Raw genomic sequence first — 57,671 nt, 5'->3', positions numbered from 1 at the left:
TACACCGCCGCCGGGATCGCCGCGCTGAGCTTTGTTGCCTACAAGAGCTACCTGCTGCTGTTTCGCATCCCGGCGCTGCAAGCCCAGGTGTCGGCCAATGCCCAGGTCATCAGCATGCCCGACAACGGCTATGTGAAGTTCCTGCTGCAACCGGGGCAGACCGAGGTCAAGGCCGGCGAGCCGGTGGCGAGCATTTCAACGCAACTGGCGACCAGCTTTACCAGCCCGGCCGACATGAAGGCAGTCGCCGACCTGTCGCCCGGCGACCTGCAAACCCTGCTCGGTCGCGCCACCATCGAAACCGTGATCAACAGCCCGTGCGACTGCCAGGTGTACTTCCCAAGCAAGCCATTGGACGGCTTCGGCTACAAGCAGGCGCCACTCATGCACCTGCTGCCGAAAAACGAAGACCTGTTCGTCACCGCCAACGTGCCGTTCGACAAGCTCGCCGACATCTCCCGGGTGACCTCGGTCGACCTGCAGGTGTTCGGCCTCGACGAGCGCTTCACCGGCACGGTGGTGGACTCGCGGGTGGATGAGCTGAACAAGAACCTGGCCCTGACGATCCGTCCGGACACGCGCTTGCCAGCCCAGGCCTATCTGAAACCGGTGTCAGTAGACCTGTTCCTCGGTCTGCCGTCACTGTCGCGCTAAGGGCCGAGCGATGAAACCGATGACGCCCACCTGGTTGCTGCTCGGCGCCCTGGCCTGCACTGCCCCGGCGTTGGCCGGGCAGAGCCTGGAGCAAATCCGCTATGCGCTGTACAAAGACCCCAGCGCCGAGGTCACGGCTGATCTGCGCGTGCTGGCCGAGCGTGGTGACCTGGCGTCCAAGCTGTTGCTGGGCGACCTGTTGTCGAGCAGTGAAGGTGCCAGCCGCCAGGAAGTGATTCGTCTGTACCGCGAAGCCTTTGCCGACGGGCGCGGGCTGGTCCCGGCGCTGGCTTCACTGGCGCGCCTGCTCGACCGCAGCCCGAGCCTGCGCCAGGGCCAGCGCGCCTGGGTTGAACAGGCGCTGACGCGCTACCCGAGCAACCTCGACCCGCGTAACGCCAGCACAACCCTGGAAGTGTTCCTGGTGTACCCGGAACTGGTGCCAACCCATGAAGCGGCGCAGGTGCTTGGCCTGTATGAGCAGTCGTGCCTGCTCAACTGCCGCCCGGCGTTGTACCGCGCTGTTCTGGCCGAGCGCCAGGGCGATCGTGCCGCGGCCGAGCGAGGCTATCAACAGGCGGTGCGGACCGACATACGGGCCATCGACCGTTATTACCGCTTCCTTGGCGAGGATCAGGACACGGCCTTCCCGGCCTTCGCCCGAACCCTGGAGGCCGAGCGGCCGCAACTGCCGGTGGACATCGTTCACCGTATCGGTTCGCTGCTCGACAGCATCACCAGCGTGCGCCGCGCCGAACAGGACGCCGACCGCTACGAGCGCCAGGCCAACGGCATGGGCCCGGACAAAGCCCAACCGAGCCCACAGCAACTGGCCCAGGAAAAGGCCGAGGCCGAAGCCCTTGATCTTGCCACCGCCGAAGCTCACCGCTGGCGTGACAACGCGGTGGAGCGCGGTTTCGTCCCGGCAATGGTGTCCAAGGCCAACTACATGATTTCCAACCCGACCGAGCACAACGCCGAGGAAACCCAAAGCCTGATCGACCAGGTAAAGACCCGGGAGCCAACCCGGGCCAAGGCACTGCAAGCCTCGTTCTACATGGTCAACAACTGGCTCACCCTCGACCCGGACAAAGCCCGTGCACTGATCGATGAACTGATCGCCAGCCACTACCCCGATGCCCAACTGCTGCTTGGCGAGTACTACAGCAAGGGGGTCGAGGACGAGCCCGACCAGGAAAAAGCCCTGGCGATTTTCCAGCAACAGGCACAAGACGGCTCCACCGCGGCCTGGTACCGCATGGCGACCCTGCATGCGTATGGCCGGGCGATCTGTCATGACCCGGTCAAGGCCTACACCTATGCACGGGTCGCTCTGGACCTGGGCGAAAACGGCGCCCGCAGCCTGCTCAAACGCCTGGAAAAAACCCTGAAAAAGGATGACATCGAACGCGCCCTGGTGGCCCGTAACGATCTGTTGAAGGAGGCTACCCTGTGAAAGCGCACCATTCCCTGTTCGGCGCCCTGCTCGCCCTGACCCCTGTTTACGCAGCCTTGGCCGCCGAAGAAATCACCGGCCCGGAAGCCGACAGCAGTGAACCGGTACGGGTTGCCGCCAGCGATGGCAGCGAGCCGCTGATTACCTCCGAGTTCTTCAACAAGCTCACCGTGCAAACCGGCTACGGCCCGGAAAACTCCCAGGTCGGCCGCAGTCGCGAGATGTTCTACAGCCTGCGCTACGAGCCCTCGTTCGCCTGGTACTCACCGGAAAAGCGCTGGGCCAAGTGGCAGGTCTACGGCCGCCTGTGGCTGGACTATGACTCCAGCCAGGCAATCAGCGTGCAAAATGAAAACGCCAACAGCTTCGACCGCGAGCAGCCCGAAGGCTGGTACGCCGAGCTGCGCGAGCTCTACGTCAAACGCAACCTGCTGGGTGACGACCCGCGTTTTTCACTGTCGGCAGGCCGCCAGCGCTACTTTGACGACTACGGGATCTGGTGGGATGACAGCCTTGAGTCGTTGCGTTTCAACTACAACGACACCTTTTCCCATGGCTTCCTCGCCGTGGCGCAGAAGTTCTACAACTACAACAGTGACGTCAACACCCTGGCCGACAGCGAAGAGCGCACCACCTACCTGATGGGTGAGTATGCCTACCGCTGGAGCGAGCGTAACTGGGCGGGCGTACGCCTGATGCATGAGGACGACCACAGCGGCCACGACCCTGAAGACCGCTACGACTTCAAGGGCATGCGCTACGGGCTGTTCTTCAAGGCCGATGACTTGCAGGTCAGCCCGCTGTTCAGCGACTACCACCTGGAGCTGGCCGGGCTTGATGGCAAGATCGACAACACCGACGGCAATGGTATTACCAGCACCGGCAACAGTACCCGTGGCTGGGCGGCACTGGGCGAGATTGGCAAGCGCTTCCACGACCTGCCCTGGACCCCACGCCTGGCATTGCGCGGTGGCCTGACCGACAAGCCCAGCGATGATAACGACGGCTTTCGCCTGAACACCATCCAGTCTGACCGTATCACCCGCCAAGGCTCCTATAGCACCCGTCTGACCAGTTCGTTCGTCAGCCTGGACCTGCGCAACCTCAGTTACTACGGCTTTGCCCTGGAAACCCAGCCAACCCCACGCAGTGCCCTGGACCTGAGGCTCACCGAGCTCAAGCTGCGCGACGCCGAAGGCACCCTGCCGATCCGCATCGACGGTGATCAGCGCAGTGCGCGTAATCAGGCTATCACCCAAGGCACCCATACCGGTGGCAAGACCGTCGGGCAGATGCTCGACCTGAACTACTACTGGAAAATGTTTCCCGTGGCCATCGACGGCAAACACCTGGACGTCAACACCCTGGTCAGCGCCAGCTACCTGAATGCAGGTAACGCGCTGGACACCGGCGATGACTATCAGCTGACGCTCGGCGTCGTGATCAGCTACTAAGGACGGGCCCCGAGATGATCTTCGCCTCCAACGTCTTTCTGTTCCTTTACCTGCCGCTGTTCCTGGCCGTGTACTTCCTTGCCCGGCCGCAGTGGCGTTCAACGGTGATCGTGGCCGCCAGCTACATCTTCTACGCCTGGTGGCGCCCGGACTTTCTGCTGTTGTTCGTCGCCATCACCTACTGGAACTACTGGTTCGGCCTGCGCATCAAGGCGCGCCTGGATGCCGGCGACAAACGCTGGGCGTTTCGTCTGTTGTGGATCGGCATCATCGGCAACCTGTCGACCCTGGGCTACTTCAAGTACGCCAACTTCGGCGCCGAAGTGCTGGCCGCCCTGCTCGCACCGCTGGGCATCAATACCTTTACCCTGGAGACGATTTTCCTGCCGCTGGGCATCTCCTTCTATGTGTTCCATGCCCTGAGCTACATCGTCGACATTTACCGCAAGGACGCCACGCCGACCAACAACTTCATCGACTTTGCTGCGTTCGTTGCACTGTTCCCTCACCTGGTTGCCGGGCCGATCCTGCGCTACAGCCAATTGGCCCCACAACTGCGCCAGCGGACCCATTCGCTGGAGCTGTTCTCACTGGGCGTGTGCCGGTTCATGCTCGGATTCATCATGAAAGTGCTGATCGCCGACCAACTGGCGCCGATCAACGTACTGTTCGTCAGCGAAGGCACCCTGCAATTGAGCGATGCCTGGTTCGGCCTGGTGATCTCGACCCTGCAGCTGTACTTCGACTTCGCGGGCTACAGCCATATGGCCCTGGGCCTGGCCCTGATGATGGGCTTTCGTTTTCCGGAGAACTTCAACCAGCCCTACGTCTCGCAGAGCATCACCGAGTTCTGGGCCCGCTGGCACATGACCCTGGCGCACTTCCTGCGTGACTACGTGTACATGCCGCTGGTACGCAAACGCATTGCCGGCGCCCTGCCCGCATTGGTCTACACCATGCTGCTGTCGGGCCTGTGGCACGGCGCCAGCTTCGCGTTCATCTGCTGGGGGCTGTTCTTCGGTTTCGGCATGGTGATCGAGCGCAAATTCGACCTGGCGACCAAGATCACCACGCCCTACCACCTGGGCCGCAACCTGCGCACGGCGTTGTTGATCATCCTCAGCATGCCGCTGTTTTTCACCAACGACCTGCGCCATAGCCTGGCCATCTACCAGGCACTGTTCGGCTTCAACGGCCTCGGCTCACTGGAGCTGTACGTCCTCGGCGCGTCGAAGATGGCTATGTCCTTCGCCGCGGTGGCGCTGTGCTGGCTGATCCTGGCCGGGAGCAACAACGTGCGCTACTACGCCGGCAACAAGGAGCACTACTTCATGCGCCACGTCGGCGGCCTCAAGGCCGTGCTGCTGTGGTGCGGGTTCGGCCTGGCGCTGAGCAGCCTGGCGGCGCACTCCTTCTCGCCCTTCTTGTACTTCCAGTTCTAGGAGACTGCCATGTACCCGGTGTTCAACTCGGCAAGCAAGGTCAACGGCATTCTGTTCTGCCTGGTGTTGGCGGGCATGTTCATCTACTCGCTACCGCCCGTTTTCAGTTTCGCAAAAAACCAGAGCGACGCCTGGACGCTGTTCGTCGACGGCAAGTTGCTGCGCAAGTTCGAGCAGGCCTACGACAAGCGTTTCTTCCTGCGCGAACCCTCGGTAGCCCTGTGGGCCAACGCCCAGTACCAACTGTTTGGCGAAGGCACCAAAGGTGTGGTGCTGGGCAAGGACGGCTGGCTCTACACCAACCAGGAGTACCGCGTACCCAACGACCTGGACGCCAACATTGAGGGGCAACTGGCACAGATTGCCGCAGTCGAGCAGCAACTCAAACAGCACAACAAGCAGCTGATCGTACTGCCGTTGCCCATGAAGCTGGACATCTATGCGGCCCACACCCAACACCCCTTCGACCCGCGGGTAGTGAGCCTGTATGACCGTTTCGTCGGCCAGCTCCAGGCACGACAAATCGTCGTCACACCGGTGCGTTCAAGCTTTCTGCAGCACCTGGAAGGGCCGGAACTGTTCCTCAAGTCCGACACCCACTGGAGCCCGGAAGGCGCCCGCCTGGCCGCTTATGAACTGGCCCGCCAACGGCCTGAGTTGCTCGGTGACGAACGTTACGTGTCGAACAAGGTGGCGGAAAAAATCGTCAAGGGCGATTTGATGAACTACATCCAGTTCGGGCAAAGCCCCCTGGCTCCGCAGTTCGGTGCCAATTCGATCGCTGTCTACGAAACCCTCAAGGCCAGCCAGAACGCCGATGAGCTGTTCGCCGAGGAACACCAGAGCCTGCTGCTGGTCGGCACCAGCTACAGCAAGATCGATGACTGGAACTTCGTCGGTTTCCTCAAGGAAGCACTGAACCGCGACCTGCTCAGTGTTGCCGTCGAGGCCCGCGGGCCATTCGAAGCCATGAGCCAATTCCTGCAGAGCGACCAACTGGCCAATCCCCAGATCGACACCGTGGTCTGGGAGTTCCCGCTGCGCACCCTGCTTGCCCACCGGATCGGTTCACTGAGCCGCCCCGCCCAGCCCCAACACTTTTAAAGGAAGATCCCCATGACCCGTACCTTGCAGCAGTTCCTGGCCGCCAGCGCTCTGGCCCTTGGCGTACTCAACGCGCCGATTGTTCTCGCCGCCGAAGGCAACGCCGACCTGTATGACGCCGTGGCCCCGGCCGACTCGGCCTTTGTTCGGGTATTGAACCTGAGCAACAGCAACATCGAGGTGACCCTGAGCGGCAAGGTAACCCCACAAAAGGTCGCCCCCGGGCAACTCAGCGGCTACCGTTTCACCCCTGCCGGCACACACAAGATCGCGGTCGGCAGCAAGTCGATCGAGCCGCAATTGATCAAGAACGCCGCCAGTACCGTGGTCTATGACGGCAAAAGCCTCACCCTGATTGCCGACAAATACGTCAACGAACCGAAGAAGGCCCAGGTCGCCTTCTACAACCTGACGCCGGCCAAGGCGGCGTTGAAAACCGTCGACGGCAAGCACGTGATCATCGACCCGCTGGGCAAGGACCAGACCGGCAGCCGCATGGTCAACGAAATCAAGATCGGCTTCGCCGCCTATGTCGAGGAACAGAACGTGGCCAGGTTCGAGGAACTGTTCCTGAAGAAGGGTCGCTCCTACAGCTACGTGCTGCTGCCTCAAGGCAGCGGCTACCGCAGCCTGAGCCTGGCCAACAGCATTGACCCCAGCGAGTGAATGACCACTGCCCTTGTTCAACAGGATGATGAATCGCGCACATGAAGACTTTACTCCCCCTGGGCCTTGTCGCCGCCCTTGCCTGCTTCAGCCTGCCCGCCACGGCAACTGAAACCGGCAAACGTGCTGCCTGCGAGAGCCTTGAGTGCATGACCTGCCCCGCCCTGAGCGACCCGCAGAAGTACGCCGAAGGGCGCATGAAGCTGATGCGTGAAATTGTCCCGGGCAAAAACCGCTGGCTGTTCCGCTCGATGGTCGACCTGACCAACGATTTCGGTATCCCGGCGCCGATGCGTCCAGAGTTTGCCCGGCTGATGGCTGCGTTCCGCCAACAAGGTATCCATGTCGCCATGGCGATCCAGCCCACCCGTGGGCTGATGCACCGCGACAAGCTCTATCCCGACCAACTGCATGGCTTCGACTTCGCCCGGGCCAGCGGCAATCTGAGCAGCTACCTGCAACAGTTGCGCAGTGCCGGCGCAGTGGTACCCGACATGATGCAACTGGTGCACACCCCGCCCAAGGGCGAGTACTTCTTTCGTCGTGACCACCACTGGACCCCCAGTGGTGCCGAGGCAACTGCACGCTTGCTGGCCGACGAGGTGCGCCGGCAGCCGTTCTATGCCGAACTGAGCAAAAAGCAGTACCGCACTGAACCTGGCGTCATGGTGCCCAAGGACGGCACCCTGAACCTGGCGATGAGCTATATCTGCGGCAACAACTATGGCTTCCAGTACGTGCGTGGCTACCAGACCATCCCCATGGCCGACGACGCCAACGCACTGTTCGACGAAGCACCGGACCCAGAGGTGATTCTGGTCGGTGACAGTAACTCGGCCGCCCGTGAGGACGAGAGCAAGCAGTTCAACTTCGACGGCTACCTCAAGCAGTACCTGGAAGTGGACATCCTCAACTACGCCCTGCCAGGCGTTGGCCAGGATGGCTCGCTGCTGGAATACCTGCTCTCGGACAACTACAAGCCCAAGGCGCCGCCCAAGCTGATCATCTGGGAGTTGCCCGCCAACTATCAGCTAGAGTCCGAACCCATGTATCGGCAACTGATTCCGGCAATCAAAGGCGGCTGCTCGACCTCTACCGCAGTGCTCGGCAACCACGTACAGCGCCCGGCCTTGAAGGTCAGTGACCGCATCGAGTTACTCAGCAATGCCGGTGAGGCACGCAAGAACCTCAGCAGTGGCCAGGGCTTTCTCGACATCAAGATCAGCGACAAGAACGTCAAGGATTTCTACGTCATCGTCTATTACGACAACGGCGCCCGCGACAAGGTCTGGTTCCGCCGCGAAGCAGCCGTCACCGGTGGGCAGTACTACCTGGAACTGAGCAAGGCCAAGGAATTCGCCGGCGCCAACCTGCTCTCGGTGTTTCTTGAACCCACCAAACCCGGCACTGCTGCCACTGAAGTGGAAACCCGACTATGCCTGTAAAACGCTGGAGCGTCGCCGGGCTTGGCCTGTGCGCCGCGCTGCACCTGGGCAGTAGCCTGGCCGCCAGCTCGATCTGGCCGGCACAGGCCACCGCGCAGTCGGCGATGATTGCCGACTACCGCAGCCTGGCCTGCAGTAAAGAGCCGCCACCGCCCTACACCGGCAACCTGCAACTGCAGAGCAAGTACGACCAGAGCGACGCCAGCAAATCGACCTTGCGCAGCGACCCGGACGCTGGCACGGAAAAGGTCGGCAAGCAGGTCAAAGCGTTCATCGGTGGGCTGATTTACGCCAACAAACGCTTCCTGCGGGCCAAAACCCCACAAGAAGCCAACATGGCCCTGGCCTGCCAGGACCAGTGGCTGGAACGCTGGGCCCAGGCGGGCGCGCTGCTCAACCCCGACGCCAGCAGCACCGGCATGGCCGCACGTAAATGGGCGGTCGCCGCCATGGCCTCGAACCTGCTGCTGACCCAGGCGGCGAGCAATGGCAAGGTTAAGCTCTCGCCCGCCCAAAACGCCTGGTTCGAGCGCCTTGGCGAGCTGGTCATCCGTGAGTACCAGCCGCGCCAGACGCCGGACTTCACCTGGTTCAACAACCATGACTATTGGGCCGCCTGGGCAGTCGCCGCGACCGGCATGCTGGTGCAGCGCGACGACTTCATCCAGTGGGCCGACGGCAACCTGCGCCGAGGCCTGCAGCAGGCCGTGCGCAGCAGCGACGGCAGCTATGCCTACCTGCCGCTGGAAGTGGCGCGCAGCAAGCTGGCCGCGACCTACAGCCAATACGCCCTGGTGCCGTTGGTGCTGCTGGCCGAGTCGGCGCGGGCCAACCACCTGCCCTGGAGCAGCGAGGATCAGCAAACCCTGGAACTGCTGGCCAACTTTGCCGCGCGCAGCATCCTTGACCCCGGCAACCTGCCGGAACTCAAGGGCCAGTCACAGACCGATGTCGCGCCGTACAAGCTGGCCTGGTTGATCCCGTTCCTGCAACGCGCCCCGGACAACCGCCTGGCGCGTCAGCTGTATGACAGCGAAGACGGCGACGTCGACAACTACAGCCAGCTCGGCGGCCCGCTCAAGCCGTTATACCCCAAACTGCCGTAACCCAAGGACGAACCGCCATGGCCTTGTTTGCCCGTCACCTCTACCTTCCCTGCCTGGCGCTGTTGCTGGCTGGCAGCGCTCACGCCGCCAGCCAGAGCCTGCCGCTGCAGCAGTCACTCAGCACCGTTGCCACGGCAGCGCACCAAGCACACCTGCAACAGCTGCAGGCCCAGGCCCGTGAGGCCGTGCAAATGCAAACGCCTGAACGCCCGCGCCCTGCCGGACGCGGCAGTGTCAGCCTGCAACCAATGTTCTCTTCCCAGGGCGGTAGCTGGCCGTTCGAGCCGTTCGTCAACAACGGCCTTTTCCGAGCGATTGCCGGCTATCAGGCGCACCACCCGAACGCCGTACTGATTCGCGGTGGCAGCGTCACCCTTGCGCAACTGCATGACGCCCTCAAGGACGAGCGCATCCTCAAGCGCTACAAGGACGGCTACCTGCTCAGCTACCCACTGATGATCGCCAGCGACGGTGGCCTGGTGCTCGAAGGCACCAGCCTGTACCTGTACAGCCACTCCGGTACAGCGCTGATCAACCAAGGCTGGCTGGGCCTGAACCAGTCTCGCCTGGAGAGCGTCGCGGGCGACAAACCCGGCAGTACTGACCGGGCCTGGCGGCCGTTTGTGGTGGCCTGGGCTGGCAGCCACACCCAGGTGCTGAACTCGAACCTCAACCGCCTGGGCTACAACGCCAACCTGTCGCGTGGCCTGAGTACCGCCCTGAGCGTGCAGCAACCCGCCAACAGCCGACCGGCGACGCTGCTGGTGCGTAACAGCCAGTTCAACGAACTCAGTGCCGTAGAGCTGCAACATACCCTGGCCCAGTTCGACAGCAATCGCTTTGAGCATTCACAGCAATACGCCCTGGATATCCGCGACAGCCAGGCACTGATCAGCCAGAACCAGATCCGCGGCGTCGACAACAACAGCGCCATCCGCCTGCGTGGCAACACCCGGGCGCTGGTCGAGAGCAACCTGATCCTTGGCGCCAACAAGGCTGCCATCGAGGTCAGCGAACAACACGGTGCACTCGTACTGAGCCGCAACCGCATCGGCGCCAGCCGGGGCAACGGTATCCTGCTGCGCAGCCTGCAACCCACGGGCACTGCACCGTTGCTGATTGACGACAACCTGATCGGCAGCAGCCAGGGTAGCGCGATAGATGCCAGTGAAGTCGCCGCGGCAACGCTGATCAACAACCGTATTGGCAACACCCCGGAATATGCCGTCAGCCTGCGCAATGCCAGCGCCCTGCCCGGCCCGTTGATTCTTAGCGGCAACACCCTGGGCCAGGTCGGCAAGGCGGTGGTGCGGGTCGAAGGCTTGAACCAGGTGGACCTGGGGCCTAACCGTTTCAACGGTACACCCCTGCTACAGAACCTGTTGATCGGCGATTTGCTGCCCGTACAGAGCCTACTGCTCGACGCCACCCTGCGTCAGCACCAGGTGATCCGCGTCAGCCAGGTGGCTGCCGTGCAATAACGCGCTGCATGCGCACAAAGCAATCGTCCTCACCCACCGCTTCAAAGCCCCGGCGCCGGTACAACCCCTGCGCCGGGTTGCTCTTGAATACGGTCAGGCGCAACAACGGCAGGCGCCGCGCTGCCGCCCAGGCCGCCAACTGCTCCAACGCCCAGGAACCGACGCCCCGCCCCCGGGCGCTTGCAATCACCTGCAGCTCGCGAATGAACAGCGCCCGGGCATCCTGGCTCAGGCTGCAAAAACCCAGTAACTGCTCGCCCTCGACGATCAGCCATTGCTCACGCCAGGTCCAGGCTTGATCAAAGGCTTCATCCATCCACAGGAGGTCGTACTCCCGGTAATACGGCAGCATGTTGTCGCACGTCAGCGCGCGAGCAAAAGGCAAGTGCTGGTCAGTAGCGCGAATCAGTTGCAGGGTCATTAAACGATCAACCAAAAATGCCGGCCTTGCCGACGAAGGGATCAACAGCGTATCAGCGACTGTACGGACGCTGTGGACGATACAACGCTGGTCAGTAAAACGTACGCACTTCCAGGTTTACTTGATCAAGATCAGATCGTATTAACTATTTGTTTCTATGCTGGTCACGCAAGGCTCGTTCCTTCATGGCAAACGCTACCTGGACCCCTTCTCATGACCACCCCGACACTGGCGACACGCTCTGCACTTTCAAGCGTTAGCCAAACTCCCAGCCGCGCCACGCTGACCCTGTTTTTCTCCTTGTTGCTGGCCGGGTTGGTGTACACCGCCTGGAGCCTGTTTCGCGATGTCAGTGCCAGTGGCACGGTGATTACCACCTGGACACCCTTTGTCCTGCTGGGCGTAGCCCTGGTAATCGCTCTGGGGTTCGAATTCGTCAACGGTTTCCACGATACCGCCAACGCGGTGGCCACGGTCATCTATACCCATTCGCTCCCGGCCTCGTTCGCCGTGATCTGGTCGGGCTGCTGGAATTTTCTCGGCGTACTGTTCTCAAGTGGCGCAGTAGCCTTCGGTATCGTCGCGTTGCTGCCGGTGGAATTGATCCTGCAAGTCGGCTCGTCAGCCGGCTTCTCGATGGTCTTCGCCCTGCTACTGTCGGCGATTGTCTGGAACCTGGGAACCTGGTGGCTGGGGCTGCCGGCTTCATCGTCACACACCTTGATCGGCTCGATCATCGGCGTTGGCGTGGCCAATGCCCTGATGCACGGTCGCAACGGCACCAGCGGCATAGACTGGACCCAGGCCAGCAAGGTCGGCTACTCGTTGCTGTTGTCACCGGTGGTCGGTTTTGTCTGCGCGGCCTTGTTGCTGCTGACGTTGCGCCTGTTGGTCAAGCGCAAGGCGCTGTACCAGGCGCCCGTCGGCAACGCACCACCGCCCTGGTGGATTCGCGGGATGCTGATCCTGACCTGTACCGGTGTGTCCTTCGCCCATGGCTCCAACGACGGGCAAAAAGGCATGGGGCTGATCATGCTGATTCTGGTCGGAACCCTGCCGATGGCCTATGCATTGAACCGCACCATGCCTGCTGAACAATCCGTGCAATTCGCCTTCGTGGCCGAGGCCACCCAACAGGCGCTGGTGCGCACGGCGCCACAGCCGGCACCCGACGATCCGCGACAGACCCTGACCACCTTCATTCGCAGCCAGCAGGCAAATGCCGATCTGCTACCCGCCCTGGCCGCGCTCGCCGGCCTGATTGGCCAAGAGGTCAAGGGATATGGCTCCTTTGCCGGCGTACCGGCCGAGGCCATGGCCAATGTGCGCAACGACATGTACCTGACCAGCGAAGCCATTCGCCTGATGGACAAGCAGAAGCTGATCCACTTTGATCCAGCGACCCAGGCCACCCTGCACGACTTCAAACGGCAGATCGACGATGCCACGCACTACATTCCCCTCTGGGTGAAGGTTGCCGTGGCCATCGCCCTCGGGCTGGGCACCATGGTCGGTTGGCGGCGGATCGTGGTGACCGTCGGCGAGAAAATCGGCAAGACCCACCTGACCTACGCCCAGGGCGCCAGCGCCGAACTGGTCGCGATGTTCACCATTGGCGCGGCAGACCTGTACGGCTTGCCCGTTTCGACCACCCATGTGCTGTCCTCTGGCGTGGCCGGCACCATGACCGCCAATGGCTCGGGCCTGCAGCTACGGACCATCGCCAACCTGCTGATGGCCTGGGTACTGACCCTGCCGGCGGCGATTGTGTTGTCGGGTAGCCTGTACTGGTTACTGCGCCAGGTGTTCTGAAACAGCAGCCATACTCAAGGCACCCTCGCCACCTCGCGGAGCCTTGCCATGGCTGAACTGCTGCGCCACATCTGCCGTCTGCTGGACAATGGGCTGAACAAGGACGTCTTCGACAACCTGCGCAACTTTCTCATGTGCTCGCTGCTGCTGGCGGCTGGCAGCAGCACGCTCACCGGTGATGGCCAAGTGTATTTCGGCCTGTTCGCAGCGCACATGGCCGGCGTCGGGCTGATAGCGCTGGCCGTTTTTCTGATGCTGCTGAACATGGCCGACGGCCTGCGCAAGCTGTCCAAGGCCCGCCATCCGCTGCTCCTGCAGGTCATTCTGTGCCTGGTCTACATGCTGTTGGCGGTGCGTGTGGTAGAGATTGTCTGGGAGTTTCGTGCCACCTGAACCCGCAGCTCGCGGACCCGCGTCCAGGCATCCGCCTGCAAGCACTGCGCCTGCCCACCCCTACTCGTCATAGTGATACATGGGGCCTTGGCTGCGAGCAGGCAGCGTTGTGGTGTAGGCTAACTGCCCTGGAAGAATAATGATTCAAAAAAGGATGAGCCCCATGACGTACGATGACGCCTCCTTGCGAGCCCTTGCCACACTGCCCCACACCGCCCTGTTCGTCGCCTGGGCCGTGCAACGGTCCCTGACCAGCCGTAACTTTCAGGCAGACTTCGACTACGAGATCAATTCGCTGGTTGAACGTACCCTCACGCCCGGCCTGTTCTTTCGCCAGTGCTGCGACAGCAGGCTCAACGCTGAAGACCTCAACCGCCAGGGCAATGCCTTCGTCGCCCACTACCTGGCCATCGAGAACGGCCAGTTTGCCGCCGACTGCCAGGACCTGCTGGCGACAAAGGGTGATCGCCCCAGCAGTGTGGCCGACACCTGGGACAACTTCGACAGGCTGAAACCACGCCTGGATGAACGCTTTGCGCAGTGGCAAAAGGACCTTTACCTCGCAACCAGCACCACAATCTGACCCTGCACATTTCCAAGGATGGACTACCCATGGCACAAATAAAGGTCTATGGCCTGCGCTCGACACTGGAGCGCCACCGCACAGGACTGTCGGAGGCGATTCATGCCGCAGTGATGGCTGCACTGGCGTATCCGGTCGAGAAACGTTTCCAACGTTTCATTGCGCTGGACCCGGCGGATTTCCTCTACCCCGACGACCGCTCACACCAGTACACCATCATTGAGATCAGCCTGTTCGAGGGCCGTTCGGTACAGGCGAAGAAAGCACTCATTCGCCTGTTGTTCCTGTACATCGGCGAACGCACCGGCATCAGCGCCCAGGATGTGGAAATTACCCTGTCTGAAACCCCGCGGGAGAACTGGGGTATTCGCGGCCTACCGGGAGATGAGCTGGGGTTGAACTACAAGGTTGAGGTCTGACAGGCGCCGTATGTCCGGGTGGCGCCCGCCGAGTGTCGATTGTTCTGCTACTTTGGGAATACCCAGCACGCACACGTACAGGTGACCCATCATGGCGCGCACCACTCCCATCGAGCTCTACCGCAACATTGGCATCGTTGCCCACGTAGACGCCGGCAAGACCACAACCACCGAACGCATCCTGTTCTACACCGGGGTCAACTATAAAATGGGCGAGGTGCATGACGGCGCCGCGACCATGGACTGGATGGCCCAGGAGCAGGAGCGCGGCATCACCATCACCTCGGCAGCCACCACGGCTTTCTGGCAAGGCTCGACCAAGCAGTTCCCGAACAAGTACCGCTTCAACATCATCGACACCCCCGGCCACGTTGACTTCACCATTGAAGTCGAACGCTCGCTGCGCGTGCTCGACGGTGCGGTGGTGGTCTTCAGCGGCGCCGATGGCGTCGAGCCGCAGTCTGAAACCGTCTGGCGCCAGGCCAACAAATACAAGGTGCCTCGCCTGGCCTACATCAACAAGATGGACCGCCAGGGCGCCGATTTTCTGCGGGTGGTGAAACAGATCGACAAGCGCCTGGGGCACCACCCGGTGCCGATTCAACTGGCCATCGGCGCCGAGGAGCACTTTGTCGGGCAGATCGACCTGGTGAAGATGAAAGCGATCTACTGGAACGACGATGACCAGGGCACCAGCTACCGCGAGGAGGAGATCCCCGACGCGCTGCGGCCACTGGCAGAAGAATGGCGTGCCCACATGATCGAAGCCGCCGCCGAAGCCAACGACGAGTTGATGAGCCTGTACCTGGACGGTGTCGAACTGAGTACGGCGCAAATCAAGGCAGGATTGCGTCAGCGTACCCTGGACAACCAGATCGTGCCGACGATCCTCGGTTCGTCGTTCAAGAACAAGGGGGTGCCGCTGATGCTCGACGCGGTGATCGACTACCTGCCGGCCCCTTCGGAAATCCCGGCCATCAACGGCACCGACCCGCAACACGAAGACAAACACCTGGAGCGTCACGCCGACGACAACGAGCCCTTCTCGGCCCTGGCCTTCAAGATCGCCACCGACCCGTTCGTGGGTACCTTGACCTTTGTACGGGTCTACTCCGGGGTATTGTCCTCAGGCGATGCGGTACTCAACTCGGTCAAGGGCAAGAAGGAACGGGTCGGGCGTATGGTGCAGATGCACGCCAACCAGCGTGCCGAGATCAAGGCCGTGTGCGCGGGCGACATCGCCGCACTGATCGGCATGAAGGATGTCACCACCGGCGATACCCTGTGCGACATCAACAAGCCCATTATCCTTGAGCGCATGGACTTCCCCGACCCGGTGATCTCGGTGGCCGTGGAGCCCAAGACCAAAGCCGACCAGGAAAAAATGGGCATCGCCTTGAGCAAACTCGCCCAGGAAGACCCGTCGTTCCGGGTCAAGACCGACGAGGAAACTGCACAGACCATCATTTCCGGTATGGGTGAGTTGCACCTGGACATCATCGTCGACCGCATGAAGCGCGAGTTCGGCGTCGATGCCAACATCGGCAAACCCCAGGTGGCCTACCGCGAGAAAATCCGCAATACCTGCGAGATCGAAGGCAAGTTTGTCCGCCAGTCGGGCGGTCGCGGCCAGTTCGGTCATTGCTGGATTCGCTTTTCGCCAAACGATGAAGGCAAGGAAGGCCTGGAGTTCACCAGTGAAGTGGTCGGTGGGGTCATCCCCCGTGAGTACATCCCGGCCATCCAGAAAGGCATCGAAGAACAGATGCAGAACGGCGTACTGGCCGGCTACCCGCTGATTGGTCTGAAAGCGGCGGTGTTCGACGGCTCGTACCATGACGTCGACTCCAACGAGATGGCCTTCAAGATCGCCGCGTCGATGGCCACCAAGCAGCTTTCGCAAAAAGGCGGTGCGGTACTGCTGGAGCCGGTGATGAAGGTCGAAGTGGTCACACCGGAAGAATACATGGGTGATGTGATGGGCGACCTCAACCGGCGACGTGGCGTGATCCAGGGCATGGACGACAGCCCGGCGGGCAAGGTGGTGCGTGCCGAAGTGCCGCTGGGAGAAATGTTCGGCTACTCCACCGACATGCGCTCGATGTCCCAGGGCCGGGCCAGTTACTCGATGGAGTTCATTCGCTATTCAGAAGCGCCAGCCAGCATCGCCGATGTGATTATCAAGAAACAGGGCTAGCCGCCACGGTACGCGGCCCTCAAGACAACACGGCCAACCAGCAGGCTGGCCGTGACATTTCCAATTGCGTAAGATCCGCTCCCCTTCTTGCCAACACCGTTGACCGCGGCCGGTTTCGCCGGTCGGTTTTTTTCAGGTACCCCATGAAACCCATTCGCCTACGCGCCGAGGCCCTGGCCGGCCTTACCACGTCCTTCGCACTGCTGCCCGAATGCATCGCCTTCGCGCTGGTCGCGCACCTCAACCCGCTGATGGGGTTGTACGGTGCGTTCATTATCTGCACCTTGACCGCCCTGTTCGGTGGGCGACCAGGCATGATTTCCGGCGCTGCCGGGTCGATGGCGGTGGTGATCGTGGCGCTGGTGGTGCAGCACGGCGTGCAGTACCTGCTCGCCACGGTGCTGCTGGGTGGGCTGATCATGGTCGCCTTCGGCCTGCTGCGGCTGGGCAAACTGGTGCGCATGGTGCCGCACTCGGTGATGCTGGGGTTCGTCAATGGCCTGGCCATCATCATTGCCCTTGCCCAACTGGAGCATTTCAAAAGCGCAGAAGCCTGGCTCAGTGGTGCCCCGCTCTACCTGATGATCGGGCTGGTCACGCTGACGATGGCCATCGTCTACCTGCTGCCGCGCCTCACCCGCGCAGTGCCACCGGCGCTGGTTGCAATTCTGGGTGTCGGCCTTGCGGTGTACCTGCTTGACCTGCCGACCCGCACCTTGGGCGACATGGCCCATATCGCCGGCGGCCTGCCAGTATTTGCGCTGCCCCAGCTACCCTGGAACCTTGAAACCCTCGGCATCGTCGCCCCTTATGCGATATTGATGGCCTTGATCGGCCTGCTGGAAACCCTGCTGACACTGAACCTCACCGATGAAATCACCGAAACCCGTGGCTACCCGGATCGCGAGTGCGTCGCCCTGGGTGCAGCCAACATGGTTTCAGGGCTGTTCGGCGGCATGGGTGGATGCGCGATGATCGGCCAAACGGTGATCAACCTCAGCTCCGGTGGCCGTGGTCGCCTCTCGGGCGTGATCGCTGGGGTGATGATCCTGCTGTTCGTGCTGTTTCTCTCGCCGCTGATCGAGCGCATCCCGCTGGCCGCGCTGGTCGGGGTGATGTTCGTGGTCTCGCAACAGACCTTCGCCTGGGCCTCGCTGCGGGTGTTCAACAAAGTGCCCTTGAACGACGTACTGGTGATCATCTCGGTGACCGTCATCACGGTGTTCACCGACCTGGCCACCGCCGTGCTGTGCGGGATCATCATTGCCGCCCTGAACTTTGCCTGGCAGCAAGCCCGCGAGCTTTACGCAGACGGCCATCTGGAAGCCGATGGCAGCAAGCGTTACCAACTGCATGGCACGCTGTTTTTCGCCTCGACCACCCAGTTCCTGAACCAGTTCGACCCGGCCAACGACCCGGCCCAGGTGACGCTCGATTGCCGCCACCTGAGCTTTGTCGACTACTCGGCAATCGCCGCGCTGAAGACATTGCGCGAACGCTATGCCAATGCCGGCAAGCACCTGCGCGTGCTGCACCTGTCTGAACGCTGCAGGCAACTGCTCAGACGCGCAGGCATGCACACACCAGGCGAGTGAGCCACAGGAGGAGCGTTTCAGCAGGCTGGCGGCTCTTGACCGGCGCAGACACTGCGGCCCATGCTCACGCTCCTCCAACCGAACGCTCAGGGAACGACTGTATGAAGCTGGAAACTTTAGCCATTCACGCGGGCTTCAGCCCCGATCCAACCACGAAGGCTGTTGCCGTACCGATCTACCAGACCACCTCCTTCGCCTTTGACGACACCCAGCACGGTGCCGACCTGTTCGACCTGAAGGTGGCTGGCAATATCTACTCGCGGATCATGAACCCCACCAACGACGTCCTGGAAAAACGCATGGCCGCGCTTGAAGGTGGCGTCGGCGCACTGGCCGTGGCTTCGGGCATGGCTGCCATCACCTACGCCATCCAGACCGTGGCCGAGGCCGGCGACAACATCGTCTCGGTGGCCAAACTGTACGGCGGCACCTACAACCTGCTGGCCCACACCCTGCCGCGCTTCGGCATCCAGACCCGCTTCGCCGCCCATGACGACATTGCCGCGCTCGAGGCACTGATCGACGACAAGACCAAGGCGGTGTTCTGCGAGTCCATCGGCAACCCGGCGGGCAACATCGTCGACCTCCGAGCACTGGCCGACGCCGCGCACCGCCATGGCGTGCCGCTGATCGTCGACAACACCGTCGCCACCCCGATCCTGTGCCGCCCGTTCGAGCACGGTGCCGACATCGTCGTGCATTCGCTGACCAAGTACATCGGTGGCCACGGCACCAGCATCGGCGGCATCGTGATCGACTCTGGGAACTTCCCCTGGGCTGAATACAAGCAGCGTTTTGCCCTGCTCAACACCCCTGACCCGTCCTACCACGGCGTCACCTACACCGAAGCCTTCGGCCCGGCAGCCTTTATCGGCCGCTGCCGCGTGGTACCCCTGCGCAACACCGGCGCGGCACTGTCGCCGTTCAACGCCTTCCTGATCCTGCAAGGCCTGGAAACACTGGCCCTGCGCATGGAGCGCCATACCGAGAACGCGCTGAAAGTGGCGAACTACCTGCGTGAGCATGAACAGGTCGCCTGGGTGAAATACGCCGGCCTGCCGGACCACCCCGAGCATGAGCTGGCCGTGCGCTACACCGGTGGCAAGCCGGCGTCGATCCTCTCCTTCGGCATCAAGGGCGGCCAGGAAGCCGGGGCGCGCTTCATCGATGCGCTGAAACTGGTGGTACGCCTGGTGAACATTGGCGACGCCAAATCGCTGGCCTGCCACCCGGCCTCCACGACCCACCGCCAGTTGAACGACGAAGAGCTGGAGAAGGCCGGAGTGCCACGTGACATGGTGCGCCTGTCCATTGGCATCGAGCACAGCGACGACATCCTGGCCGACCTGGCGCAGGCGCTGAAGGCCTCTGCACAAGGCTAAGTCGGTTTTTTTAGCGTTAGCAGGGTTGCTACTGGTGGGCAAGGCTCACTCCCACAACCTGCGAGGATCAGGCAGCTGGCAAGACCGCACCCGCGGATTGCCCAGCCCCTGGCAAACCCGCAGACACAATTGACTGTACATCCATACAGATAATGCTTGCCTCTCGCCGCCACCCTGCGCATGCTATGCAACTTCTATAGCCGCCAGACTCATCATCGGCCATGCGCCTCTTTCTCTGCGAAAAACCCTCCCAGGCCAAGGACATCGCCAAAGTCCTCGGCGCCAACCGGCGCGGTGATGGCTGCTGGGTCGGCAACGACCTCTGCGTAACCTGGTGTATCGGCCACCTGCTGGAAACCGCACCACCTGACGCCTACGATGCCCGCTATAAACGCTGGGTACTGGAAGACCTGCCCATCGTGCCGCAGCAGTGGAAGATGCTGGTCAAACCGAAAACCGCCAGCCAGTTCAAGGCGGTGAAACGCCTGCTCAGCGAAGCCCGTGAACTGGTCATCGCTACCGACGCCGACCGCGAAGGTGAAATGATCGCCCGTGAACTGGTCGAGCACTGCCGCTACCGTGGGCCGATTCAGCGCCTGTGGTTATCGGCACTCGACGATGCCTCGATCCGCAAGGCGCTGGCAGCGCTCAAGCCCGGTGCCGCTACGTTCAGCCTCTACCACTCGGCCCTGGGTCGCTCGCGGGCCGACTGGCTGATCGGCATGAACATGAGTCGCCTGTTCACCCTGCTCGGCCGTCGCTCCGGGTACCAGGGCGTGTTGCCGGTTGGCCGGGTGCAAACCCCTACCCTGCGCCTGGTGGTCGACCGCGACCGCAGCATCGCCGACTTCGTGCCGGTACCGTTCTGGGCCATCGAGGTGACGCTGAGCAGCGCCAATACGAGTTTTACCGCGCAGTGGCGCGCCCCGGAAGACGCCTGTGACGATCAGGGCCGCTGCCTCAACCCGGTACTGGCACAGCAGGCCGCCGAGGCCATTGGCGGCGCGGCCAGCGCTGAGGTAGTGAATGTCAGCACTGAACGGGTACGCGAGGCCGCCCCGTTGCCCTTCGACCTCGGCACCCTGCAGGAGCTCTGCTCGAAAAAGCTGGGCCTGGGCGCCCAGGAAACCCTCGACATCGCCCAGGCGCTGTATGAAACCTACAAGGTCATCACCTACCCACGCAGTGACTGTGGCTACCTGCCGCTGAGCCAGCACAGCGAGGCCCCGGCCATTCTCGCCGCACTGGGCCGGGCCGACGCCAGCCTGGCCGCACTGCAACCCTATCTGGAGCCGCAGCGCCGCTCACGCGCCTGGAACGATGCCAAGGTCAGCGCCCACCACGGCATCATCCCTACCGCTGCGGCCATCGACCTGGGGCGCTTGCCGAGCAAGCACAAGGCGGTGTTCAGCCTGATCCGTGCACGCTACCTGGCGCAGTTTCTGCCCAACCACGAATACGACCGCACCGAGGCCGACTTCGACTGTGCCGGTCAGGCCCTGCGCGCCGTTGGCAAGCGTATCGTCGAACCCGGCTGGCGCCGCGCCCTGCCCGAAGCCCTGACCCCAGGCAAAGGTCGCGAAGCGCCGGCAGCGCAGGTGTTGCCGGCACTGAGCAAAGGCCAGCACTGCACCGTGGCCGGGGTCAATCTCAAGGACCTCTGGACCCAGCCGCCCAAACCGTTCACCGAGGGCGACCTGATCAAGGCCATGAAGAACGTCGCCAAACTGGTCGACGATCCACGGCTCAAGCAAAAGCTCAAGGACACCACCGGTATTGGTACCGAGGCGACCCGTGCCGGAATCATCCAGGGCTTGCTCGACCGAGGCTACCTGGTGAAGAACGGTAAGGCGTTGTCGGCCACCCCGGCGGCCTGCAGCCTGATCGACGCCGTACCTCGGGCCATTGCCGACCCAGGCACTACGGCTATCTGGGAGCAGGCACTGGACATGGTGCAAACCGGCGAGATGAGCCTGGAGGCGTTCGTTGCCAAGCAATCGGCATGGATGAGCAAGCAGGTCGAGCGATGTGCCGGGCTCAGCCTGAACATCAGCGGCCCGGCAGTTCCAGCCGGGGGTAGCAGCGCCCCCTGGAAAAAGAAACGCAAGGCCGCAGCGCGTAAACCATCGAGCAGCGCCAAACGTCCAAAGAAAACCGCGGCGCCAAAGGCCCGCTGAAAACGTGTACACACATCAACTGGATCAACTCAAGGTCAGGGACTGCCCATGAAATTTGCCTACACCATTCTTTACGTACCCGATGTCGCCTCATCGCTGGCGTTCTTTGAACAGGCCTTTGGCATTAACCGGCGCTTTTTGCATGAGTCTGGCGACTATGGCGAACTGGACACCGGTGCCACCACCCTGGCTTTCGCTTCACGGGCGCTGGGCCAGGCCAACCTGCCAGAGGGGCTGGTCGTGGCGGCTGAATCAGCCCGGCCGCTGGGCATGGAAATCGCACTCGCCACCGATACTGTCGAGGTCGCCCACGCCCAGGCACTGGCCTGCGGAGCAACCGAGCTCAAGGCCCCCGAGCAAAAGCCCTGGGGGCAAACCGTGTCGTACCTGCGCTGTCCCGATGGCTTGCTTGTGGAGTTGTGTACGCCGATGGCGTAACGCTGGCATCTGCAGCGATAGAAAAAAACCCTGCCGGAGACCGGCAGGGCTTCAAGGTGCAGCCACTACAGTGTAACGATCAGCGACCGATAGCCCGCGCCGCGTCGGACGTGTACATGTCCGGCGTGAACTTGCTCTCGTTGAGGATCGGCCCCTTCTTCGCCTCGTTGGTCATCCCGTAGCCGGTGTACTGGCCCGAGTTCAAGTCCATGAAAAACTGTGAACCTGCCTGCCAGCCGCTCATGTCCGGATGGTAGTAGTAGTTGATCATTGCATGCTTCCACAGCTGCCCACGGGCATCGTAGTTATCGGCCATGACCGCGTTCCAGGTGTCTTCGTCAATGAACAGCACCCGCTTGCCATAGACATGGCGATAGCCTTCCTTCAGGTCAGCCTCCACCACCCAGACACGCCGCAGCTCATAACGCATGAACTCAGGATTGGGGTGGTTGGGCGTGAGCATGTCAGCGTACTTGATGTTCCCCGCATTCGGTTTGAACGCGTTGGCCGGGCTGTAGATTTCACGCTTGCCAATCAGTTTCCAGGTGTAGCGTTCCGGCGCGCCGTTGAACAACCGGTCCTCATCGACCGTCATGGTCCCGTTGGTGCCGATCATCGGTTGGTCATAGCCGTAGCCCGGCATTTGCCGGACGCGTCGGGTCGACGGGCTATAGGCCCAGGCCTGGCGGGATTCGGTGGCGAAGTTGTAGGGTTCATGGGCAATGCTGATCACGCCGTTGTCACGGGCCGGTTTCAGCGTGGTGTTGTAACTCATCGCCTGAACCTTGTTTTCGGTCTTGGGTTCGACCGTTGGCGAGTTGGCCTGCGACAGGTTGCGCGCATGGGCACGGCCCCAACCGATACTGCCGTTGGGCAATACGGACGCCAGGTCGCTGATCTTTTCCTCGGTGTAGGCGCGCGCCGGCAACTGATGGTTCCAAAGCACTTCCATGCCATTTTTCGGAATCGGGAACGGTATCTGGCCGAGCCCTTCAATGCCCAGGCCGTCATTGACCAGCTTGGCAGTCAGCGCATTCTGCATCGCCCGCCGGCACACATAATCGGGGTAACGGAAATCCCGATGCCCAGGGTAGACGTTCATCTTGTAGGTGGTCGGGTACTTCTTCAGCAGGGCTTTCTGGCCTTCGGTCAGGTGCGCCTCGTACTGGCTCATGTTCTGTGCGGTGATCACCAGGATCGGCTTCTCCGACGCGTAAGGGTCCACAGGTTGGTCACCCGAGAACTTCACGTGATTCCAGCCGGGGACCTCCCCCAGGTATTTGCCGGTGTACGGGGGAATGGTTCCTGCAGCATTACCGGCCTGCTCGGCACCGACGCAGGTCAGTTCCTTGCCCAGCTTGGCGGCTTCCTGAGGCGACACCTCGGCGTATGCGCTACCGATAATCCCGGCATTGGCGGTTAATGCGGCTGCGAGCATGACACCTGTTCTTGTTATTTTCATGTATTGCCTCCTTCGCTGATAAGGCTTGCGGGTATGGGCCTATTGTTCGTGTTCTGACGGCGCCAACATCGTCCGGAAAGACTAAAAATCAAGGTGCTTCCACCTTTCTTTCAGCGCGCTCTTGAGCACTTTGCCGGTGGCGTTGCGTGGCAGTGGCTCAGCCTGCGAGTACACCCGCGCCGGGACCTTGTAGCCCGCCAGCCGCTGGGCAATGAATGCACAGATGTGCTCTTGGTCGGGCATCTGCCCGGTATTGCCGTGAATGACCAACGCCACGGCTTCACCCAGTACCGGATCGGGGATGGCAAATGCCGCCGCCTCGTCAACACCGGGCATTTCACTGACACAGGCTTCAATTTCGGCCGCCGAGATTTTCTCGCCACCGCGGTTGATCAGGTCCTTGAGCCGCCCGGTAATGCAAAGAAACCCCTCCTCGTCCAGGTAGCCGATATCCCCCGTGTCGAGCCACCCGTCATGCAAGGCCTCGGTGCTGGCCTGCGGCAGGTTCCAATAGCCGCTCATCAGGGTTGGCGAACGCAGCCAGATCAAACCACTGGAACCGTTGGGCAACGGCTGCTGCGGGTCGTCGCCAATGCGCACATCGACAATCGGCAATGGCCAACCGGCCGTTGCCGGTTTGTAGACGAACTGATCGCCCCCAATAGCCGCGCCGATGCCGTTGCTTTCCGTCAGGCCGTAACCGCTGCCACAAATGGCCTCGGGCTTGCGCGCGATCATCTCGGCCAGTAAACCACTGGAGGACGCACCGCCCCCAAGGCCCAGCCCGAACAGGCTGGCGGTCTGCTCGGAGCCAAAGCGTGGCGATGCGAGGAGTTGCTGCATCATGACCGGTGCGCCACTGAACTGGGTACAGTGCTCCTCACAGATCAGATCGAGGGCGCGTTCGACGTCCCACTTGTACATCAGCAGCAAGCGCCGGCCACTGCGCATTGCCGAAAGGAACTGCGCATGCAACCCGCTGACATGGAACAGTGGAACCGCCATCAGGGTGGTGGGTGGGTAGCCGCTCTGGATCACCCCACTGATGAGTTCAGGTGAGCTCAGCGCGCAGAATGCGCTCTGGAACTCCAGTGCGGCCAGGGCCTGGCAGATCGCGCGGTGGCTGGACACCACGCCCTTGGCCCGGCTGGTAGTGCCGGAGGTGTAGAGGATCAGTGCCGGTGCGTCAGGGTCAATAGTCACCACTGGAACAGGCAAGCGTGCGTCGGCCAACAGGTCTTCATAGCGAAGACAGTACTCGGGCAGCTGTACCTGACGTTCCGTTCCCACAACGATCGTTGGCAACTGGTCGCCGGCCAGGTCGTCTTGCAGCACGCTCAGCCGCGGTTCATCGCACAGCAGCACGCGGGCACCGCTGTCTTGCATGCCATGCAGCAACTCGTCACGCAGCCCCCAGCTATTGAGCGGTACACACACCGCGCCGCATCGCTGGATCGCGGCGAATGCCACCAGCCAGGCCGGCTGATTGCGCATGGCAATGGCAACCCGCTCGCCGGGGCGCAGGTCAAAACAGGCGACCATCTGCCCCGCCAGCCGGTCAACCTGATCGAAGTACTCGGCAAAGGTCAGCCGCTGTGCTTGCCACACCAGGAACTCGCGCTCACCGTGCACACGACCGGCATCAATTGCTTCCACCAGGTTGTATGCGGTATGGCGAAAAAAACGTGCACCACCCTCCGCCGGGCTTACCACTTCAAAAGGCGAGCCCGGTGCAATCAATTGGTGCCAGGCGGATTGCCATCGTTCAATGCTCATGTGTCGTTCTCCAGGGCAACCGAGACGTCGCGCCTTCAGGCGCAGGCCTCGTCGAGGGCCGAATAGCGTTCGCAATGAAAATCCCGGTCGCCCAAACAAGCCTGGGCGACGCGCACACGCTTGAGGTAAAGGCCGACATCCAGTTCATCGGTGACCCCGATGCCACCGTGCATCTGTACGGCTTCATTGCTGACCTTGATTGCCGTATCACCGGCCTTCCACTTCGCCAGGCTGACCAGTCGGCCACGTTCGGCGACACTGAGGCTGGCGTCGTCCAGGGCCGCCAGCCCGGCCATGACTGCGCTGCGGGCCAGGGCCAGATCGACGTACAACTGGGCGGCACGGTGTTGCAGGGCCTGGAACGAGCCAATCGGCGTGTCGAATTGCACGCGGGTCTTGAGGTAGTCGAGGGTGGTCTGGAACAGTTGCTCGGCCATGCCCAACAGTTCTGCGGCCAGGCACGCACGACCGCGGTCCAGCGCGGTGTCCAGCGCGGCCCAGCCATCACCGAGCGTGCCCAACAGTGCGTCACTGCCCAGTTGCACACCGTCCAGCCGTAACCGCGCACAGTTACGCGAGTCGATCAACGGCAAGGCGCTGCAATTCAGGCCAGGGGTATCGGCAGGTACCAGGAACAGGCTGATCCCCTGTGCCTCACCCGCATGCCCCGAGGTACGCGCAGCCAGCAGGTACGCATCGGCGCCAACCCCGTCGACCACCCAGTACTTGTCACCCCGCAAACGGAAACCGTCGCCCTCGACCACCGCCTCAAGGGCCGTACCCAACGGGTTATGACGTGACTGTTCATCCAGCGCCAGAGCCAGGCGTTTCTCGCCGCTGATCAGGGCATTCAGCCAGCGGTCCTGCTGTTGCGGGTTGCCCGCCAGGTGCAATAGCGAACCACCCAGCACCACGCTCGACAGCAAGGGCGTGGCCGCCAGGTTGTGACCGATAGACTCGAACACCGGCCCAAGCCCCATGCAGCCAAAGTCCAGGCCCCCGTAATTTTCCGGAAATGGAATCGCACTCCAGCCCAGGTCCACGGCGGCTTGCCACAGCTGCGGATCAAAACCGAGCACCGAGCCCTCGTCGCGCAGCCGACGCTGGGCCGCGACCGGGCTGCGCGCCGCGAGAAAATCCCGGGCACTGTCGGCGAGCAAGCGCTGCTCTTCGCTGTAGCGCAGGTTCATGGCGTCACTCCTTTCTTTGCATCGGGCAGACCAAGCACGCGCTTGGCGATGACATTGAGCTGGATCTCCGAGGCACCACCGGAAATCGTCAGGGCATAGCTGTTCAACCAGGCCCGGGTAATCGCCTGTTGCTGGGCACTGAAAGCCTCGCTTTGCCAGCCGAAGGCATGCCCGCCCATGGCATCGAGCAGGACTTCGAACTTGTCGCGTTCCTGCTCGGTGTGCACCAGTTTCATGATCGACATCAGGCCACTGACGTCGTCACCGAACCTGGCTTCTTCGGTCATGCGCTGAACCGTCAGGCCATAGGCGTGTTCATTCATCGCGCAGGCCACGGCGCGGGCATGCAGCGCCTGTTCGCCTTGGCTTTGAGGGCGCGGCAGGTACTCACGCAGCAGCGAAAGCAAATGGAAATGCGAGGGCAGGCTGATCTCGCCAAACTTCGACATGGCCTTGCGTTCGTGCTGCAGCAGGTACTTGCCCAGGTTCCAGCCGCCATCCAAAGGGCCGATCAGTTGCTGCTTGGGCACCTTCACCCCATCGAAGAACACCTGGCAGAACGCCGATTTGCCGCTGATCAGGTCAATCGGTACCGCCTTGACCCCAGGGCTGCGCATATCCAGCACGATCAGGCTGATACCTTCATGCTTGGGCACCGTGGGGTTGGTTCGTACCAGAGCGTACATCCAATCGGATTTATCGCCGTAGGACGTCCAGATCTTGCTGCCATCAACGACAAAGTGGTCGCCAGCATCACGGGCCGCCATTTTCAGGCTGGCAAGGTCGGAACCCGCGTTAGGCTCTGAGAAGCCCTGACACCAGCGCACTTCACCCCGGGCCATGGGCGGCAATAACGTCCGCTTCTGCTCCTCACTGCCAAATGCCAGCAGCACCGGCCCAAGCATCCAGATGCCCAGGTTGATCTGGGGCGGACGACACTTGAGCCTGCGCATTTCGCTCTCAAGTACCGCCAGTTGCTCTTCGCTCAAGCCCGCACCGCCGTACTCCTCGGGCCATTCCGGGCAGAACCAGCGCTTGTCACGCATACGCTCAAACCACAACCGGGCGTCTTCGCTGGGGAACTGCGGCTGGCTGGCACCCCACACCACTTCGCCCTCCGCCATAGCGGTTCGCATGGACAAGGGGCAGTTGGCCTCCAGCCAGGCACGGGTCTCGTGCCTGAATTGCTCAATCGTGCTCATGAAATTCACCCTCGACCTGGCCCCGGACTCAGTCCGGAGCGGGTACTGTTCTTGTTGTATTGGCTGAGCGGCGCGGGGCGCTGTCAGCGTTGGGTACGTGGCATGCCCAGGCCGAACTGGGCGATCAGTTCACGCTGAATTTCGTTGGTACCACCGCCAAACGTCAGGGTGACCGAAGAGCGCAGTTCGTACTCCAGCTCGCCCTGCAACAACGCCGCTGAGGAGCCGCTGCGCAACGAACCGTTGGCGCCGAGAATGGCGGCGAGCTTGCGCAGTATCTCGATGGCCGACTCGGAGCCATACACCTTGGTGGTCGAACTCAGGGCCACATCCATGCGCTGCTGCTCAAGGTCGGCAGCGATACGCAAGTTGATCAGGCGCATCGCTTCCAGGCGGGCATAACACTCTGCCAACGAACTGCGCACCCAGCCCTTGTCCATGGCCCGTCGGCCCTGTTCATCACGGCAACGCGCCCACAGGTAGACACGGCGGAACAAGGCGACCACCTTGTCCGACCAGGAGCCAAGCCCAAGCCGCTCATGGTTGAGTTGCTCGGTGATCAGCTTCCAGCCACCGTGCAGCTCCCCTACCAGCATGTCCTTGGGCACCCGCACGTTGTCGTAATAGGTGGCGGTGGTGGCAATGCTGGTGGTCGGGATCAGTGTCGTGGAGAACCCGGGCGCCTGGGTATCGAGGATCAGGATCGAAATCCCCTTGTGACGCGCTTGCGTGGGGTCAGTGCGCGCCGCCAGCCAGATGTAGTCCGCCGCATCGGCACCGGACGTCCACAATTTGTTGCCATTGACCACGAACTCATCGCCTTGCAGGCGTGCGCTGGTCTTGAGAACCGCCAGGTCACTGCCGGCGTCCGGCTCGGAGTAGCCGATGGCAAACATGATCTCGCCCGCAGCGATGCCCGGCAGGAAGCGCTCCTTTTGCAGCGCGCTGCCATGGGTCATCAGGGCCGGGCCAACAGTGCTGATGGTCACGAACGGCAATGGCGCACCGGCAATGTTGGCCTCTTCAAAGAAAATCAACTGCTCAGTGGCCGCGTAGCCTTGGCCACCATGCTCTTTGGGCCAGCCAACAGCCAGCCAACCGTCGCGGCCCATTTGCCGGATGGTTTGCCGGTACAGCTCGCCGCCTTCCTGGCCCCGCAACTGCTCACGCAGCTGCGGGGTCATCAGCGCCTGGAAGTAGTCCCGCACCTTGTGGCGCAGGGCGTGTTGTTCAGGAGTCAGATCAACGAACATATAACGCCTCCTTAGGCCGCGCCGAGAATCAGGCCGCTGGTCGGCACGCCGGTACCGGCAGTGACCAGCACGTTTTCTACCGCCGGCACCTGGTTGACTGCGGTGCCGCGCACCTGCCGTACCGCTTCGGCGACGCCGTTCATGCCATGAATGTAGGCTTCGCCCAGTTGTCCGCCGTGGGGGTTGATCGGCAACTTGCCGCCACGGGCATGATGACCCGCGCGGATGAACTCCTTGGCCTCACCACGCTTGGCGAAACCGAACTCTTCCAGTTGCGGCAGCACGAACGGGGTGAAATGGTCATAGATCACCGCTGTCTGAAACGCTTCCGGCCCCAGCCCTGACTGGCGATAAAGCTCACGGGCCACCACGCCCATTTCCGGCAGCCCGGTAATGTCGTCACGGTAAAACGAGGTCATGATCTGCTGACCGTCAGTAATGCCCTGGGAACCGGCCTTGATCATCACCGGCTTCTGGCGCAGATCACGGGCACGTTCCGCCGAAGTGATCACCATGGCCACGGCGCCATCGGACTCCTGGCAGCAGTCGAGCAGGTGCAGCGGTTCGCAGATCCAGCGCGAGGCCTGGTGCTCCTCGAGGGTAATCGGCTTGCCGTAGAAAAACGCCTGGGGGTTGGTCGCGGCAAAATCACGCACGGCCACTGCGACCCGACCGAAATCCTCGGACGTGGCCCCATAGGTGTGCATGTAGCGTTGAGCGAACATGCCCACCCAGGCCGCCGGCGTATGGAAACCGTGGGGCATGTACCAGCCGTAGTTGACGTTCTCGAAGATCGGCGTCGAGGCGAAACCGTAAGTGCCGGTGCCGAAGCGATACCAGGACCGCTCGTTCATGGCCCGGTAGACCACCACCACTTTTGCCACGCCGGTGGCCACCGCCATGGCCGCGTGCATGATCGGCGCACACGCCGCACCACCGCCGTGAGGCACTTGCGAAAAGAACTTAACGTCCTTGCAACCCAACAGGCGGGCAATTTCGTATTCCGGAACCTTGTCCACCGAGTAAGAGCTGAAGCCCTCAACTTCGGAAGGGTCAATGCCCGCATCCTTCAGCGCGCTCAGCGTGGCTTCAAGGGCCAGGCGCAGTTCCGTGCGCCCGGAGTTCTTGGAAAACTCGGTCGCGCCCAAACCAACTATCGCGGCGCGTCCGGATATCGACGAAGTCGTCATGTCTGTGTCTCCGGCTGTCAGGGCAGGACCAGCGCGACCGTACCGGTCACGTGGTTGCCCATGGAATTTTTGCCGCTGAGGGTGACTTCCACCGTACGGGTGTCGGCATCCTGGCGGGTCACGCTGCCGCTGAAGGTCATGCAGTCACCGGGGTAGTTCGGTGCACCCAGCTTGATTTTCAGTGAGGTGAACGTGGCCAACGGCCCCGCCCAGCCTTCGACATAACGCTGCACCAGCCCGTTGGTGGTCAGGATGTTCATGAAGATATGCGGTGAGCCCAGTGCGCGGGCTGCCTCCAGATCATGGTGCCCCGGAAAATAATCCCGGGTGGCAATCGCGCCACCGGTGATCAGGCCGACCGTGATTGGAACCGCCAGTTCAGGCAGCACTTCGCCGGGGCGCACGTCTTCAAAGCGCTTGGTGTTCTTCGAGGTCATATTTCCATCCCAGCTTGTCGTTATCGCTCAGCCAATCGCCGAGACGTTCCAGGCTTGCCGCCGAACCACCCAGGGCGAGGCCCAGGGCGCGGCTCCAATAGAGAAAACGGTGGATCGGGTACGTCAGGTCGACGCCGATACCGCCATGCACGTGCTGTGCGATGTGGCCGATGCGATGTCCCGCTTCACACGCCAGATAAGCGGTGGCCAGCGCTTCCGACGGCGACGGCAAACCGGCGTCGAGGCGATAGCAGAGTTGCCAAAGCACACTGCGCAGGGCCTCAAGGGCGATATGCGCATCGGCCATGCTCATTTGCACCGCCTGGAAGCTGCCGATACGCCGCTCGAACTGCTGACGCTCACTGACATAGGCCACGGTGCGGCGGATCTGCTCCTCGCTGACACCCAACTGCAACGCGGCCAAGGCTGCCACGCTGCGCGGCTCCAGCCAGGCCAGGGCGGCACTGGGCAGCAACTGCGGGGCCGCAACGCGCAGGCCCTCGACATGCACATCGGTAACGGCTTCACCGTGGGTAAGCACCGCTGGTACACGGGTTACCTGTGCGACCGAGAGGTCAAGCAGCAACAACCGCGGCTGGCCGTCTACGTCTGCCAGCACCAGTGCCGCCTGTGCCTGTTCGCCCAGGGCTAAGGCCGCGACCCGACCATTGATTTCCCAGCCGTCGGCACACGGACGGGCCTGAAGCTCGATGCCGCGGGCACTGCCAAGAGCATCGATGGCCAGGGTCAGCATGGCTTCACCCGACGCGGCTTTTTCGGCCCAGGCCGCGACCTCGGGCAATGCGAACGCGGCAAGGGTCGCTGCGGCCAGTTGATGCCGCCACAGCGGCACCTGTGCCAAGCCCTTGCCCTGAGCCTGCAACACCAGCATCAGCTCGGTCATGCCCAGGCCACTGCCACCGTGGGATTCAGGAATCGCCAAGGCGTGCAGCCCGGTTTCAATGCAGAGCGCCCAGAGTGGAGCCATCAGCGGCTCACCACTGGTATCCCAGCGACGCAGGTAGTCGTCGTGGCAGTGGTCGACAAACAGGCTGTCAGCCATCTGCGCAATCGCGCGCTGGTCTTCGGTCAATTCAAAATTCATGGGGTCAACTCCTACGCGCCGACGGGCCGAAACAGGGGCAAGGTCAGCGCGTCATCGAAGGTCTGGAACTCGACCTGCAAACGCTGGCCGATCTGCAACTGCTCACGCTCAATGCCGACCAACCCGGCGATCAGGCGTACGCCCTCCTCCAGCTCGATCAGACCGATGGGGTTCGGGTGATCGAACGGCGCGACCTCCGGGTAGTGCATGACCACAAACGAGTAGAGGCTGGCGCGACCACTGGCCTGGACGGTGTCCCAGTCGAAGCTGTGGCACTGGATGCATACCGGCGCGGGTGGATGGCGCAAGGTGGCGCAGGCCGTGCAGCGCTGGATCAACAGTTGGCCCTGTGCGCAGCCCTCCCAGAAGAACCGGGTGTCGTCACTGATGCCCGGTTGCGGGCGCTTGGCCTTGGCAGGTGCAGCGGCCACGGTCGGCGCAGGCGCTGCTGGCTGAGCATTGGCCGGGCGAAACTTGAACACGCGGAACAGCAACTCGCCTACCGGTTCGTCGCCACCGGCCTTTTCGACGAAGTGACTCATCACCAGGGTGACAAAGAAGCCCGTGCCCAAGGCGGTGGTTTTCTCATCGCCCACCGCATCCAGGCGGGTGGTGTAGTAGAGCTTTTCACCCAGGCGCAAGGGGCGCGTGAAGCTCAGCTCGGAGTTCACTGCCACGACCGAGTTATAGCCGTACTGCTCGAACAGCTTGAGCACTTCATAGGGGTTTTCGTCGGTGGAACCTGGCGGATAGTGGTTGGCATGGAAGCCTTCCATGGTCCACACCTGCAACATCGCCGGCGGCGCAATCAAGCCCTCATGGGGCGTGCCGAGGGCAAACGCAGGATCGGTGTAGAGCGGGTTTTCGACACCCATGATCTCGCACCACTGACGAATCATCGGTGCATTGACCTCATCCCAGGCATACACACGACCGTATTGGCGCCCCACTAGGGCGCGCACATTGGATAGCAATTGTGGATCAGCCAAAGTCGTCTCCTGCAAATTGAGGGCGGCAACCGGACCCGGCCGCCACCATGGGTCGATCAGGTGGGCAGAACCTGCGCCGCACCGAGAAACGCCGGACGTTCGCCACCGCCATGCAGCAGCAGGTTGCAGCCGCTGGCGTAACTGGCCAGCGGCGAGGCGATGTACAGGCAGGCATTGGCGACATCCGCCGCCACGGCCATGCGACCGGCCGGGATACCGGCGCTGACGGCGGCGATACCGGCGTCGTTGCCGTAATGCAGGTGAGCCTGTTCAGTCAGCACCAGGCCCGGGCTGACCGCGACCACACGAACCTTCGGCCCCCACTCCACCGCCAGCGACTGCACCAGCGACAGGACGCCAGCCTTGGCCGCGCCATAGGCCGCAGTCCCGGGTGAGGCGCGCAAGGCGCTGATGCTGCCGATAAACACGATGCAACCGCCCTGCACTTGCGCCTGCATCAGGCGGTTGGCGTGCTGGGCGACATTCAGAGGCGCGATCAGGTTGAGACGAATGATGCTGTCGTGAAAACGTGGCGATGCGCTGGCGGCCTCGGCTGCCGGGCTACCGCCTGCGTTGTTGATGACCACGTCAAGGCGGCCAAAATCGCGACTGATGGTGTCGAACAGCGCCTGTAGCGAGTCCGGGTCGCGCACATCCGTCGGGATGAAGATGGCGCGCTTGCCCTCCAGCGTCGGCACCTGCTCAGGCGCTGAGCGGGCGCAGACGATCACCTGCGCATCGGCCGCCAGAAACTCACGCGCAATACCTGCGCCAATGCCCTTGGTACCGCCGGTGACGAGCACCACCTTGCCACTGTAATCAAGCCCCGAATGCAGCCCCATGTCGCGCTCCTTAATTCTGCTGACAGGGTTCACTCTAGGGACAAAGCCAGGCCCATTCTTCGTCTGAACGGACGATGAATCATCACCGTCCGGCCGTGACACTGGCAGGCATTCACCTGACGCCTGGCTCACGAGGACGCTCATGCCTGATTCATCCGCTCCACCGGTTCTGCTCGAACGCCCGCTGCCTGGCGTAGCCCTGCTGCGGCTCAACCGTCCGCACGCGACCAATGCCCTGAGCCTGGAGTTGCAAGCCTTGCTGTCGCGTTACTTCAGCGAACTGAGCGCCGACCCGCAGGTGCGTTGCATCCTGCTGACGGGCGGCGACAAGGTGTTTGCCGCAGGCGGCGATATCAACAGCATGGCCGGCGTCGGCCCTATCGATATCTACCGGCGCCATACCGAACGGGTCTGGGCGCCGATTCAGCACTGCCCGAAACCGGTGATCGCGGCGATCTGCGGGTACGCCTATGGCGGTGGCTGCGAGTTGGCGATGCTTGCCGACCTGATCGTCGCGGGGCGCAGCGCACGCTTCTGCCAACCGGAAATTCGTATCGGCATCATGCCGGGCATTGGCGGTACCCAGCGATTGGTCCGCGCCGTGGGCAAGGTAAAGGCCATGCGCATGGCCCTGACCGGGCAACCGATCAGCGCCGAAGAAGCCTGGGTGGCCGGCCTGGTCAGTGACCTGGTGGACGATGACCAGGTCCAGGCTCACGCCCTGGAGCTGGCCCGCGTCATCGCGGCGATGCCGGCATTGGCCGCCGAACAGATCAAGGAAGTGATTCTCGCCGGCATGGATGCGCCGCTGGAGGCCGGCCTGGCACTGGAACGCAAGGCCAATGCCCTGCTGTTCGCCTCCCGGGACCAAAAAGAAGGCATGCAAGCTTTTATCGAAAAACGCCCGGCGCAATTCGAGGGGCATTGAACGGCATCCACTCGGAAGAACGCAGCACTGCAACACAGCACAAGGCCGCTTGCCCGTTTCAACAGGCAAGCGGCCTTGTGCAATCAAGCACTAACGTGATGATCAGATGCTCATCACCATCTGCCCACTGTCGATGCGCAGTTCGACGCCGTTGATGGCCCGGGACTCATCGCTGGCAAGAAACAGCACACTGGCCGCCACATCCTCGGGCAAGCACATGCGGTTCATCGGGTCACTGTCGATGGTCAGGCGGACCGGGTCGACACCCTGCGGGAAGCCGCCACTGGTCATGTCGGTGAGTACGCCGTCCGGGTGCAGGGTATTGCAGCGGATCCGGTACTTGCGGCGTCGGCAGAGCACCGCCACTGAACGCGACAAGGCCGCCACAGCGCCTTTCGAAGCACTGTAGGCCATGAAATCATCACGCCCGGCCAGTGCCGCAATCGACGACAGGTTGATGATCGAACCACCGCCCTCCTTCATCAGCGCAATCCCCTCGCGACAGCCGAGAAACACACTGTCGGCATTGACCCGCATGACCTTCTGCCAGTCCTGCACCGAGGTTTCTTCGACTGAACCGCTCAGCAGTATGCCGGCATTGTTGAGCAGGATATCCAGGCGGCCATAGCGCTCACGCAAGTGCGCCATGACCTGCTTCCACTCTGCCTCGCTGCTGGCGTCATGGCGGATAAACGCCGCAGCCGGGCCGATTTCGGCAGCCAGTGCCTCACCGGCAACGACGTCGATATCGCTGATCAGCACCTGGGCGCCTTCAGCCGCCAACAACCGTGCACTGGCACGGCCAATACCCTTGGCACCGCCAGTCACCAGCGCCACCTTGCCATGAACCCGTCCGGGCATGTTGTTCTCCTTGATCGTCATCAGCTCATCTCGTGTGCGCGGTTGTGTTGCAGTGGCTGTGCAGGGTTGATTGCGGCTGCCGTCCCGGCGCGACGCCCGGAGAACACGCAATCGGCCAGTGATAGACCACTGATGTACAGGTGTGAGGGAATACCCAGGGCGGTGCGACCGGCAGCGTAAAGGCCAGCGATGGGCTGCCCTTGGGTATCCAGCACGGCCCCGTTGCCTTCATCCACCCGCAAACCGCCCAGGGTCAACGCCCCTAGCGGGAAGACCGGGTTGGTCACGGAAATGTCACAGGCGTAGAACGGGCCCTGCTCAAGCACCTGGCGACCGCCTGGCGACTTGCCGAATGGATCGGGCGCCTCACCACGCGCAGCCGCATTGTTGGCCTGCAGCGACTGGCGCAATGCGCTGGCCTTCATGCCAGTGACCGTAGCCAGTTGCTCCAGGCACTTGCCCTTGCTCACCTTGAGCAGCATCAATGCCAGCGCCGGCACGCTCTGGAACCACCAGTACCCACCGAACAGTGCCTCCCGGATCGCCTTCTTGCGCAGCGGGGCATCAAGCACCAGCCAGGCCTTGCCGCCCTGCTCCTCCATCAACGGCTGGCCCAGCGTTGCGCCATAGACCTCTTCGTTGCAGAAACGCTGGCCTTGGCTGTTGACCACGATGCCCTTGTGCCAACTGTAGGGCGGATTGATGAACCGCCAGGCCGACACCCGATTCAGCGCAGCGCCTTCACCACCAGCGCTCACGCCCAGGCGCAGGCCGCTGCCGTCGCAGCCGGTGGCGCCTACCTTGAAGTTGCGGCGAAATTTCGGCGCATGCTGCTTGATCAGTTCGCGGTTGAAGATGAACCCGCCCGTACTGAGGATCACCCCGTTCCGGGCCCTGACCAGGCGTGGCCGGGCGAACTCGCGCTCCAGTTGGCTGACCCGCAGGCGTAACCTGTCACAGTAGACCGGGGAAAAGTTCTGCAAGCGCTCGGCACGGGCAGCCCAACGGGCGTGCAGCTTCGCCTGCTTGCTGCCCGGCGGCAGGCACCACAGCTCGGCACCGATCACCCGGCCCTCCTGGTCAAGCACCAGGCGCTTGGCGGCTGATTGCAGCAGTGGCCGCACCCCGGCGCGCAGGCAAGCCGCCTTGAGGTGCGAATACAGCACCGCACCACACTGGCCTTTGCCGACCGTACGGTGGCCGCGTGGCGCCGGAGGCAACGGGCCGCTGTGCTGCGGTACCAGCTCATTGCCGGAGTAGTAGAGGAAGTAGCCGTCGGGTGGATAGGAGGTCTTGCCACCTGGGGGCATCTGGTGCCCGTAAGGCGCACCGTGGCTTTCCAGCCAATCTAGGTTGGCCACGCTGTCCGCACAAAAGCGCCGCAGGGTCTCGTCGCTGACCACGCCCTGGGTTTCGTGCTTGAGGTAGTCGAACATGGCCTCGGGGGTATCACTGAAGCCTGCGGCGTACTGATACCGGGTCCCCCCACCGGCATACACGACGCCACCGCTCTTGGCACTGGCGCCGCCACCTGTGAAACGGTCGGCGATCAGCACATCGACGCCATTGGCGCGGGCCTCCAGTGCCGCACAGGCCCCGGCCGCGCCCCAACCGATGATCAGCACATCGCACTGCTCATCCCATGTCACGCTACTGCTGTCGGCAACGCGCAATGGTGCCTGAATCGCCGTACAGGTGCTGTTATCAGACATGTCCATGACGGCTCCTAACGCTGGCTGGCGAGGTGGTTGGCAGCGACATAGGCGAAGGTCATCGCCGGCCCGAGGGTGCCGCCCGCCCCCGGATAACTGGTACCCATTACCGACGCGGAGCAGTTGCCGATCGCGTACAGGCCGTCGATGGGCGTACCGTTGTCGCGCACCACTTGTGCATGTTCGTTGGTCAGCAAGCCGCCCTTGGTGCCAATGTCACCGGCATCCAGGCGCATGGCGTAGTACGGCCCCTTGCGCAGGGGCGCCAGGCACGGGTTGGGCTTGATATTGCTATCGCCGTAGTAACGGTCAAACACATTGCCGCCACGGTCGAAGTCCAGGTCCTGGCCGGTGCGCGCATAGTCGTTGACCTTGTCCACTGTGCGCTCAAGGCCCACTGCATCGACGCCGATCTGTTCGGCCAGTTGCGCCAGGGTGTCGGCCTTCCAGTACAAGGTGTTCAACCATTCCTTGCGCAGACGGCTGTCAGGCATGACCTGGGCCGGCATCAACGGGCCCATGGCGTAGTGGAAGCGGAAATGCCCGTCAAAAATCACCCAGGCCGGTACGGACTTTCCGCCTGTACGCTGATTGTCGCGGAGCATGGCATCGACGAACTCCAGGTACGGAGCCGCTTCGTTGACGAAGCGTTGCCCCTCGCTGTTGACCACAATTGCCCCGGGGAATGCCCGCTCGGCAAAAATACCGCGCGGTTTTTCCTCGCCCGGCACGGCAATGGTCGGCGCCCACCAGGCCCAGCCCATCAACGCGGTCGCCGCGCCCTGGGCGATCCCCGCTTCCAACGCGGCACCGGTGTTGTTGCCCGGTGGCGTCGCACTCCAGGCCATGCGAGTCGGCTTGGGCAGGTATTGCTCGCGCAGTGCCTGGTTCTGCTCGAAGCCACCGGAGCCCAGAATCACCCCGTAACGCGCATGCAGCTGCTTTTCCTGACCATCGCGTTGCACCGTGACCCCGGTGACCCGGCCCTGCTCCGTGAGCAACCCACGAAAATCGGTGTTCAGCCACAACGGCACGTTACGGTCCATCAGAGAACGACGCAGTGACGCAACCAACGCGCTGCCAAGGGCTGCGCGGCGGTCGAATTTACTTTTGCGCCGCCATTTGAAGTCCAGCTTGTAACGCAGCATCAGGCCCATGATCAGCCAGCGCCAGCCGAAGCTGCGGGCCATGGCCTTGTGCGCATGCCGGGCAGTCCAGGCAATACGCCCCATCAGCAAGGTCGAGGGTGACGGTTTGCGCAGGTTGTCCAGTTCCTCACCGAGCAGGCTGGTGTCGAACAACTCGGGGTCGAGGGTGCGTCCTCCGGGCAGCGAACCAGGCAAATGCGGGTAGTAGTCCGGGTACTTGGCAGCCACCGCATAACGTACCCGACTGGTACGGGTGAGCGCCTCGATCATCTTTGGCGCATTGTCCAGGTAGGCCTGCAGGCGCGCATCATCGACGTGCTCGCCAGCCGCGGCCTTGAGGTAGCGCATCGCCAACTCGAAGCTGTCGTTACCGCCCTGGCGAGCAAAGTAGTGATTGTTCGGGATCCAGATCCCACCGCCGGAAATAGCCGAAGTACCACCGTACTTGTCGCTTTTTTCCACGATCAGCACGCTGAAACCCTGGTCGGCGAGGAAGACCGCCGACGTCATCGCACCTGCACCCGAACCAACGACGATCACGTCGTAGTGGGTTTGAGACTGAACTTGAGCCGTCATTGTTGTTATGCCATTAGCTGAGGTCAGGAAAGACCGCCGACGACGATACGGGGACGCTGGCGGTGTGCATCCCATGATCACGGCTGACCGGGGCGCTCTCATCGTCAAAGCGGACTAGACCCGTCAGACGACATTGAACCTGGCGGACAACTGGTCCAGTGCACGCGCCAACTGCTCCAGGTCAGACGCCGCCGCGGCACTGCGGCCGGCATTGGCCGAGAGCACGCCGGTGCCGGCCGAAACGCTCTCGACGCGCACGACCATCTCCTGGGTGACCCGTACCTGTTCGGCGATCACCACAGCAATGGTGTCGACGCTTCGAATCACATCGTCAGTACCACTGCGGATCTGCGCCACCGAGTCGCCGGCCTCCTCTGCCAGCCCGACCCCATCACGCACCCGACTGATCACCCGGTCCATCCCGCCAACCACCGCCTGGGTCCCCTCCTGGATGTGTTGTACCGTGAGGTCGATTTCACCGATTGAACGGGCCGTACGTTGTGCCAACAGCCTGACCTCATCGGCCACCACGGCAAAACCACGGCCCTGCTCTCCTGCCCTTGCGGCCTCGATGGCGGCGTTCAGCGCCAGTAAATTGGTTTGTTCGGCAATGCTGCGAATCACATTCAGCACCGTACTGATCTCGCCGGAGAAGACTTCCAGCTCACGGATATGCACGGCGGTGTCGCTGATCACGTCGCTGATACGGTTCATTCCATGGGCCATATCGCGGATAAAACCTTCGCTTTTGCCCGAGCGCCCCGCCGAGTGCTGTGTGATGTTGCGTGAAACCCCGACCTGGGTATCGACTTCGCTGATTGAACCCGACAGTTGCTCAACTGCAGAAGAGATGCCGCGCACGGCGTCAGCCTGCTGCTGCGCAGCCAACGAGGCCAGCTCTGCCGATTCGGCCATGTGCGCCGCCTCGTGACTGACACGCTGCACCAACGCGCGCATCTGCGAGATCAACCCGTGCAGGCTGTCGCGCATCGTCGCGATATCACCCAGCATCCGGGCAAACTCATCGCGCCCCTTGACCTCGATGGGCTGCGACAGGTCGCCACTGGCAATCGCGCGCACACTGGCGCCCGCCTGGGCAAAAGCCCGTTTCAGGCGACGCAAGGTCGAGAACGCGGTAACGCTGCCAGCCAAAACCCCCACCACCGCCAGCACCAGGTACGCCAGCAGGGTCGAGCGATAGCGTTGCTGGGCGAGGTCGTATGCCCGCGCAGCCGCTTCCTTCTGCAACGTCTGCAGCTTGCCCAGTTCAATACCCGCCGCATCGCCAGCAGGTTCGGCCATGCGCAGGAACGAAATGATGCCGGACAGGCGATAGTCACCCGCGCGCAAGGACTCCAGCAAAAGCTCCAACTCACCCAGCCAGGCCTGGTAATGGCCATCAAAGGCCTCGGCCACCTGCTGTTCATGGCTGGACAAGGGGCGTTGGCGGTAGCTGGCCCACACCTGCGCGAGCGCGTGATTGTTGGCTTCGATGGCCGCTAGCGTCACATCGATCGAGCGGTCGAACGCCGCCACCAGCGGGCCTTCCGGGTCATGCTGAATAGCAAGCAACACCAGCCGCCGACTTTCATCGAGACGGTGCTGAACCTCACCGACAGTGAGCAGCGTCGCCAGATTGTCTTCATTGATGGTACGCAGACTGTCACGGGCCTGTTGCAGGCCATAGCCACCAAAACCGACCGCAACGATAAACAACAGTGTGGCCAACAACGCCCAGAACCACAGGCGCTGGGCAATAGTGATCGCGTTGAACATAAGCAACGGTAAACCCCGTAGAGGCGACAAGGCGCTCATCCGAGCGCCCCATGCACAATGAGTCAGTCAGCGGTGACCATGGCCATCATGGCCGCGAGGTAATGCTCACTATACGGCGGCAGCAGGCCCCATTCACGGCGCGGGTCATGCGCAGGCGCCTTGAACACGGTGCGCAGGTGACTGAACTCAAGAAACCCTTCACGGCCGTGGTAATGCCCCATGCCAGAGGCGCCCACGCCGCCGAACGGCGCATCGTGCATCGCCGCATGCATCATCACGTCGTTGACGGTGACGCCGCCCGACAGGGTGTGTTCCAGTACCCGCTGCTGCTCCTGTTGATCCTCGCCAAAGTAGTACAGCGCCAGCGGACGTGGCCGGGCGTTGATGTCGGCGATCACCCCATCAAGGTCCTCATACGTGAGCACCACCATGGCCGGGCCAAAGATTTCTTCGCGCATGATCTGGCTGTCACCCGGCGGATTGACCACCACACGCAGGGGCCGGCGACGGTCCTCGGCATCAACCGCCAACGCCTCCGGCAGGCTTTCGATGCGAGCCCCCAGGGCCCGGGCCTCGTCCACATAGCCTTCGACACGGGCCAGATGCCGCTGATTGACCACTGCCACCACATCCGGGTTGCCGGCAACCGAGGGGTTGAGCTCGCAATAGGCACTGCGCAAGGCGCTGAGGAAAGTTTCAAGGTGCGCCTGTGGTACATACACCAGGTCGGGATTGATACAGATCTGCCCGCCATTACAGGCTTTGGCTGCGGCGATGCTGAACGCCGCCTTGTTCAGGTCGGCACTGCGCGCAATGATCACTGGCGACTTACCGCCCAACTCCAACGTCACCGGTACCAGGTTCTGCGCAGCATTACGCATCACAGCGCGACCAATCGCAGTACTGCCGGTAAACACCATGTGGTCAAACGGCTGGGCGGTGAAGCCTTCCGCCAGCTCAGCGCCCCCCGTGACCACGGCGATCTCCAGCGGGTCAAGGTGCTCAGCACACAACTGCGCTACCGCCTCAGCGGTACGCGGAACCACCTCCGACGGTTTGAGAATCGCCCGGTTGCCCGCCGCCAGTGCGCAAGCCAGCGGGCTGAACAAGGTAAACAGCGGGGCGTTCCAGGTACCAATGATGCCCACGGTCCCTTTGGGCTGATACATGACCCAGGCCTTGGCGCCCAGTTGGTCGTAGGGCGCGAATGCCGGGCGCGGCTCGTCCTGCATCCAGAGGTGCAGGTTGTCCCGCGCATGCTTGAGCGACGAGAGAGAACCCAGCACGTCGTTCATCAGGGAAAAGCCTGCAGGCCTGCCGCCGAAATCCTGATCCATCGCTTCGGTCAACACACCGTGGTGACGCACGAGCAGGTCGATCACCTGCTGAATACGCCGACGACGTGTGTCGGCACTGACCGCGCCGGCGCTGTTAAAGGCTTGTTTCTGCCGGGATAACAGGCTCGAAAGCGCTTGTACGGATGACGTGGCTGAACTCATTCGTGTCCCCTCGCTGATGCTGGCCCCAAGGCCCGGAAGCGCCGGATGCGCATGGGGCCACACTAGTCGCGGGGCGACGCCCGGCGCCTCGTCCGATCGGACGAGAATCGAACAAAAGCGTTAGTCCGTTGAGACGATGTACAGCGCCCTGCGGCGACCAATACTGGCCACACGAAAACTCCACTCCATGAGGTCTATCATGGCTATGCAAAACGCCAGCTTCGATCCCCAGGCCTTCCGCGCCGCGCTCGGTACCTTCACTACCGGGGTCACGATCATCACGACCCAGGCCGAAGACGGCTCACCGGTGGGGATCACCGCCAACAGCTTCAACTCGGTATCGCTCAACCCGCCACTGGTGCTCTGGAGCCTGTCGAAGAACGCCCGCAGCCTGCCGGTTTTCAGCAACGGCAAGCACTGGAATGTGCATGTCCTGTCTACCGAACAGGAAAAACTCTCGGGGCGCTTCGCCACCCAGGGCGAAGACAAGTTTGCCGAAGTCCAACTCGATAATGGCGTCAGCGAGGCGCCCTTGCTGCAAGACTGCACCGCACGCTTTCAATGCCGTACTGCCTTCCAGTATGAGGGCGGCGACCATGTGATCTTTGTCGGGGAAGTGCTGGCCTTCGATCACAGCGACCGGGCGCCGCTGGCGTTCCAGAGCGGCCAGTATGCGCTGGCCACCCGCAAGCCGCGCAGCGAGCTGCGCCTGGCAACCACACCGCCGCCACCGGAATGCAGCTACACCGAAGACCTGCTCGGCTACTTGCTCGGGCGCGGGCACTACCAGGTGCTCAATGCCCTGCGGCGCATGGTGAGCAACCAGCAGCTGGACGAACAGGCCTTTTTCATTCTCTCGGTGCTGTGTATCCGCGATAACCTGAGCCTTGAGGAAATCAACACCTTTGTCAGCTACACCGGCCATGAGGTCACACTGGCCGGCATGCGCTTTCTCGAGCGCCAGCACCTGGTGGCGATCGAGGGCGATGCCGATCAGTTGCGTTTCGTGCTCACGGCAAACGGCCGCGAGGTGTCGCTGCAACAGTTGGCGCTGGCCAAGGTGGTGGAGGAAGAACTGTCGGCCAAGCTCGGCAGTGCCGACGCGCAAGCCCTCAAGGTCTTGCTCAAGCGCCTGATTGTAGTGAGCGACCCCGGCTTGCCCGATCTCTGGGCGCCGCGATGACGAGCGGCGCAACCGTCATGCCGGCCACCTCGGTCGGCTGGCGCAGCCACGGCCTGTTGTTGCTGCTGGCACTGGTGTTCGCCGACAACTTTGTCGGGCGCCAGATACTTGCGGTGATGATTGAGCCAATCAAGTCGGAGTTCGGGGTCGGCGACACGGCCATGGGCCTGATCTCCGGGCTGGCCTTCGCGGCGGTGTATGCGCTGATGGGCTTGCCGGCGGGACGTCTGGTGGATCGTCTGCCGCGTACGCGCCTGCTCGCACTGTCGTGCCTGCTCTGGGCGTTGGCAACGATGGCCTGCGGGCTGGCCGGCAGCTTTCTGGTACTGGCCATTGCCCGGATGCTGGTCGCGGTCAGCGAATCACCAACGACCTCGGCATCCCTGTCCTTGATCGCCGACCTGTATCCACCGCATCGACGTTCACTCGCCATCAGTTGCTTCACCGCCGCGCCAACGTTTTCCTCGATCATCGGCTTGAGTATCGGTGCCTGGGTGGTCGAAGTGTATGGCTGGCGTACAGCATTCATTGCCCTTGGCCTGCCCGCCCTATTGTTTGCCGCCATCATGGCCATCGTGGTGCGCGACCCGGTACGGGGGCGCTGGGACCTAAGCCCTGCTCCCGCCCATGCCCACGCGCCACTGCTCGGCATGGGCGCTGAAGCCCGCAAGCTATGGGCGCTGCCTGCCTATCGCTGCCTGATACTGGCGGGCGGCCTGACCACGCTCAGCTCCTACGCCATTGGCATGTGGAACACCAGCTTCCTGGTACGCTCCCACGGCCTCTCGCTGCAACATGCCGGCCTGTTAGCTGGGGTCATCTGCGGCACCGCCGCCGGTGTCGGGGGCCTGTTCAGCGGCTGGTTGAGCGACCGCCTGAGCCGACGCAACCCGCACTGGCAGCTCTCGATTCCGGTGCTGGGTCACTTGACCGCCATCGCCACCCTGAGCACCTACCTGCTCTGGCCCGACACCGTGCTGGTCACGCTCGGCAGCGTACCGATTCCAACGGCCATGGTGTGGTGTGCGCTCTACAGCTTCTTCGCCGTTTGGTGGGTAGCGCCGTCCTACAACCTTGTCACCCAATTGGTACCGTCCAACCGGCGCGGTACGGCCATGGCCCTGCAAACCATCGTCAGCACACTGCTCGGTGTCGGCATCGGGCCGCTGGTGACCGGCCTGTTCAGCGACATGCTGCAACCCCTGCTTGGCCAGCAGTCCTTGCGTTATGCGCTACTGCTGGTAAGCCTGCCGGTCATTGGCTCCGTACTGTTGCTGATCCGGACCTCGACCCACGCCTCCAGAACGGCCTATAGCCACGCGCTGTAAGCCTTGAACCACGCGTGTTTTCTTCGATGGGCAGCCTGTTCAAACACGGCTGCCCATCCCTCGATCAGAACCGGCTGAAATCCGGTTTACGTTTCTCGGTGAAGGCTGCGATCGCTTCTCGGGCGGCCTCTGCGTCAAGCATTTGAGCAAAGCGCTTCGCTTCTTCATTGATGCGTGCCAGCACGTCACCGGCATCTGCCAGTTTCAGCAGGCGCTTGGTCTCCATGACAGCACTCGACGGTTGCTGGGCAATCTTGCGTGCCTGGGACAACGCGAAGTCAAGGACGGCTTCCGGTGGCAGCACGCGATTGACCAGCTTCGACTGCAGCGCAAACTCGGCATCGAACGGCTCGCCGGTCAGCAACGCCTCGGCAGCGCCCTGATGACCAAACAGCTTGGGCAAGAGCAAGCTGGACGCGGCTTCCGGGCAAAGGCCGAGACTGACGAAAGGCACGCTGAAACGGGCGTTGGTGCCCGCATAGACCAGGTCGCAGTGCAGCAACAGCGTCGTGCCGACACCGACCGCCACGCCACAGACGGCCGCGACAATCGGTTTGGGAAATGCGCTCAAGGTGCGCAAGAAACGCCAGACCGGGGCATCCTCGGTCGCGGGCGGATGCGCGATGAAGTCACCAAGATCATTGCCGGCAGAGAAGACCTGCTCACTGCCACGAATCAGCACCACGCGAACCTCGCGGTCAACCGCTGCACTGACCAGCACCTCGCTGAGCGCGTCATACATGGTCGCGGTAATGGCGTTTTTCTTTGCTTCACGGTTAAAAGCAATCGTGAGGACGCCGGCCTCCTGAGTGGTGAAAATATCGCTCATCCTTGCCTCATTGGTTAAGTAAGCCACATGCCACACGAGTATGCCTTGCCAGCTTTCGCGGGTGTTGAAAACCAATAGGACAAAGACGTCGCCTGCCGGCGTTATCGCGGGCAAGCCCGGCTCCTACAGGCTGCGCGGACTCTGTTGGAGCTGGCTTGCCTGCGATGGCGTCGGTGGGGTATCCGCGAGTGCGCGGCGTCTGCATCGCGGGCAAGCCCGGCTCCTACAGCTTGCGCGGGGCCTGTTGGAGCTGGCTTGCCTGCGATGGTATCGGCGGGGTATCCGCGAGTGCGCGGCGTTTGCATCGCGGGCAAGCCCGGCTCCTACAGCTTGTGCAGGCTCTGTTGGAGCTGGCTTGCCTGCGATGGCGTCGGTGGGATGCCCGCGAGTGCGCGGCGCCTGCATCGCGGGCAAGCCCGACTCCTACAGCTTGCGATGGCTTCAGCGAGGCGTCAGTCAGCGGTTGCCAGGGTGTTCCTCGCGTGCGGCGTGCTGAGCCTCACGGGCTTCACCTTCAACCCGCACCGACGCGACTGCCGGCGCCGGTACATCATCCTCGCTGTTCACCGAACGGCGAAAACCCTTGATCGATTCACCCAGGTCGGCACCCAGGTGCTTCAGACGCTTGCTGCCAAACAGCAGCACCGCCACAACCAACACTACCAGCCAGTGTTTCCAGTCAAACACACCCATGATTCAGTCTCCGTTTGCACAGTGCAACGCCCGCACCCAGGTTGCGGGCGCCCAACACGCTGATTACTCGACGTCTTCGTAAGGCAGGCCGACGTAGTTTTCGGCGATATTGACCAGGCCGGCATGGGAGTTGAGGAAGTACTCACGGTCGGCTTGCTGCATCTTCTGGTCCCAGGCGTCCTTGTGGTCGCCGAAATCATGCAACAGGTTGGTCATGAACCAGCTGAAACGTTCGCCTTTCCAGATACGGCGCAGCGCCAGTTCCGAATACTTCTCCAGCAGGTCGGTGCGGCCTTCCTTGTAGACCTTGACCAGGATGCGGTACAGGTAGCACACGTCGGAGGCGGCCAGGTTCAGGCCTTTTGCGCCGGTCGGCGGCACGATGTGAGCCGCGTCGCCCACCAGGAACAACTTGCCATACTGCATCGGCTCAACCACGTAGCTGCGCAACGGGGCGATGCTCTTCTCCAGCGATGGACCGGTCACCAGCTTGTCGGCCACTTCCTGCGGCAGACGTGCCTTGAGCTCATCCCAGAAGCGTTCATCGGACCACGCTTCGACCTTGTCGGTCAGCGGTACTTGCAGGTAGTAACGGCTGCGGGTCAGCGAGCGCTGGCTGCACAGGACGAAACCACGGTCATGGTGGGCATAGATCAGTTCATGGTTGACCGGTGGGGTGTCGGACAGCAGGCCCAGCCAGCCGAATGGATACACGCGCTCGTATTGGGTGAGGATCTCCTCCGGGATGCTCTTGCGGGCAACACCGTGGAAGCCGTCGCAACCGGCGATGTAGTCACAATCGATGCGGTAGGTTTCGCCGCCTTTTTCAAAGGTGACGTAAGGATTTTCGCCCTTCATCTCGTGCGGCTGCACATTCTCGGCCGAGTAGATGATCGGCGCACCGCTGGCAGTGCGAGCGTCCATCAGGTCACGGGTGACTTCCGTCTGGCCATAGACCATCACGGTCTTGCCACCGGTCAGCGCTTTGAGGTCAACGCGAATGCGCTTACCGGCAACCAGCAACTCGACGCCGTCGTGAACCAGGCCCTCGGCGTCCATACGCTCGGAAACACCGGCTTCACGGAGCATGTCCACCGTGCCTTGCTCCAGTACACCGGCACGAATGCGACTGAGCACATAGTCCGGTGTCTGACGTTCAAGAATGATGTTGTCGATGCCAGCCTTGTGCAGCAGTTGACCCAGCAGAAGTCCAGAAGGGCCGGCACCGATAATCGCAACCTGAGTTTTCATTACTGTGATCTCACATGGGCACTCCAGCCGGTTTCGGGCAACGACTGGAGGTTATTGTTTTATTTGGCCCCTGCATTTTTACTTACAAAAACTGGAAAAAAAGGTGATATTTCGCCCATGAATTGCACTTTTGAAAATACGGTTCGATTATCGAACGAACCAATACACCCCTCTAACCACACCCGCCAGGTCGCTTCGCACGATGAAAACCAGCCTTCCCAGCATCCCCGTATTCAAGCTGTACGGTGAAAACCAGGCATGGCCAACCCCGGACCTGCTGCACTGCGAGTCGATCCCCAAACGCAGTAGCCTGCACCATTGGGAGATCAAGCCACACCGTCACGCCGACCTGTTCCAGTTGCTCTACGTACAGCGTGGCCAAGCGATGGTCGAGGTCGAGGGACGGCGTACAAAGGTGTTGGAAGCGTCGATCCAGGTCACGCCGCCGCTGACCGTGCATGGCTTTCAGTTTTCAGAAAATATCGAGGGCTACGTACTCACCCTTGGTGCGCCACTGGTCGCGCAATTGGAGGCACAATTGGGTGCGCCACTGACCGTCCTGGCATCGTCCGGCTGCTACCCGGTCGGGCGTGATCGCCGTACCCTCAATACCCTGTTCACAGCCCTGCACCAGGAGTATGAAGGCAGCGCGCCAGCACGCGACCTGCTGCTGCACTCCCTGGTCAATGTGCTGATGGTCTGGATCAGCCGCCAAGGCCTGCAGAACAGGCAACCAAGTAGCCGTGGCGAACGCAACCAGCAATTGCTCAGCAGCTTTATCAAACTGGTGGAACAGCATTACCGGGAGCATCTCTCAGTGGAGCACTTCGCCCACCGTGTCGGCCTTTCCAGCGTGCACCTCAATACCCTGTGCCGAGAACTGGCCGGGCAGACAGCGCTGCAGATCATTCACCAACGCCTGCTACTGGAAGCCAAGCGCAGCCTGATCTACACCACCATGAGCATCAGCCAGTTGTCAGACAGCCTGGGCTTCAGCGACCCGACCTACTTCTCACGCTTCTTCCGCCGCCTCAGTGGCCAGACCCCTAACGCATTCCGCCAAGCGGCCGGGCACCACGAAAGCGGCGCCTGAACACCCGCGAGTTTTTCGCAGTCAGCCGAATTTTCTTAATAAATACCGCCACTTTCAGGCATGCAAGGCGCAGAAACGTTAGGCCTTAAAAACATAACTTATTGATTTTAAAGGCTAAAAAATAAAATTAAAAACTGGCACGGTAGTTGAGAGGCGTCCCCCTTGCGCAGCGGCATAAAACCCTCTGCGCATGACTCATAACAATAAGGCTGACCCTCTCATGCATCAGAAATTCACCCTCGCCACACCCCTTGCGCTCACTGCTGCCCTTCTGCTGGCCAGCACGGCTTCACAGGTTCAGGCCACTGAAGGCGGTATCTCATCCTGGCCGATGGGCATCGAAAACTACGGTATGGGTATCCTGCCGCCACCTGGCACGTACGGTCAGGTGTTCGTCGGCAACTACCTGGCCGACACCCTGCGCGACAACGCCGGCGACAAAGCGGCTGACATCGACCTGCGCGTGACCACCATCGTTCCACGTTTTGTCTGGGTTACCGAGCAGAAGGTCCTGGGTGGCAACCTCGGCTTTCATGCGTTGCTGCCACTCAACGATATCCGCCTGAACGTCAAGAATGGTCCGCACGACCACAAGCGCGGCATCGGTGACGCGCACCTCGGCCCGGTGATCGGCTTCCACCACAGTGACAAGTTCCACACTGCCGTGGGCGTCGACTTCGTGCTGCCTACCGGTAGCGAGTACGACAAGAACGACCTGGTCAACCTGGGCAACAACTACTACACAGTGCAGGCCGTGTATGCCATGACCTACATGGACCCCAACGGCTTCAATGCCGACGTGCGCCTGATGCACGACTACAACTTCGAGAACAAGGACACCCACTACCAGTCTGGCCGCGAACTGCATGCGGACTACACCCTCGGCTGGGGCCTGGGCAACGGCTGGGTACTCGGTGTCGGCGGCCACGCCTATCAGCAGATCAGCGATGACAAATGCAGCGCCTCGAACTGCGCAGCCGCAGCCCTGGTTGACGCCAACGACGGCAACCGTGGCCGCTCCTTCTCGATTGGCCCTGCAGTGCAGTACACCAGCAAGAACGGCTGGTCGCTGAGTGCCAAGTGGCAGGACGAATCGGGCGTGCGCAACCGCGCCGAAGGCCAGACATACTGGCTGAAGTTCACCACCGCGCTGTGAGCCGCCCCCGCAGGCCGTAATGAAAACGCCCCGAACCGTACAGGTTGCGGGGCGTTTTTAATCGCACTACAGGGCTTCAACCACCCTTGAGGCGGTAACTGACCTGAGCTCGGCTCATGCCGAGCATCTGTGCGGCCGCAGTCACATTGCCACCGGAGCGTTCCAGCGCCAGGCGCACCAGGCGCAATTCGATCTCTTCCAGCGAGGTACTCAAGACCCGCTGGCGTCCCGAGACAAAGTCCTGCAGGCTCGCCAACGCCGGCTCCTCGGCCGCACCATCGGCCACAGGCTCAACGGTAGGCTCCGAGGCGGGCGGTACAGCCTCCTCAGCGGCTCGCGTCGCCGACAGACGCCCCTCGGCAGTCAGGCCGATCGCCGTCGCCATCAGCGGCGCCCCGGCTTCGGTCAGGTGCACAACGTCCATCACCTCGCCATCACCAGCAGCAATCACACCGCGTTCGATGAGGTTCTGCAGTTCGCGGATATTGCCCGGGAAACGGTAGGTCAGCAGTGCATTGACCAAGCGCGTGCTGAAACCGGCCAACTGACGACCATGACGCTGGCTGAAGATACGCAGGAAGTAGCTCATCAACAGCGGAATATCTTCTCGACGTTCACGCAGCGGCGGCAGGTGAATCGGGAAGACGTTCAGTCGATAGAACAGGTCTTCACGAAAACGTCCGGCTTCGACTTCACGGCGCAAGTCCAGGTTGGTGGCGGCGATCACCCGTACGTCAACCGCGATTGGCGCCGTACCCCCTACCCGCTCGATCTCGCCTTCCTGCAAGGCACGCAGAATCTTGCTCTGCGCACTGAGGCTGAGCGTGGCAATTTCATCAAGGAACAAGGTACCGCCATCAGCCCGCTCGAAACGCCCGGGCCGCGAACGGTCAGCCCCGGTGAAGGCCCCGCGCTCGACACCAAACAGCTCGGCCTCCACCAGATTCTCTGGCAGGGTTGCGCAGTTCAAGGCCACCAGTTGCGTGTGGTGCCGCAAACTGGCCTGATGCAGGGTACGTGCAAACAACTCCTTGCCCACGCCAGACTCGCCGGTCAGCAGGACCGTGGCCTGGGTCGGTGCTACGCGTTGCAACAGCTGACTGGCCGCGACAAAGGCAGCGGAAATCCCCACCAGCTGTTTACCCTCAGGCGGTACGTCGAGCTCGGCAAGGGTAGTCTCGGTACCTGAGCTGTAGGCACTGCGGCTCAGGAAGTCACCCGCGTCCAGATACGCCAGGTCGACGTCGATATCCTCCCACTGCTCGGCCGGCTTGCCGACGATGCGGCAGGCCTGGTGCCCCATGGCGCGGCACTCCTCCTCGCGAAAGACCACCAGACGCCCGAGCAGCGACGAGGCATAGCCGCTGGCATAGCCGATCTCCATCCAACAGGCCGGTTCGCCACCCAAGCCGTAGACCGCAATGTGTTCGTCGTCCTCCAGGGAGTTGTGCCAGAGGAATTCGGAGTAGAAGTGCCCGGCGCTGGAATCGATCTCGAAACGCACGACCTCGACATTGACCATGCCCTCAAGCATATGCAGGCGCGGCCCAGCGCTGTAGAGGCTGGCGTGATCACCCTCGGGCCATTGCTCGCTGACCTGCGCAGCATCGCGTGCACCGGCTTGCCAGCCGATACGCGTGAGCAAGCCACGCGCCTTGTCAAACCCCAGCGCGTCAATCAGTTCACGGCGAATAGCCCCGAACGCCGAGCCCTGCAGCAGCATCATGCGCTGGCCGCACAGCCATATGCTGCCATCCTGTGGGGCGAATGCCACGGTTTCAGCCAGTTGTTCAGCGGAAGGCAAACCACTGGCACCGAACTGGCTGGCCCGATCAACGATCAGGCGCTTCTGTCGACCGAGTAACTGCTTGAGAAAATCCTCATCCGCAGGACGGCCGGTCTTGCTGGTTGTTGTTGTACGAGTCATAGGCAATCAACAGAAGGCAGATAAGTAGCCTTTCAGTATGCCCAGCCCCCCCGTCGGGTCAATCGGCAGGCAGACGACTAGCCACCCTCTTCAGGTACTTTCGTCCGATAACCGCACAATTTCTCTTCATTCGGCGCACTGCCGAGCTTTCGACAGCTTGCGACTTCTCTGCATAAATTTCCGCACCTGCCGCTTCAAACCCTCCTGCCCGCGACATCCTGCCGCGTCTTAAATTTCTCGCAAGCTACTGTTTTAAAAGGGATAAATTAATTTTAAGCCGCGTGGCACGATAATTGTTAGTCACAGGTCACGTGCACATCGATAAAAAAAATACAGGTGACCCCGACATGACCACTGCCCACTTCGCGCTTGACACCCGCTGCACCTTGCCGGTGCGGCTAGTCTCCTTGTGCAACCTCCCGGACAGTGCCCTCGGTGCCCTCCATCAGCTGCAAGGCTGAACCGTAACCCTGCGTACCACGACCAGCCGGAAGCCTTCGGCCAGCGGCGCTCAAGCCGCTGATGGATGACCTTTCGGTTCTATAAGAGAGAACATCATGACCGCTACTCGCCCTGCCTATCAGAACCTTGACTTGCAGCCGCTCGCCGGAGAATGGCGTGCCGGCAGCGCCGGTCGCTCGCTGGAAGTGTTCGACCCCTTCACCCAACAGCGTTTGCTGGACATTCCCCTGGCCAATCGCGAAGACCTGGACGTGGCCTACCGCAAGGCACGCGAAACCCAGGCCGAGTGGGCAAGCAAAGGGCCCGCCGCGCGCGCCCAGGTGCTGCTTAATGCGGTGAAGATCTTCGACGAACGCCGCGAAGAAATCATCGACTGGATCATCCGGGAGTCCGGCAGTACCCGCATCAAGGCACAGATCGAGTGGGGCGCCGCCCGTGCCATCACCCTGGAGTCGGCCAGCCTGCCGAGCCGCGTACACGGGCGCATCATTGCGTCGAACATCCCGGGCAAGGAAAGCCGCGTCTACCGCATGCCACTGGGCGTGATCGGTGTCATCAGCCCGTGGAACTTCCCCCTGCACCTGACCGCCCGCTCACTGGCACCCGCCCTGGCCCTGGGCAACGCTGTGGTGGTCAAACCGGCCAGCGATACCCCGGTCACCGGCGGCCTGCTGCTGGCGCGTATTTTCGAAGAAGCCGGCCTGCCAGCTGGCGTACTCAGCGTGGTCGTGGGCTCCGGCGCGGAAATCGGCGATGCCTTTGTCAAGCACCCGGTACCGGCGTTCATCTCGTTCACCGGCTCCACTCAGGTTGGGCGCAACATCGGCCGCATTGCCAGCGGCGGCGAACACCTCAAGCACGTTGCCCTCGAGCTGGGCGGCAATAGCCCGTTCGTGGTCCTGGCCGACGCTGATGTCGAGCAGGCCGTCAATGCCGCCGTGGTGGGCAAGTTCCTGCACCAGGGGCAGATCTGCATGGCGATCAACCGCATCATCGTCGAACAGCCACTGCTGGAAGCCTTCACCCGCCGCTTCGTCGAGCGCGTCGAAGCCCTTCCCTACGGCGACCCGAGCAAGGCCGAAACCGTGGTCGGCCCGGTGATCAACGCCAAGCAACTGGCCGGCCTGCAGGAGAAGATCAACACGGCCATCGCCGAGGGCGCCACGCTGCTGGTCGGCGCGCAAGCCCAGGGCAATGTAATGCCACCGCATGTGTTCGGCGACGTGACCGCCGACATGGAGATCGCCCGGGAAGAAATCTTTGGCCCACTGGTCGGCATTCAGTCCGCCCGTGATGCCGAGCATGCCCTGGAGCTGGCCAACCGCAGCGAGTACGGCCTGTCCAGCGCGGTGTTCACCTCCAGCCTGGAGCGCGGCGTGCAGTTCGCCCAGCGTATTCATGCCGGCATGACCCACGTCAACGACATCCCGGTCAATGACGAACCCAACGCACCGTTCGGTGGCGAGAAGAATTCCGGCCTTGGCCGCTTCAATGGCGACTGGGCCATTGAAGAGTTCACCACTGATCACTGGATCACCCTGCAACACGCCCCTCGTCCGTATCCATTCTGATCCGGCCCAAGGCTCCTATGAACCAACCTACCAATAAAAAAATGGAGTACGAAATGTCATCACTCCTCAACAGTTCAGCTGTGAAACGGACTTTCGCTGCTTGCTTCGCCCTGCCTTTTGTCGTGCTTGCCGGTAATGCCGCCGCCGATGGTGATGGCGTCTGGAAAGGCGGAGAAAACGTCTACGCCAAGGTTTGCGGCCACTGCCATGAAAACAAGGTCGGCCCGGTGATCAAGGGTCGCCAACTGCCACCGGCGTACATCACCGCCGTGGTGCGCAACGGCTTCCGCGCCATGCCGGCCTTCCCCGCTTCGTTCATCGACGACAACTCGCTGCAACAGGTCGCCGACTACATTTCCAAAGCGTCTGCGCCAGCGGCCAAACCTTAAGGAGCGCGTCATGAACGTCGAACGTCGTTTCCTGCTCAAGGGTATGGCCCTGGGCGGCCTGGCCGGTGTTGCCATGGGCAGTTCCAGCCTGGCCATGGCCAACACCATGCTCGGCGGCCAGGCCCGGCCGGCGCTGCCAACCCTGGCCTTGGTCAGTGGCAATGTCGCTGAGTCGGCCTTCCTCCAGGGGATCAACGCCAGCCCAGCCGCCAGGCAGGTCAGTGTGCAGCGCACCGACCTCAGCCTGGACTTCATCCTTGGCTTGGAAAAGCGCCTGCGCAGTGGCCAGCCGCAACGCATCATTGGCCTGGTCGACGATGCCAGCGCCGCGCTGATCGTAGACCTGGCGCGCAGCACAGGTGCCCGGGTGCAATGGCTGGGCCAGCACAACGCAACGGCCACCGCCTCGCAGCACCGCCTGCTCAGCGCCCAAGCGGCCAGCGGCTGCGCCCCGCAGCTGGGCCTGCAGTTGAACGCCTGTGGCACCGGGTTCAGCCTCAGCGAGCAGCGCCTGCATGGCAACAAAGCCCCCCTGCAGATGGGCGCCGCCAGCCGTAACCGCGCCGGTTCCGAGCAATGGGCCGCCACGCTCGGCTACGCCCTGGCAGTAATGGGCAGCGCCGACAGCGGACAGGCACCCCTGGTGGCCAGCCGCCCATCGCCGTTGACCGGCAATTTCGTTTCGTTCTCGATCGAAGCTTGAAGGAGCTAACAGATGACTGAGCAAACCAACAACACCCTGCTCCCGCGCGGCGTCGATGCTGCCAACTTCCAACAAGCCATCGCCAAGTTCCGTAAGCTGCTGGGCGAGGACAATGTTCTGGTCAAGGACGATCAACTGATCCCCTACACCAAGATCATGATGGCCGTGGACAACGCCGAACACACGCCATCCGCCGCCGTCACCGCCACCACCGTCGAGCAGGTGCAAGGCGTGGTGAAGATCTGCAACGAACACAAGATTCCGGTATGGACCATCTCCACCGGCCGTAACTTCGGCTACGGTTCTGCGGCGCCAGGCCAACGCGGCCAGGTGATCCTCGACCTGAAGAAGATGAACAAGATCCTGCATGTCGACCCAGAGCTGTGTACGGCACTGGTCGAACCGGGTGTGACCTACCAGCAGTTGTACGACTACCTGCAGGAAAACAACCTGCCGCTTATGCTGTCGTTCTCCGCGCCGTCGGCCATCGCCGGCCCGCTGGGCAATACCATGGACCGTGGCGTGGGTTACACCCCCTACGGTGAGCACTTCCTGATGCAATGCGGCATGGAAGTGGTACTGGCCAACGGTGACGTCTACCGTACCGGCATGGGCGGCGTTAAGGGCGACAAGGCCTGGCAGGTGTTCAAATGGGGCTACGGCCCAACCCTGGACGGCATGTTCACCCAGGCCAACTATGGTATCTGCACCAAGATGGGTTTCTGGCTGATGCCAAAACCACCGGTGTTCAAGCCGTTCGAGATCAAGTTCGAGAACGAGTCGGACATCGCTGAGATCGTCGAATTCATCCGCCCCCTGCGTATTGCCCAGGTCATCCCGAACTCGGTGGTCATCGCCGGCGTACTCTGGGAAGCCTCCACCTGCAACACCCGCCGTGCCGACTACACCACTGAGCCGGGCGCGACCTCCGACGCGATCCTCAAGCAGATCCAGAAAGACAAGAACCTCGGTGCCTGGAACGTGTACGCCGCGCTCTACGGCACTCAGGAACAGGTCGATGTGAACTGGAAGATCGTCACCGGCGCCCTGAAACAGCTGGGCAAAGGCCGCATCGTCACCCAGGAAGAAGCCGGTGACACCCAGCCGTTCAAGTACCGCGCGCAATTGATGTCGGGTGTGCCAAACCTGCAGGAATTCGGCCTGTACAACTGGCGTGGCGGCGGTGGTTCGATGTGGTTCGCCCCGGTGAGCCAGGCCCGTGGCAGCGAGTGCAACAAGCAGCAGGCGCTGGCCAAGAAGATCCTCAACAAGCATGGCCTGGACTATGTCGGCGAGTTCATCGTCGGCTGGCGCGACATGCACCACGTCATCGACGTGTTGTACGACCGCACCAACCCGGAAGAGACCAAGCGCGCCAACGCCTGCTTCGCCGAACTGCTGGATGTGTTCGAGAGCGAAGGCTACGCCGTGTACCGCGTCAACACCGCCTTCCAGGAGCGTGTGGCGCAGAGCTACGGCCCGGTGAAGCGCAAGGTTGAGCATGCACTCAAGCGTGCCCTGGACCCGAACAACATTCTGGCGCCAGGCAAGTCGGGCATCGACCTCGCCAACCCGTTCTGATTGCTCTTGATGCCCCGCCGGCACCTCTCGGCGGGGCGGTTTTTACCGCTAGGAAATACCATGAACTACGCGCAACTGTTCGCTGCCAGTGCCTTGCTGCTGGCTGCCCCTCTGGCCCTGGCTCAGGGCGACGCCGCCCAGGGCAAAACCCTGTTCACCGCCCAGTGCGGCTTCTGTCACAGCCCCGAAGCGGGCAAGAATCTCATGGGCCCAAGCCTGCATGGCGTGTTCGGCCGTGCCAGCGCCCAAGCACCCGCCTTCAGCTACTCTGCCGCACTGCAAGGCGCCAAGCTGCAGTGGAATGAAGCCAACCTGGACAAATGGCTGAGCAGCCCTGCCACCCTGCTGCCGGGCAACATGATGATGTTCCCCGGCCAGGCAGACGCGCAGAGCCGCCAACACCTGATCGCTTACCTGAAAACCTTGAAGTAAGCGCCTTCAGGGCCACCAGGGTGACCATCAGCGCAGCGTTTCCGTAGGTTCTGCCTTCGGTACGCCCATCGCGCATCTGGTCACCCTGTTGCCGCCCACACCTTAAGTCGTACCCCCTGCCTCTTTGGTACTGGAAAGCCCCCGTGTGCTTGACAGCCCGACAGGCCGATCGCAATTCTTGCCGCGCAGAACAGGCCCTCCATAACAACAACAGCGATTGAGTGGCGCTTCACTGCGCCATCGGAACAAGGAGTTCGTCGATGCTTGGCTACTATGCGCAATACAGCAAGGAATACATCGCCACCCTGATGATCGTGACCACGCTTTTCTTCGCGCTGCCGATCTTCATTGCGCCTATTGCCTGGGCCAAAGCCATGCGCTGGACGATCCCGGACCATCAGCACCTGGCCATTTACTTCGGACGCTGCCTTGGCGCATTCATTCTGGTCATTGAAGCCGCCATGCTGCGTTCGGTCATGACCGGCACTAGTTACAGCTACGCCTTCGACCTACTGTTCATGGTCTTCGGCCTGATGTTCGCCGTGCATGTCTATGGCGCACTGAAGCGTATCCAACCGATCACCGAAACCCTGGAAATCGGCTTCTGGGTAATGCTCTTCGTCCTTAATATCCTGTTCTACCCCGCCACCACCCTCACCCCCTGAAGGCCCTGCGCGAGTGCGGCAGCTGCAGCGCACGCTCTGACAGTACGACCTTTTGCCCATGGTGGTGTCAGCAGCGCAAGCGCACACTGCCTTCAGCTGATGGATCAGCGACCCGTCGCAGAAAGCCCGCCTTGCGCGGGCTTTTTGTCGTCTGGTGTCCTGTAGACGGCACCGAGTCCACCTTTCTGACAAATGTCAAAAGGCCCGGACCTGTCTTGGATAGAGTAGTTGCAACGG

At 62.2% G+C, this 57,671-nt stretch carries 49 protein-coding genes (1 of these 49 only partly in view); 29 read left to right on the top strand and 20 right to left on the bottom strand.

Annotated elements, in window-relative coordinates; translation table 11 throughout:
* The 9 genes in view from UIA24_RS14225 to UIA24_RS14185 are tightly spaced (at most 41 nt apart) and all read left to right on the top strand, a layout consistent with a single transcriptional unit that may run on beyond the window.
* A protein-coding gene (locus UIA24_RS14225; RefSeq protein WP_065760790.1) for a PilZ domain-containing protein crosses the window boundary here: on the top strand, window positions 1–654 show its 3' portion. 495 nt of this gene lie to the left of the window's left edge; only the last 654 of its 1,149 coding nucleotides appear in the window; its start codon lies off the left edge, out of view; the stop codon is at window positions 652–654.
* A 10-nt stretch (window positions 655–664) separates the two neighbouring features.
* Complete coding sequence (locus UIA24_RS14220) at window positions 665–2,110, top strand: tetratricopeptide repeat protein (protein ID WP_065760789.1); 1,446 nt, start codon at window positions 665–667, stop codon at window positions 2,108–2,110.
* A complete protein-coding gene (locus UIA24_RS14215; protein ID WP_330523123.1) occupies window positions 2,107–3,564 on the top strand; it encodes an alginate export family protein in 1,458 nt (485 codons plus the stop codon). The genes UIA24_RS14220 and UIA24_RS14215 overlap by 4 nt, the downstream gene beginning before the upstream one ends.
* 14 nt (window positions 3,565–3,578) lie before the next feature.
* Window positions 3,579–5,006, top strand: coding sequence for an MBOAT family O-acyltransferase (locus UIA24_RS14210; RefSeq protein ID WP_102053422.1), 1,428 nt, complete (start codon window positions 3,579–3,581; stop codon window positions 5,004–5,006).
* A 9-nt stretch (window positions 5,007–5,015) separates the two neighbouring features.
* Complete coding sequence (locus tag UIA24_RS14205) at window positions 5,016–6,110, top strand: alginate O-acetyltransferase (RefSeq protein ID WP_099774255.1); 1,095 nt, start codon at window positions 5,016–5,018, stop codon at window positions 6,108–6,110.
* A gap of 12 nt (window positions 6,111–6,122) precedes the next feature.
* Window positions 6,123–6,776 (top strand): alginate O-acetyltransferase AlgF, encoded by a 654-nt coding sequence (locus UIA24_RS14200; protein WP_330523122.1) that lies wholly within the window; start codon window positions 6,123–6,125, stop codon window positions 6,774–6,776.
* Window positions 6,777–6,817: 41 nt separating this feature from the next.
* On the top strand, window positions 6,818–8,221 hold the full coding sequence (locus UIA24_RS14195) for an alginate O-acetyltransferase AlgX-related protein (RefSeq protein WP_065760784.1): 1,404 nt from the start codon (window positions 6,818–6,820) through the stop codon (window positions 8,219–8,221).
* On the top strand, window positions 8,212–9,327 hold the full coding sequence (locus UIA24_RS14190) for a polysaccharide lyase (RefSeq protein WP_330523121.1): 1,116 nt from the start codon (window positions 8,212–8,214) through the stop codon (window positions 9,325–9,327). Before UIA24_RS14195 ends, UIA24_RS14190 begins: the two co-directional genes overlap by 10 nt.
* A gap of 17 nt (window positions 9,328–9,344) precedes the next feature.
* The gene (locus UIA24_RS14185) at window positions 9,345–10,808 is read left to right on the top strand and encodes a right-handed parallel beta-helix repeat-containing protein (RefSeq protein ID WP_330523120.1); all 1,464 of its coding nucleotides are present in this window, start codon (window positions 9,345–9,347) and stop codon (window positions 10,806–10,808) included.
* Here UIA24_RS14185 and UIA24_RS14180 read toward each other — a convergent pair.
* The gene (locus UIA24_RS14180; RefSeq protein ID WP_065760781.1) at window positions 10,783–11,229 is read right to left on the bottom strand and encodes a GNAT family N-acetyltransferase; all 447 of its coding nucleotides are present in this window, start codon (window positions 11,227–11,229) and stop codon (window positions 10,783–10,785) included. The two genes, UIA24_RS14185 and UIA24_RS14180, sit on opposite strands and share 26 nt — an antisense overlap.
* 213 nt (window positions 11,230–11,442) lie before the next feature.
* Between UIA24_RS14180 and UIA24_RS14175 the strand changes: the two genes are divergently transcribed.
* The 9 genes from UIA24_RS14175 (at window position 11,443) to UIA24_RS14135 (ending at window position 22,225) form a co-directional block, all read left to right on the top strand.
* The gene (locus tag UIA24_RS14175; RefSeq protein WP_330523119.1) at window positions 11,443–13,041 is read left to right on the top strand and encodes an inorganic phosphate transporter; all 1,599 of its coding nucleotides are present in this window, start codon (window positions 11,443–11,445) and stop codon (window positions 13,039–13,041) included.
* 48 nt (window positions 13,042–13,089) lie between these two features.
* Complete coding sequence (locus UIA24_RS14170) at window positions 13,090–13,434, top strand: hypothetical protein (protein WP_099774250.1); 345 nt, start codon at window positions 13,090–13,092, stop codon at window positions 13,432–13,434.
* A gap of 163 nt (window positions 13,435–13,597) precedes the next feature.
* On the top strand, window positions 13,598–14,017 hold the full coding sequence (locus UIA24_RS14165) for a DUF7832 domain-containing protein (RefSeq protein ID WP_102053429.1): 420 nt from the start codon (window positions 13,598–13,600) through the stop codon (window positions 14,015–14,017).
* 29 nt (window positions 14,018–14,046) lie between these two features.
* On the top strand, window positions 14,047–14,436 hold the full coding sequence (locus UIA24_RS14160) for a tautomerase family protein (protein ID WP_102053430.1): 390 nt from the start codon (window positions 14,047–14,049) through the stop codon (window positions 14,434–14,436).
* A 91-nt stretch (window positions 14,437–14,527) separates the two neighbouring features.
* Window positions 14,528–16,633, top strand: coding sequence for an elongation factor G (fusA, locus tag UIA24_RS14155; protein WP_330523118.1), 2,106 nt, complete (start codon window positions 14,528–14,530; stop codon window positions 16,631–16,633).
* A gap of 143 nt (window positions 16,634–16,776) precedes the next feature.
* On the top strand, window positions 16,777–18,228 hold the full coding sequence (locus UIA24_RS14150; protein ID WP_065760775.1) for a SulP family inorganic anion transporter: 1,452 nt from the start codon (window positions 16,777–16,779) through the stop codon (window positions 18,226–18,228).
* Between the two features lie 101 nt (window positions 18,229–18,329).
* Complete coding sequence (locus UIA24_RS14145; RefSeq protein WP_330523117.1) at window positions 18,330–19,610, top strand: bifunctional O-acetylhomoserine aminocarboxypropyltransferase/cysteine synthase; 1,281 nt, start codon at window positions 18,330–18,332, stop codon at window positions 19,608–19,610.
* A gap of 221 nt (window positions 19,611–19,831) precedes the next feature.
* Window positions 19,832–21,787: a DNA topoisomerase III gene (locus UIA24_RS14140; protein ID WP_330523116.1), complete on the top strand. Its 1,956-nt coding sequence runs from the start codon at window positions 19,832–19,834 to the stop codon at window positions 21,785–21,787.
* Window positions 21,788–21,835: 48 nt separating this feature from the next.
* On the top strand, window positions 21,836–22,225 hold the full coding sequence (locus UIA24_RS14135; RefSeq protein ID WP_099774243.1) for a VOC family protein: 390 nt from the start codon (window positions 21,836–21,838) through the stop codon (window positions 22,223–22,225).
* 79 nt (window positions 22,226–22,304) lie between these two features.
* Here UIA24_RS14135 and UIA24_RS14130 read toward each other — a convergent pair whose 3' ends face one another.
* The 10 genes from UIA24_RS14130 to UIA24_RS14085 all read right to left on the bottom strand — a co-directional run bounded on the left by UIA24_RS14130 (window position 22,305) and on the right by UIA24_RS14085 (window position 33,671).
* The gene (locus tag UIA24_RS14130; RefSeq protein ID WP_330523115.1) at window positions 22,305–23,687 is read right to left on the bottom strand and encodes a DUF1329 domain-containing protein; all 1,383 of its coding nucleotides are present in this window, start codon (window positions 23,685–23,687) and stop codon (window positions 22,305–22,307) included.
* 81 nt (window positions 23,688–23,768) lie between these two features.
* Window positions 23,769–25,463, bottom strand: a complete 1,695-nt coding sequence (locus UIA24_RS14125; protein ID WP_330523114.1) for a class I adenylate-forming enzyme family protein — start codon at window positions 25,461–25,463, stop codon at window positions 23,769–23,771.
* A gap of 35 nt (window positions 25,464–25,498) precedes the next feature.
* Window positions 25,499–26,653 carry an acyl-CoA dehydrogenase family protein gene (locus UIA24_RS14120; RefSeq protein WP_102053435.1) on the bottom strand — a complete coding sequence of 385 codons (1,155 nt, stop codon included), beginning with the start codon at window positions 26,651–26,653 and terminating at the stop codon, window positions 25,499–25,501.
* Window positions 26,650–27,855, bottom strand: a complete 1,206-nt coding sequence (locus UIA24_RS14115) for an acyl-CoA dehydrogenase family protein (protein ID WP_330523113.1) — start codon at window positions 27,853–27,855, stop codon at window positions 26,650–26,652. The genes UIA24_RS14120 and UIA24_RS14115 overlap by 4 nt, the downstream gene beginning before the upstream one ends.
* 83 nt (window positions 27,856–27,938) lie before the next feature.
* Entirely contained in the window at window positions 27,939–29,108 is a 1,170-nt protein-coding gene (locus UIA24_RS14110; RefSeq protein ID WP_065760543.1) for an acyl-CoA dehydrogenase family protein, read from the bottom strand.
* Window positions 29,109–29,119: 11 nt separating this feature from the next.
* On the bottom strand, window positions 29,120–30,298 hold the full coding sequence (locus UIA24_RS14105; protein ID WP_065760544.1) for a lipid-transfer protein: 1,179 nt from the start codon (window positions 30,296–30,298) through the stop codon (window positions 29,120–29,122).
* 17 nt (window positions 30,299–30,315) lie between these two features.
* Window positions 30,316–30,735 (bottom strand): MaoC family dehydratase, encoded by a 420-nt coding sequence (locus tag UIA24_RS14100; protein WP_065760545.1) that lies wholly within the window; start codon window positions 30,733–30,735, stop codon window positions 30,316–30,318.
* A complete protein-coding gene (locus tag UIA24_RS14095; RefSeq protein WP_330523112.1) occupies window positions 30,707–31,840 on the bottom strand; it encodes an acyl-CoA dehydrogenase family protein in 1,134 nt (377 codons plus the stop codon). Before UIA24_RS14095 ends, UIA24_RS14100 begins: the two co-directional genes overlap by 29 nt.
* Window positions 31,841–31,851: 11 nt before the next feature.
* Window positions 31,852–32,829, bottom strand: coding sequence for a bifunctional MaoC family dehydratase N-terminal/OB-fold nucleic acid binding domain-containing protein (locus UIA24_RS14090; RefSeq protein WP_330523111.1), 978 nt, complete (start codon window positions 32,827–32,829; stop codon window positions 31,852–31,854).
* Between the two features lie 56 nt (window positions 32,830–32,885).
* Window positions 32,886–33,671 carry an SDR family oxidoreductase gene (locus UIA24_RS14085; RefSeq protein WP_330523110.1) on the bottom strand — a complete coding sequence of 262 codons (786 nt, stop codon included), beginning with the start codon at window positions 33,669–33,671 and terminating at the stop codon, window positions 32,886–32,888.
* Window positions 33,672–33,813: 142 nt separating this feature from the next.
* On the opposite strand from UIA24_RS14085, the gene UIA24_RS14080 reads away from it, so the two are divergent.
* On the top strand, window positions 33,814–34,599 hold the full coding sequence (locus UIA24_RS14080; RefSeq protein WP_065760548.1) for an enoyl-CoA hydratase: 786 nt from the start codon (window positions 33,814–33,816) through the stop codon (window positions 34,597–34,599).
* A gap of 102 nt (window positions 34,600–34,701) precedes the next feature.
* Here UIA24_RS14080 and UIA24_RS14075 read toward each other — a convergent pair whose 3' ends face one another.
* From UIA24_RS14075 to UIA24_RS14055, 5 genes are all read right to left on the bottom strand, one after another.
* Window positions 34,702–35,460, bottom strand: a complete 759-nt coding sequence (locus UIA24_RS14075) for an SDR family oxidoreductase (protein WP_330523135.1) — start codon at window positions 35,458–35,460, stop codon at window positions 34,702–34,704.
* A gap of 20 nt (window positions 35,461–35,480) precedes the next feature.
* Window positions 35,481–37,178, bottom strand: a complete 1,698-nt coding sequence (locus UIA24_RS14070; RefSeq protein WP_330523109.1) for an FAD-binding protein — start codon at window positions 37,176–37,178, stop codon at window positions 35,481–35,483.
* 8 nt (window positions 37,179–37,186) lie between these two features.
* Window positions 37,187–38,896, bottom strand: coding sequence for an FAD-binding protein (locus tag UIA24_RS14065; protein ID WP_330523108.1), 1,710 nt, complete (start codon window positions 38,894–38,896; stop codon window positions 37,187–37,189).
* 123 nt (window positions 38,897–39,019) lie between these two features.
* The gene (locus UIA24_RS14060; RefSeq protein WP_330523107.1) at window positions 39,020–40,711 is read right to left on the bottom strand and encodes a methyl-accepting chemotaxis protein; all 1,692 of its coding nucleotides are present in this window, start codon (window positions 40,709–40,711) and stop codon (window positions 39,020–39,022) included.
* A gap of 23 nt (window positions 40,712–40,734) precedes the next feature.
* Window positions 40,735–42,171, bottom strand: a complete 1,437-nt coding sequence (locus UIA24_RS14055) for a coniferyl aldehyde dehydrogenase (protein WP_330523106.1) — start codon at window positions 42,169–42,171, stop codon at window positions 40,735–40,737.
* Between the two features lie 199 nt (window positions 42,172–42,370).
* On the opposite strand from UIA24_RS14055, the gene UIA24_RS14050 reads away from it, so the two are divergent.
* Complete coding sequence (locus tag UIA24_RS14050) at window positions 42,371–43,354, top strand: flavin reductase family protein (protein ID WP_099774232.1); 984 nt, start codon at window positions 42,371–42,373, stop codon at window positions 43,352–43,354.
* 17 nt (window positions 43,355–43,371) lie between these two features.
* Complete coding sequence (locus UIA24_RS14045) at window positions 43,372–44,682, top strand: spinster family MFS transporter (RefSeq protein ID WP_099776615.1); 1,311 nt, start codon at window positions 43,372–43,374, stop codon at window positions 44,680–44,682.
* A 64-nt stretch (window positions 44,683–44,746) separates the two neighbouring features.
* Here UIA24_RS14045 and UIA24_RS14040 read toward each other — a convergent pair whose 3' ends face one another.
* The 3 genes from UIA24_RS14040 to pobA form a co-directional block, all read right to left on the bottom strand.
* A complete protein-coding gene (locus UIA24_RS14040) occupies window positions 44,747–45,511 on the bottom strand; it encodes an enoyl-CoA hydratase (protein ID WP_330523105.1) in 765 nt (254 codons plus the stop codon).
* 456 nt (window positions 45,512–45,967) lie between these two features.
* Entirely contained in the window at window positions 45,968–46,204 is a 237-nt protein-coding gene (gene tatA / locus UIA24_RS14035; RefSeq protein WP_330523104.1) for a twin-arginine translocase TatA/TatE family subunit, read from the bottom strand.
* A gap of 63 nt (window positions 46,205–46,267) precedes the next feature.
* Window positions 46,268–47,455 carry a 4-hydroxybenzoate 3-monooxygenase gene (gene pobA, locus UIA24_RS14030; protein WP_330523103.1) on the bottom strand — a complete coding sequence of 396 codons (1,188 nt, stop codon included), beginning with the start codon at window positions 47,453–47,455 and terminating at the stop codon, window positions 46,268–46,270.
* 202 nt (window positions 47,456–47,657) lie between these two features.
* Between pobA and UIA24_RS14025 the strand changes: the two genes are divergently transcribed.
* On the top strand, window positions 47,658–48,548 hold the full coding sequence (locus UIA24_RS14025; protein ID WP_065761945.1) for a helix-turn-helix domain-containing protein: 891 nt from the start codon (window positions 47,658–47,660) through the stop codon (window positions 48,546–48,548).
* 220 nt (window positions 48,549–48,768) lie between these two features.
* A complete protein-coding gene (locus UIA24_RS14020; protein ID WP_099774227.1) occupies window positions 48,769–49,704 on the top strand; it encodes a SphA family protein in 936 nt (311 codons plus the stop codon).
* Window positions 49,705–49,780: 76 nt separating this feature from the next.
* Here UIA24_RS14020 and UIA24_RS14015 read toward each other — a convergent pair whose 3' ends face one another.
* Window positions 49,781–51,631: a sigma 54-interacting transcriptional regulator gene (locus UIA24_RS14015; RefSeq protein ID WP_330523102.1), complete on the bottom strand. Its 1,851-nt coding sequence runs from the start codon at window positions 51,629–51,631 to the stop codon at window positions 49,781–49,783.
* Between the two features lie 557 nt (window positions 51,632–52,188).
* Between UIA24_RS14015 and pchA the strand changes: the two genes are divergently transcribed.
* The 6 genes from pchA to UIA24_RS13985 all read left to right on the top strand — a co-directional run bounded on the left by pchA (window position 52,189) and on the right by UIA24_RS13985 (window position 57,434).
* Window positions 52,189–53,664, top strand: a complete 1,476-nt coding sequence (gene pchA / locus UIA24_RS14010) for a 4-hydroxybenzaldehyde dehydrogenase (protein WP_330523101.1) — start codon at window positions 52,189–52,191, stop codon at window positions 53,662–53,664.
* A gap of 53 nt (window positions 53,665–53,717) precedes the next feature.
* Window positions 53,718–54,053 carry a c-type cytochrome gene (locus UIA24_RS14005; RefSeq protein WP_065760041.1) on the top strand — a complete coding sequence of 112 codons (336 nt, stop codon included), beginning with the start codon at window positions 53,718–53,720 and terminating at the stop codon, window positions 54,051–54,053.
* 10 nt (window positions 54,054–54,063) lie between these two features.
* Window positions 54,064–54,756, top strand: a complete 693-nt coding sequence (locus UIA24_RS14000) for a hypothetical protein (protein ID WP_065760040.1) — start codon at window positions 54,064–54,066, stop codon at window positions 54,754–54,756.
* Between the two features lie 12 nt (window positions 54,757–54,768).
* Entirely contained in the window at window positions 54,769–56,337 is a 1,569-nt protein-coding gene (locus tag UIA24_RS13995; protein WP_065760039.1) for an FAD-binding oxidoreductase, read from the top strand.
* 60 nt (window positions 56,338–56,397) lie between these two features.
* Window positions 56,398–56,769, top strand: a complete 372-nt coding sequence (locus UIA24_RS13990; RefSeq protein ID WP_065760038.1) for a c-type cytochrome — start codon at window positions 56,398–56,400, stop codon at window positions 56,767–56,769.
* A 260-nt stretch (window positions 56,770–57,029) separates the two neighbouring features.
* Window positions 57,030–57,434 carry a hypothetical protein gene (locus UIA24_RS13985; RefSeq protein WP_102053451.1) on the top strand — a complete coding sequence of 135 codons (405 nt, stop codon included), beginning with the start codon at window positions 57,030–57,032 and terminating at the stop codon, window positions 57,432–57,434.
* Window positions 57,435–57,671 lie beyond the last annotated feature (237 nt).

Source organism: Pseudomonas sp. AL 58 (genome assembly GCF_036348395.1).
GTDB lineage: Bacteria > Pseudomonadota > Gammaproteobacteria > Pseudomonadales > Pseudomonadaceae > Aquipseudomonas > Aquipseudomonas defluvii.
The sequence above is the reverse complement of the archived record's forward strand: the minus strand, read 5'-3'. Positions and strand labels throughout refer to the sequence as shown.

What these genes read in the sequence shown, in the direction of transcription:
- UIA24_RS14220 (WP_065760789.1), top strand. Translation starts at nt 665, where the DNA reads ATGAAACCGATGACGCCCACCTGGTTGCTGCTCGGCGCCCTGGCCTGC.
- UIA24_RS14210 (WP_102053422.1), top strand. Translation starts at nt 3,579, where the DNA reads ATGATCTTCGCCTCCAACGTCTTTCTGTTCCTTTACCTGCCGCTGTTC.
- UIA24_RS14205 (WP_099774255.1), top strand. Translation starts at nt 5,016, where the DNA reads ATGTACCCGGTGTTCAACTCGGCAAGCAAGGTCAACGGCATTCTGTTC.
- UIA24_RS14200 (WP_330523122.1), top strand. Translation starts at nt 6,123, where the DNA reads ATGACCCGTACCTTGCAGCAGTTCCTGGCCGCCAGCGCTCTGGCCCTT.
- UIA24_RS14195 (WP_065760784.1), top strand. Translation starts at nt 6,818, where the DNA reads ATGAAGACTTTACTCCCCCTGGGCCTTGTCGCCGCCCTTGCCTGCTTC.
- UIA24_RS14190 (WP_330523121.1), top strand. Translation starts at nt 8,212, where the DNA reads ATGCCTGTAAAACGCTGGAGCGTCGCCGGGCTTGGCCTGTGCGCCGCG.
- UIA24_RS14185 (WP_330523120.1), top strand. Translation starts at nt 9,345, where the DNA reads ATGGCCTTGTTTGCCCGTCACCTCTACCTTCCCTGCCTGGCGCTGTTG.
- UIA24_RS14180 (WP_065760781.1), bottom strand. Translation starts at nt 11,229, where the DNA reads ATGACCCTGCAACTGATTCGCGCTACTGACCAGCACTTGCCTTTTGCT.
- UIA24_RS14175 (WP_330523119.1), top strand. Translation starts at nt 11,443, where the DNA reads ATGACCACCCCGACACTGGCGACACGCTCTGCACTTTCAAGCGTTAGC.
- UIA24_RS14170 (WP_099774250.1), top strand. Translation starts at nt 13,090, where the DNA reads ATGGCTGAACTGCTGCGCCACATCTGCCGTCTGCTGGACAATGGGCTG.
- UIA24_RS14165 (WP_102053429.1), top strand. Translation starts at nt 13,598, where the DNA reads ATGACGTACGATGACGCCTCCTTGCGAGCCCTTGCCACACTGCCCCAC.
- UIA24_RS14160 (WP_102053430.1), top strand. Translation starts at nt 14,047, where the DNA reads ATGGCACAAATAAAGGTCTATGGCCTGCGCTCGACACTGGAGCGCCAC.
- fusA (WP_330523118.1), top strand. Translation starts at nt 14,528, where the DNA reads ATGGCGCGCACCACTCCCATCGAGCTCTACCGCAACATTGGCATCGTT.
- UIA24_RS14150 (WP_065760775.1), top strand. Translation starts at nt 16,777, where the DNA reads ATGAAACCCATTCGCCTACGCGCCGAGGCCCTGGCCGGCCTTACCACG.
- UIA24_RS14145 (WP_330523117.1), top strand. Translation starts at nt 18,330, where the DNA reads ATGAAGCTGGAAACTTTAGCCATTCACGCGGGCTTCAGCCCCGATCCA.
- UIA24_RS14140 (WP_330523116.1), top strand. Translation starts at nt 19,832, where the DNA reads ATGCGCCTCTTTCTCTGCGAAAAACCCTCCCAGGCCAAGGACATCGCC.
- UIA24_RS14135 (WP_099774243.1), top strand. Translation starts at nt 21,836, where the DNA reads ATGAAATTTGCCTACACCATTCTTTACGTACCCGATGTCGCCTCATCG.
- UIA24_RS14130 (WP_330523115.1), bottom strand. Translation starts at nt 23,687, where the DNA reads ATGAAAATAACAAGAACAGGTGTCATGCTCGCAGCCGCATTAACCGCC.
- UIA24_RS14125 (WP_330523114.1), bottom strand. Translation starts at nt 25,463, where the DNA reads ATGAGCATTGAACGATGGCAATCCGCCTGGCACCAATTGATTGCACCG.
- UIA24_RS14120 (WP_102053435.1), bottom strand. Translation starts at nt 26,653, where the DNA reads ATGAACCTGCGCTACAGCGAAGAGCAGCGCTTGCTCGCCGACAGTGCC.
- UIA24_RS14115 (WP_330523113.1), bottom strand. Translation starts at nt 27,855, where the DNA reads ATGAGCACGATTGAGCAATTCAGGCACGAGACCCGTGCCTGGCTGGAG.
- UIA24_RS14110 (WP_065760543.1), bottom strand. Translation starts at nt 29,108, where the DNA reads ATGTTCGTTGATCTGACTCCTGAACAACACGCCCTGCGCCACAAGGTG.
- UIA24_RS14105 (WP_065760544.1), bottom strand. Translation starts at nt 30,298, where the DNA reads ATGACGACTTCGTCGATATCCGGACGCGCCGCGATAGTTGGTTTGGGC.
- UIA24_RS14100 (WP_065760545.1), bottom strand. Translation starts at nt 30,735, where the DNA reads ATGACCTCGAAGAACACCAAGCGCTTTGAAGACGTGCGCCCCGGCGAA.
- UIA24_RS14095 (WP_330523112.1), bottom strand. Translation starts at nt 31,840, where the DNA reads ATGAATTTTGAATTGACCGAAGACCAGCGCGCGATTGCGCAGATGGCT.
- UIA24_RS14085 (WP_330523110.1), bottom strand. Translation starts at nt 33,671, where the DNA reads ATGGGGCTGCATTCGGGGCTTGATTACAGTGGCAAGGTGGTGCTCGTC.
- UIA24_RS14080 (WP_065760548.1), top strand. Translation starts at nt 33,814, where the DNA reads ATGCCTGATTCATCCGCTCCACCGGTTCTGCTCGAACGCCCGCTGCCT.
- UIA24_RS14075 (WP_330523135.1), bottom strand. Translation starts at nt 35,460, where the DNA reads ATGCCCGGACGGGTTCATGGCAAGGTGGCGCTGGTGACTGGCGGTGCC.
- UIA24_RS14070 (WP_330523109.1), bottom strand. Translation starts at nt 37,178, where the DNA reads ATGGACATGTCTGATAACAGCACCTGTACGGCGATTCAGGCACCATTG.
- UIA24_RS14065 (WP_330523108.1), bottom strand. Translation starts at nt 38,896, where the DNA reads ATGACGGCTCAAGTTCAGTCTCAAACCCACTACGACGTGATCGTCGTT.
- UIA24_RS14060 (WP_330523107.1), bottom strand. Translation starts at nt 40,711, where the DNA reads ATGAGCGCCTTGTCGCCTCTACGGGGTTTACCGTTGCTTATGTTCAAC.
- UIA24_RS14055 (WP_330523106.1), bottom strand. Translation starts at nt 42,171, where the DNA reads ATGAGTTCAGCCACGTCATCCGTACAAGCGCTTTCGAGCCTGTTATCC.
- UIA24_RS14050 (WP_099774232.1), top strand. Translation starts at nt 42,371, where the DNA reads ATGGCTATGCAAAACGCCAGCTTCGATCCCCAGGCCTTCCGCGCCGCG.
- UIA24_RS14045 (WP_099776615.1), top strand. Translation starts at nt 43,372, where the DNA reads ATGCCGGCCACCTCGGTCGGCTGGCGCAGCCACGGCCTGTTGTTGCTG.
- UIA24_RS14040 (WP_330523105.1), bottom strand. Translation starts at nt 45,511, where the DNA reads ATGAGCGATATTTTCACCACTCAGGAGGCCGGCGTCCTCACGATTGCT.
- tatA (WP_330523104.1), bottom strand. Translation starts at nt 46,204, where the DNA reads ATGGGTGTGTTTGACTGGAAACACTGGCTGGTAGTGTTGGTTGTGGCG.
- pobA (WP_330523103.1), bottom strand. Translation starts at nt 47,455, where the DNA reads ATGAAAACTCAGGTTGCGATTATCGGTGCCGGCCCTTCTGGACTTCTG.
- UIA24_RS14025 (WP_065761945.1), top strand. Translation starts at nt 47,658, where the DNA reads ATGAAAACCAGCCTTCCCAGCATCCCCGTATTCAAGCTGTACGGTGAA.
- UIA24_RS14020 (WP_099774227.1), top strand. Translation starts at nt 48,769, where the DNA reads ATGCATCAGAAATTCACCCTCGCCACACCCCTTGCGCTCACTGCTGCC.
- UIA24_RS14015 (WP_330523102.1), bottom strand. Translation starts at nt 51,631, where the DNA reads ATGACTCGTACAACAACAACCAGCAAGACCGGCCGTCCTGCGGATGAG.
- pchA (WP_330523101.1), top strand. Translation starts at nt 52,189, where the DNA reads ATGACCGCTACTCGCCCTGCCTATCAGAACCTTGACTTGCAGCCGCTC.
- UIA24_RS14005 (WP_065760041.1), top strand. Translation starts at nt 53,718, where the DNA reads ATGTCATCACTCCTCAACAGTTCAGCTGTGAAACGGACTTTCGCTGCT.
- UIA24_RS14000 (WP_065760040.1), top strand. Translation starts at nt 54,064, where the DNA reads ATGAACGTCGAACGTCGTTTCCTGCTCAAGGGTATGGCCCTGGGCGGC.
- UIA24_RS13995 (WP_065760039.1), top strand. Translation starts at nt 54,769, where the DNA reads ATGACTGAGCAAACCAACAACACCCTGCTCCCGCGCGGCGTCGATGCT.
- UIA24_RS13990 (WP_065760038.1), top strand. Translation starts at nt 56,398, where the DNA reads ATGAACTACGCGCAACTGTTCGCTGCCAGTGCCTTGCTGCTGGCTGCC.
- UIA24_RS13985 (WP_102053451.1), top strand. Translation starts at nt 57,030, where the DNA reads ATGCTTGGCTACTATGCGCAATACAGCAAGGAATACATCGCCACCCTG.